The sequence below is a fragment of the Paenibacillus athensensis genome (assembly GCF_004514475.2).
In the GTDB taxonomy this organism is placed as follows: domain Bacteria; phylum Bacillota; class Bacilli; order Paenibacillales; family NBRC-103111; genus Paenibacillus_AL; species Paenibacillus_AL athensensis.
Genome location: NZ_MYFO02000001.1, coordinates 115343 through 173013 on the forward strand (window position 1 = coordinate 115343; position 57671 = coordinate 173013).

General features: G+C 58.7%; 49 protein-coding genes and 3 pseudogenes (2 of these 52 running past the window's edge). 44 read left to right on the forward strand and 8 right to left on the reverse strand.

Annotation, left to right across the window (positions count from 1 at the left end):
* The 7 genes and pseudogenes from B5M42_RS00475 to B5M42_RS00505 all read left to right on the forward strand — a co-directional run.
* Positions 1-1584 carry the 3' portion of a cellulose biosynthesis cyclic di-GMP-binding regulatory protein BcsB gene (locus B5M42_RS00475; protein ID WP_134750754.1) on the forward strand. Its footprint begins 507 nt before the window's first position, so 1584 of the gene's 2091 nt are visible here — the last part of the coding sequence; the start codon falls outside the window, past its left edge; it ends in the stop codon at positions 1582-1584.
* Positions 1581-2435, forward strand: a complete 855-nt coding sequence (locus tag B5M42_RS00480) for a GGDEF domain-containing protein (RefSeq protein ID WP_134750752.1) — start codon at positions 1581-1583, stop codon at positions 2433-2435. Before B5M42_RS00475 ends, B5M42_RS00480 begins: the two co-directional genes overlap by 4 nt.
* 432 nt (positions 2436-2867) lie before the next feature.
* Positions 2868-3350, forward strand: a complete 483-nt coding sequence (locus tag B5M42_RS00485; protein WP_134750750.1) for a TspO/MBR family protein — start codon at positions 2868-2870, stop codon at positions 3348-3350.
* Between the two features lie 180 nt (positions 3351-3530).
* Positions 3531-4364 carry a YihY/virulence factor BrkB family protein gene (locus B5M42_RS00490; protein WP_230632539.1) on the forward strand — a complete coding sequence of 278 codons (834 nt, stop codon included), beginning with the start codon at positions 3531-3533 and terminating at the stop codon, positions 4362-4364.
* 361 nt (positions 4365-4725) lie between these two features.
* Positions 4726-5922, forward strand: a complete 1197-nt coding sequence (locus B5M42_RS00495) for an MFS transporter (protein ID WP_134750748.1) — start codon at positions 4726-4728, stop codon at positions 5920-5922.
* 324 nt (positions 5923-6246) lie between these two features.
* A complete protein-coding gene (locus B5M42_RS00500) occupies positions 6247-7398 on the forward strand; it encodes a nitric oxide synthase oxygenase (RefSeq protein WP_209280664.1) in 1152 nt (383 codons plus the stop codon).
* A gap of 74 nt (positions 7399-7472) precedes the next feature.
* A pseudogene (locus B5M42_RS00505) lies at positions 7473-8078 on the forward strand (FecCD family ABC transporter permease); the annotation flags it as partial.
* A gap of 216 nt (positions 8079-8294) precedes the next feature.
* Here B5M42_RS00505 and B5M42_RS00510 read toward each other — a convergent pair.
* Positions 8295-8549, reverse strand: a complete 255-nt coding sequence (locus B5M42_RS00510; RefSeq protein WP_134750742.1) for a hypothetical protein — start codon at positions 8547-8549, stop codon at positions 8295-8297.
* 141 nt (positions 8550-8690) lie between these two features.
* Between B5M42_RS00510 and B5M42_RS00515 the strand changes: the two are divergent.
* From B5M42_RS00515 to B5M42_RS00540, 6 genes and pseudogenes are all read left to right on the forward strand, one after another.
* Positions 8691-9033: pseudogene (locus B5M42_RS00515) on the forward strand (DsrE/DsrF/DrsH-like family protein); the annotation flags it as partial.
* A gap of 147 nt (positions 9034-9180) precedes the next feature.
* Positions 9181-11798: pseudogene (gene ppsA, locus B5M42_RS00520) on the forward strand (phosphoenolpyruvate synthase).
* Positions 11767-12450, forward strand: a complete 684-nt coding sequence (locus B5M42_RS00525) for a hypothetical protein (protein ID WP_134750741.1) — start codon at positions 11767-11769, stop codon at positions 12448-12450. The pseudogene ppsA and the gene B5M42_RS00525 overlap by 32 nt, the downstream one beginning before the upstream one ends.
* An 83-nt stretch (positions 12451-12533) precedes the next feature.
* Positions 12534-13400, forward strand: coding sequence for a M15 family metallopeptidase (locus B5M42_RS00530; RefSeq protein WP_230632541.1), 867 nt, complete (start codon positions 12534-12536; stop codon positions 13398-13400).
* Positions 13401-13416: 16 nt separating this feature from the next.
* Positions 13417-14112: a response regulator transcription factor gene (locus tag B5M42_RS00535; protein WP_134750737.1), complete on the forward strand. Its 696-nt coding sequence runs from the start codon at positions 13417-13419 to the stop codon at positions 14110-14112.
* On the forward strand, positions 14105-15226 hold the full coding sequence (locus tag B5M42_RS00540; RefSeq protein WP_134750735.1) for a sensor histidine kinase: 1122 nt from the start codon (positions 14105-14107) through the stop codon (positions 15224-15226). Before B5M42_RS00535 ends, B5M42_RS00540 begins: the two co-directional genes overlap by 8 nt.
* Before the next feature lie 107 nt (positions 15227-15333).
* Here B5M42_RS00540 and B5M42_RS00545 read toward each other — a convergent pair whose 3' ends face one another.
* The 3 genes from B5M42_RS00545 to B5M42_RS00555 are packed head-to-tail and all read right to left on the reverse strand — an operon-like array spanning position 15334 to position 18084.
* Positions 15334-16584, reverse strand: a complete 1251-nt coding sequence (locus B5M42_RS00545) for an AAA family ATPase (protein WP_134750733.1) — start codon at positions 16582-16584, stop codon at positions 15334-15336.
* 2 nt (positions 16585-16586) lie between these two features.
* Positions 16587-17627 carry a tetratricopeptide repeat protein gene (locus B5M42_RS00550; protein WP_134750732.1) on the reverse strand — a complete coding sequence of 347 codons (1041 nt, stop codon included), beginning with the start codon at positions 17625-17627 and terminating at the stop codon, positions 16587-16589.
* A 13-nt stretch (positions 17628-17640) separates the two neighbouring features.
* Entirely contained in the window at positions 17641-18084 is a 444-nt protein-coding gene (locus B5M42_RS00555; RefSeq protein WP_134750730.1) for a hypothetical protein, read from the reverse strand.
* Positions 18085-18615: 531 nt separating this feature from the next.
* Here B5M42_RS00555 and B5M42_RS00560 point away from each other — a divergent pair.
* From B5M42_RS00560 to B5M42_RS00605, 10 genes are all read left to right on the forward strand, one after another.
* Positions 18616-18837: a zinc ribbon domain-containing protein gene (locus B5M42_RS00560; RefSeq protein WP_134750728.1), complete on the forward strand. Its 222-nt coding sequence runs from the start codon at positions 18616-18618 to the stop codon at positions 18835-18837.
* Positions 18838-19036: 199 nt separating this feature from the next.
* Complete coding sequence (locus tag B5M42_RS00565) at positions 19037-19582, forward strand: DUF309 domain-containing protein (protein ID WP_230632543.1); 546 nt, start codon at positions 19037-19039, stop codon at positions 19580-19582.
* Entirely contained in the window at positions 19579-20307 is a 729-nt protein-coding gene (locus tag B5M42_RS00570; RefSeq protein ID WP_134750726.1) for a response regulator transcription factor, read from the forward strand. The genes B5M42_RS00565 and B5M42_RS00570 overlap by 4 nt, the downstream gene beginning before the upstream one ends.
* The gene (locus B5M42_RS00575; protein ID WP_134750723.1) at positions 20300-21751 is read left to right on the forward strand and encodes a sensor histidine kinase; all 1452 of its coding nucleotides are present in this window, start codon (positions 20300-20302) and stop codon (positions 21749-21751) included. Before B5M42_RS00570 ends, B5M42_RS00575 begins: the two co-directional genes overlap by 8 nt.
* A 112-nt stretch (positions 21752-21863) precedes the next feature.
* On the forward strand, positions 21864-22424 hold the full coding sequence (locus B5M42_RS00580) for a hypothetical protein (RefSeq protein WP_134750722.1): 561 nt from the start codon (positions 21864-21866) through the stop codon (positions 22422-22424).
* 22 nt (positions 22425-22446) lie between these two features.
* Positions 22447-24201 (forward strand): efflux RND transporter periplasmic adaptor subunit, encoded by a 1755-nt coding sequence (locus B5M42_RS00585; RefSeq protein ID WP_134750720.1) that lies wholly within the window; start codon positions 22447-22449, stop codon positions 24199-24201.
* Between the two features lie 27 nt (positions 24202-24228).
* On the forward strand, positions 24229-24945 hold the full coding sequence (locus B5M42_RS00590; RefSeq protein WP_134750718.1) for an ABC transporter ATP-binding protein: 717 nt from the start codon (positions 24229-24231) through the stop codon (positions 24943-24945).
* On the forward strand, positions 24942-26120 hold the full coding sequence (locus tag B5M42_RS00595) for an ABC transporter permease (RefSeq protein WP_134750716.1): 1179 nt from the start codon (positions 24942-24944) through the stop codon (positions 26118-26120). The genes B5M42_RS00590 and B5M42_RS00595 overlap by 4 nt, the downstream gene beginning before the upstream one ends.
* 32 nt (positions 26121-26152) lie before the next feature.
* Positions 26153-28249, forward strand: coding sequence for a hypothetical protein (locus tag B5M42_RS00600; RefSeq protein WP_134750714.1), 2097 nt, complete (start codon positions 26153-26155; stop codon positions 28247-28249).
* 500 nt (positions 28250-28749) lie between these two features.
* The gene (locus tag B5M42_RS00605; protein ID WP_134750712.1) at positions 28750-29280 is read left to right on the forward strand and encodes a dihydrofolate reductase family protein; all 531 of its coding nucleotides are present in this window, start codon (positions 28750-28752) and stop codon (positions 29278-29280) included.
* 160 nt (positions 29281-29440) lie between these two features.
* On the opposite strand, the gene B5M42_RS00610 is transcribed toward B5M42_RS00605, so the two are convergent.
* Positions 29441-30019, reverse strand: coding sequence for a beta-class carbonic anhydrase (locus B5M42_RS00610; RefSeq protein ID WP_134750710.1), 579 nt, complete (start codon positions 30017-30019; stop codon positions 29441-29443).
* A gap of 83 nt (positions 30020-30102) precedes the next feature.
* On the reverse strand, positions 30103-30432 hold the full coding sequence (locus B5M42_RS00615; protein ID WP_230632545.1) for an iron-sulfur cluster biosynthesis family protein: 330 nt from the start codon (positions 30430-30432) through the stop codon (positions 30103-30105).
* A 114-nt stretch (positions 30433-30546) separates the two neighbouring features.
* Between B5M42_RS00615 and B5M42_RS00620 the strand changes: the two genes are divergently transcribed.
* The 17 genes from B5M42_RS00620 (at position 30547) to B5M42_RS00700 (ending at position 52379) form a co-directional block, all read left to right on the forward strand.
* A complete protein-coding gene (locus B5M42_RS00620) occupies positions 30547-32073 on the forward strand; it encodes a carboxypeptidase M32 (RefSeq protein WP_134750706.1) in 1527 nt (508 codons plus the stop codon).
* Between the two features lie 257 nt (positions 32074-32330).
* Positions 32331-33341, forward strand: coding sequence for an ABC transporter substrate-binding protein (locus B5M42_RS00625; RefSeq protein ID WP_134750704.1), 1011 nt, complete (start codon positions 32331-32333; stop codon positions 33339-33341).
* Positions 33342-33375: 34 nt separating this feature from the next.
* Complete coding sequence (locus B5M42_RS00630) at positions 33376-34170, forward strand: ABC transporter ATP-binding protein (protein ID WP_134750702.1); 795 nt, start codon at positions 33376-33378, stop codon at positions 34168-34170.
* Positions 34160-34978 (forward strand): ABC transporter permease, encoded by an 819-nt coding sequence (locus B5M42_RS00635; RefSeq protein WP_230632547.1) that lies wholly within the window; start codon positions 34160-34162, stop codon positions 34976-34978. Before B5M42_RS00630 ends, B5M42_RS00635 begins: the two co-directional genes overlap by 11 nt.
* Before the next feature lie 262 nt (positions 34979-35240).
* Entirely contained in the window at positions 35241-36200 is a 960-nt protein-coding gene (locus tag B5M42_RS00640; protein WP_134750698.1) for an aromatic acid exporter family protein, read from the forward strand.
* A 105-nt stretch (positions 36201-36305) separates the two neighbouring features.
* Complete coding sequence (locus B5M42_RS00645) at positions 36306-36872, forward strand: outer spore coat protein CotE (RefSeq protein WP_134750696.1); 567 nt, start codon at positions 36306-36308, stop codon at positions 36870-36872.
* Between the two features lie 135 nt (positions 36873-37007).
* A complete protein-coding gene (locus tag B5M42_RS00650; protein WP_134750694.1) occupies positions 37008-38663 on the forward strand; it encodes a putative amidoligase domain-containing protein in 1656 nt (551 codons plus the stop codon).
* Positions 38664-38768: 105 nt separating this feature from the next.
* On the forward strand, positions 38769-41729 hold the full coding sequence (gene mutS, locus B5M42_RS00655) for a DNA mismatch repair protein MutS (RefSeq protein ID WP_134750692.1): 2961 nt from the start codon (positions 38769-38771) through the stop codon (positions 41727-41729).
* Positions 41730-41828: 99 nt separating this feature from the next.
* Positions 41829-43274, forward strand: coding sequence for a S41 family peptidase (locus B5M42_RS00660; protein ID WP_134750690.1), 1446 nt, complete (start codon positions 41829-41831; stop codon positions 43272-43274).
* Between the two features lie 3 nt (positions 43275-43277).
* Positions 43278-45512: a DNA mismatch repair endonuclease MutL gene (mutL, locus tag B5M42_RS00665; RefSeq protein ID WP_134750688.1), complete on the forward strand. Its 2235-nt coding sequence runs from the start codon at positions 43278-43280 to the stop codon at positions 45510-45512.
* A gap of 2 nt (positions 45513-45514) precedes the next feature.
* Positions 45515-46291 (forward strand): class I SAM-dependent methyltransferase, encoded by a 777-nt coding sequence (locus B5M42_RS00670; RefSeq protein ID WP_134750686.1) that lies wholly within the window; start codon positions 45515-45517, stop codon positions 46289-46291.
* Positions 46285-47268, forward strand: coding sequence for a tRNA (adenosine(37)-N6)-dimethylallyltransferase MiaA (miaA, locus tag B5M42_RS00675; protein WP_134750685.1), 984 nt, complete (start codon positions 46285-46287; stop codon positions 47266-47268). Before B5M42_RS00670 ends, miaA begins: the two co-directional genes overlap by 7 nt.
* A 48-nt stretch (positions 47269-47316) precedes the next feature.
* Entirely contained in the window at positions 47317-47556 is a 240-nt protein-coding gene (gene hfq / locus B5M42_RS00680; RefSeq protein WP_134750684.1) for an RNA chaperone Hfq, read from the forward strand.
* Positions 47557-47703: 147 nt separating this feature from the next.
* Positions 47704-50238 carry a PBP1A family penicillin-binding protein gene (locus B5M42_RS00685; protein ID WP_134750683.1) on the forward strand — a complete coding sequence of 845 codons (2535 nt, stop codon included), beginning with the start codon at positions 47704-47706 and terminating at the stop codon, positions 50236-50238.
* A gap of 41 nt (positions 50239-50279) precedes the next feature.
* Positions 50280-50957: a peptidylprolyl isomerase gene (locus B5M42_RS00690; protein ID WP_134750682.1), complete on the forward strand. Its 678-nt coding sequence runs from the start codon at positions 50280-50282 to the stop codon at positions 50955-50957.
* 16 nt (positions 50958-50973) lie between these two features.
* Positions 50974-51648 carry an alpha/beta hydrolase gene (locus tag B5M42_RS00695; protein ID WP_209280661.1) on the forward strand — a complete coding sequence of 225 codons (675 nt, stop codon included), beginning with the start codon at positions 50974-50976 and terminating at the stop codon, positions 51646-51648.
* Between the two features lie 2 nt (positions 51649-51650).
* Complete coding sequence (locus B5M42_RS00700; protein WP_134750679.1) at positions 51651-52379, forward strand: YdcF family protein; 729 nt, start codon at positions 51651-51653, stop codon at positions 52377-52379.
* Positions 52380-52512: 133 nt separating this feature from the next.
* On the opposite strand, the gene B5M42_RS00705 is transcribed toward B5M42_RS00700, so the two are convergent.
* Both B5M42_RS00705 and B5M42_RS00710 read right to left on the reverse strand, forming a co-directional pair.
* On the reverse strand, positions 52513-53382 hold the full coding sequence (locus B5M42_RS00705) for an SDR family oxidoreductase (RefSeq protein WP_134750677.1): 870 nt from the start codon (positions 53380-53382) through the stop codon (positions 52513-52515).
* 44 nt (positions 53383-53426) lie between these two features.
* A complete protein-coding gene (locus B5M42_RS00710) occupies positions 53427-54233 on the reverse strand; it encodes a GNAT family N-acetyltransferase (RefSeq protein WP_134750675.1) in 807 nt (268 codons plus the stop codon).
* A 175-nt stretch (positions 54234-54408) separates the two neighbouring features.
* Here B5M42_RS00710 and B5M42_RS00715 point away from each other — a divergent pair, with 175 nt between their 5' ends.
* From B5M42_RS00715 to B5M42_RS00730, 4 genes are all read left to right on the forward strand, one after another.
* Positions 54409-54933 carry a hypothetical protein gene (locus B5M42_RS00715; protein WP_134750673.1) on the forward strand — a complete coding sequence of 175 codons (525 nt, stop codon included), beginning with the start codon at positions 54409-54411 and terminating at the stop codon, positions 54931-54933.
* Positions 54934-54974: 41 nt separating this feature from the next.
* Positions 54975-55562: a GNAT family N-acetyltransferase gene (locus B5M42_RS00720; protein WP_134750672.1), complete on the forward strand. Its 588-nt coding sequence runs from the start codon at positions 54975-54977 to the stop codon at positions 55560-55562.
* Positions 55563-55915: 353 nt separating this feature from the next.
* Entirely contained in the window at positions 55916-57340 is a 1425-nt protein-coding gene (locus tag B5M42_RS00725) for a PTS mannitol transporter subunit IICB (RefSeq protein WP_134750670.1), read from the forward strand.
* Between the two features lie 60 nt (positions 57341-57400).
* Positions 57401-57671 carry the 5' portion of a BglG family transcription antiterminator gene (locus B5M42_RS00730; RefSeq protein ID WP_134750667.1) on the forward strand. It continues 1871 nt past the right edge of the window, so 271 of the gene's 2142 nt are visible here — the first part of the coding sequence; its start codon is at positions 57401-57403; its stop codon lies beyond the right edge, outside the window.

Sequence of the window (57671 nt, forward strand, 5' to 3'; positions counted from 1 at the left end):
GTATCGACGCAAACGAGCATTCGTGATTTCAACGCCCGGTTCATCGGATTGGACACGGTCAAAAACGGTGAAAATGCCCTGGCCGTTCCGGCTGCGGCTACGCCCGCCGAATTGGAAGCGGCTACGTACGCGCTGTCCGGCTTCGCCAAAGCGAATCAGGTCGGCGACAAGCCGGTGCCGCTTGTGCCCTACGGCAACGATACGCTGCAGGGCAAGCAGGCGGTGGTGCTGATTGCGCTATATGAGAATTTGCCTGATGAGGCCAAAGCGCTGATTCCCGCCGAGTCCGCAGCCAATAAGGCCGTGCTGCAGCTGGCATCGCTGGGGGGCAGAACGACGCTGCTGATCACGTCGTCCGATGCCGGGCTGCTGGTCAAGGCGGGGCGATTTGCCGCCAATCAGGGGCTGCTCGGGCAAATTGATGCAGATCGCAAGGAGATCGACACGACCACCGAGGTCGATACGCCGCCGGTTAGCGTAAGCCGCAATCTGACGTTGACGGAATCCGGCGACAAGCTGGTCGGGGACCGCCACCGGGAGCGCGCGTTTTTCATCTCTTTGCCGGGTAACCGTTCGATTGCCGACGCCAGCAAGCTGTCGATTCATTACCGCTATGCGCGCAATCTCGATTTTGACCGTTCGATGGTCACGATCCTGATCAATGACACGCCGATTGGAAGCAAGCGACTGTCCACGGAGATGGCCGACAGCGATCATATCGATCTGACGATTCCCAAGACGCTTAACATCAGCGGCAATTTCTCGGTCAAGGTGGCGTTCGATCTGGAGTTGAAAAACGCCAATTGTATCGAAAATCAGGAGCAGATGCCGTGGGCGTTCATCGAAAAGGATTCGCTGCTCCAGCTCAATACAAAGGATCGCGCCGATCTGCTGTTCAATAACTACCCGTATCCGCTGTTGCGCGACGGCAGCTACAATCAGGTCGCCGTCGTGCTGCCGGCGCAGCGCGATCTGTACCTTTACCAGACGCTGACCAATCTGTTCAACCTGCTTGGTCGGTATGCCCAGACCAACACGGGCGAGGTCTTGTATTACGAGGACACAGTCAATGCCGTCAAGCTCAAGGGTCGCGAGATCATAGCCATAGGCGGCTTCAAGGACAATGCGGTTATCCGCAACAATAACGACAAGCTGTATTTCTCTTACGACGACAGCGGACAGGGCTTTGTGTCCAATGAAAAAATGAGCATCGAAGCGAACTACGGCCGGCGCATCGGCACGCTGCAACTGATCGATTCGCCGTATGAGAGCGGCTTCGGCCTGCTGGCCGTCACCGGCAGCAGCCCGGAATTCGTCTATCTGGCTTCCAAGCTGATCGGCTCGGAAGGCACGCTCTGGAAGGTATTCGGCGACGGTGCGGTCACCGACAAGGACGGCAATGTGCAGGCTTTCCGCTTCAAGAAGCAGGCGGAGGCGGCCCCGTCGACCAATCTCGGCGACATCGTGGAGCGTAAGGATGTGCTCGGCTTCATGGCCGCGGCGATGCTGGTCGCCGTGCTTGTGCTTGTTTCCCTGATTTTCTTGGTCCGTAAATACAGCAGGAAGCGGAGGGATCGCCGATGAACCGCCTGCGCAGCAGTATCGTCTCCGACGCCGCATTCCTGCTTCTGATTTTGGCTTGCTTTATCAGCATCGTGTTTACGGCAGGCAATCCGAATTTGTACATCCAGAACATTATTTTTCTGAACGTGGCGTTTCTGATTGCCGTGGTCACCTATTTTACGACCGTGACGACAGGACTGATTCTGAATATCCTGTTCATCTTCGGCTACGGCACGTTCACGCTGTACCAGACGGTGGTCGTTGGCGGACTGATCGGCACGCAGAACTATTTCTGGCTGATTATGACGCCGGTATTTACCGTGGCTACGTGGCTGCTCACTATGGGCAACCGCCAGTTGCAGCTCGAAAACGAGCAATTGCATAAAGCCAACGCTTCGCTTGCTACCGTAGACGCTTCCACAAGCCTGAAAACAACCTTGTCGTTCCAGACGGATGCGACGGTGTTTATGGCGCTGTCCACCCGCTACCAGATTCCGTTGACGCTCATGGTGATTAGCGTGAAATACTGGGATGAGCTCAAGCGGATGATTGGCGAGGAGCAGTTGCTGGAGGCTGTACACGATTTGTCCAAAATGAACCAAACGAGCATCCGCACGAACGATTCGCTCTATTTGCTGAATAAGGATAACCCGATGTGGGGCATGCTGCTGTTTACCGACCGCCCGGGCGCCAACATCGTGATTGACAGACTGCGCAGCCGCGTCGATGAGCGCAATCGCGACGAATTCGCGACCAAATACCGCGTCGAGCTGGTGCTGAAAATCGGCGCGGTGGAATACGACGCCGAGCAGATTCCGAGCCCGCTGGAGTTTATTGCGCAAGCAAAGAAACAACTGGAATTCGACGTCTGATCCTCCCCGCGTACACGGGTAAGGTGATGGCGGCAAGCCGTACAGGGCGATCTGTACGGCTTTTTGGCGTGATCGGGAAGGAGCAGCAGGCACTGGGGGAAGGGGCGCTCCAGATTCAAAGCCTGCCGGCAGGGGTAAAACGAAGCAGGAGGCCGGATTTTCTGGCGCTGACTGCCTGCCGTATGCGCTGCGGCACGTCTGACTTCCGCAACGGCGGGCGACTCCCGGAGCGCGGCGCCCGCCGTGCGGCCGCTGACAGACCTGTGCAGTGGTATGGCGGCTGAAGTCGCGCGGTCGTGGCCGCAAGGGGAGCTGGACAACCTGCAGCGTCCGTCTCGCTGGCCGTTGTCTGGGAACAGGCAGCCAAGAGCTTGCATGTCCCCAGCCGCAGGCGAGTACACTGAAAGTAAGACCAATTGGAGGTGTGGTACTATGGTATCTTGGATTGTCACTTTTCTCGTTGTGTATGCTTTGTTTTCTGTATCGGGTGTGCTGTTTCCCGTCGACCGGCCTTGGTATGCGAGCTTGAACAAGCCGGCCTGGAATCCCCCGGCGCCACTGTTCGGCGTGGTGTGGGGCATCCTGTACGCGCTGATCGCCTTGTCGGTGACGATTGTTTACCACCGGACGGACAGCTTTCAGACGGCTTCGGCTTTTTATGTGACAGTGCTGTTTGTCAACTATGTGGCGAATCAGGCATTTTCGTTTTTCCAGTTCAAGCTGCATAGCTTGACGCTGGCGTTCTGGGATACGCTGCTGGTGGCGGTGACGACTTTCCTGCTGCTGGTTGCTACGATTCCGTATTCCAAGGCCGCGGCCTGGCTGCTGGTGCCGTATTTGCTCTGGACGTGCTTTGCCACATTCCTGGCCTGGACGATTCTGCGGCTGAATCCGCAGGAGGCCCGGGCTTCCTGATTCGAGCCGGCTGCCGACGCGGGGCTGGCAGCGCGGTTTCCAAGCCGTGAGGCGGAAGGAGGCGGAGCGCCTGTTTGATTTTGCGAAAAAGTGTGTAAAGATTTATAGTAAAATTCAAACCGGCGTGCCATATTAACCAGGAAGAAGGCGCGTTGCCTGTGAAGCGAAGGAGTGTCGTCGATGAACGTGCTGCTGTCCTATGGGAAGACGTGGTGGAGGCAGTTCCAGGAAAACGATGCGTTGGGGCTGGCCGCGCAGTGTTCTTATTACTTTTTGTTGTCGGTTTTTCCGTTTTTACTGTTTTTGATGAGTCTGTTTGCGTATTTGCCGATCGGCACGCAGGATGTCATCAGCTTGCTCAAGGAATACATCCCCGGCGAGGTGGCCCGCGGCATGGAGGATACGGTGGTCAGCCTGCTGAACGTCAAACGCGGCGGGGCGTTATCGTTCGGGATCGTGCTGTCGCTGGTGAGCGCCAGCGCAGCGATGAATGCGATTGTGCTGGCGGTAAACAAGGCGTACGGGCTGTCCGAGCGCCGGAGCTTTATTCATTCGCGTTTTCTGGCGATGATGCTGACGCTCGGGATGCTGATTGTCATTGCGTCGGCGCTGCTGCTCAGCGTGTTCGGCGAATGGATCGGCGAGTGGCTTTATATCCATACGCATATTTCGCTTGACCATATCCAGACGTGGAACGCGCTGCGCTGGGTCGTGAATATCGTGATTTTGTTTATTGTATTTACGGGAATTTATTACATCGCTCCAAATACATGTCTGACGTGTAAAAGCGTACTGCCCGGCGCTTTGTTCGCCGCGCTGGGCTGGCAAGTGACGTCGCTGGGATTTTCGTATTACGTGAACCATTTTACGAATTACAGCGCGACATACGGCAGCTTGGGCGGCGTGATCGTGCTGATGACGTGGTTTTATGTCTCGGCGCTGATCATCATTATCGGCGGGGAAATCAATGCCTTGGGGCATTCGCGCCGCGCGAAGCGTCCGGTCAAGGCTTAGAAACCGCAATAAATTGACGCAGGGGGCGAGGTCCCGCATTTCAAAGAGGCTGTTCAGCTAGTCAGATCAACCTGACTGCTGGACAGCTTTTTTGTCGCGGTGCGGGCCGGCGCGAGTAGTCGGCTCTCGACCGTGGATAAGAGGCGGGTTTAACTGCCGCCGAACAGCGGTACCGCGCTGTGAAAGGCGTTCGCGGGACGAAAGCGACACCTGCGTATCGCGGGGATGGAGTAAATTTATGATTGACGGACAGTACGGGATCGGTTAGGATGAAAAAGTCAATTTACTAAATTACTTATTTACTAAATAATAAAACCAGTAATTCAGTAAAAAGAACATTTTTAATTGGAGTTGATTTCGTATGTTTGCCAATCGTTATGTAAGAACGATTGTAGGTTCGCGCATCTTTTTGCAGCTCGGGGTCTGGATACGCAATTTTGCCGTGCTGCTGTACGTGACGGATGTCACGCACAATCGTCCGCTGTATGTATCGCTCATTTCTGTGGTCGAATATGCGCCGATTTTTCTATTTGCGCTCATCGGCGGCACGTTGGCCGACCGCTGGCGTCCCAAGCGCGCAATGGTATGGAGCGATGGACTATCGGCGTTGTCCGTGCTGGTTGTGCTGCTGGCGCTGATCGGCGGGCACTGGTACGCGCTGCTGCTCGGTACGCTCGTATCCGCCAGCTTGTCCCAGCTGTCCCAGCCTTCCGCGCTGAAGCTGTACAAGCGCCACGTCGCTCTCGAACAGCTGCCGCGGGTTATGGCGCTGTCGCAAACGCTGATGGCGATATTTACCATATTGGGTCCGGTTATCGGCACGCTGGTGTTTACCCGTTACGGCATTCAGGTCTCGCTGACGCTGACGTTCGTCTGCTTCGCCGTTTCGGCGCTGGTGCTGTCGCGCCTGCCGCGCGACGCTGAAGAGGAGCGGCGGCAGGAACGCGCAAGCTTCACCGCAGAGATGCAGGCCGGCATTCGCTATTTAATGGGCAGCGGTCCGCTGCGGGCGTTAAGCGGAGTGCTCGCTGCCACGGGATTTGCCGCAGGCCTTGTGCAGCCGCTGCTGCTGCTGCTCGTCATCGAGCGATTCGGGCAGGACAAGACGCTGCTGCAATGGCTGCTGATGGCAAACGGCGCAGCGATGCTCGTTGGCGGCGCTGTCGTGATGACGGTGGCCAAGAGGGTCCGTCCACAGACGCTGCTTGCGGTGGGGCTAGCCGTCAGTGCAGCTTGCACGGTCGTCGTCGGCTTCTCGATGAGCCTTGCGTTGAGCGTGGCGATGCAAATGATCAGCGGCTTATTTTATCCGTGTGTGCAGGGCGGGATTCAAACCTTGATTGTCAGCAACACGGAAGCGTCGTTCATGGGAAGGGTCGGAGGTGCGATTACACCGATTTTTATGGGCATGATGGTTGTCGGCATGGCTTTGTCGGGTGTGCTGAAAAGCGTGCTTTCGCTGGCAGCCGTTTACACGCTCAGCGGCAGCTTGCTTGTAGTGGGCGTTGTGCTGCTCGCCCCGCTGTTCAAGCGTAAAAGGAAAGCGGCGACAATCTGACAGCCGTCGTAGTACGGTCGACACCGCGCGCCGGGAGTCGCGCGGTGTGCGGATGCTCAAGCGCAGCCGAGGCATCAAGGACGAAGGTGAAGGGGCTGGAAGGGTACTGGTTCGAGACGCAAGGAACGGACATATCTGGTGCCGGATTTTGCTGAAGGAGCGGTCTGCGGCCCGGTGGTTGGACGGCAGTTTCCGGCGTCCGGGCTGGTTTTCGCCGACTGTCCGCGGTTCGCATGACAAGAACGCTGTCCCATGTGAAACGGCGGGAGCTTTTATATTATAATAGCTCTAATACAGCAGATGGGAAGGACGACAGGGGCTATGGTGGAGGAACAGCGGCAAATCGGGGAGCAAGCGGCAGCGTTTATTCGGGAATGTTATGGCGAATGGGGCAAAGGGGAGGACGAGCTGCAGGCACGGCTGGATGAAGTAGCGCGCAGCATTGCGCTCACCGGCAGCTACGTGCAGACGGAAGAGGAGGCGCGGCACGGAGCGCGTATGGCTTGGCGCAACAGCAGCCGCTGTATCGGCCGGCTGTTCTGGAAGACGCTGGAGGTATTCGACGAGCGGGAACTGGACAGCGAGGAGGCGATCGCGGAAGCGCTGCTTCGCCATATGCGGTATGCGACCAACGGAGGCCGGGTGCGCCCGGCCATCACCTTGTTTGCGCCGCGTGGCGTTGGCCGGCAAATACGGATTTGGAACCATCAGCTTGTCCGGTACGCCGGCTATGAAACCGAGCGGGGGCTGGTCGGCGATCCGGCTTCGCTTGCGTTCACGGCTGTATGCCGCTCGCTCGGCTGGAAGGGCGCCGGAGGGCCGTTTGATGTTTTGCCGCTCGTTGTGCAGGTGGACGATCGGCCGCCCCGCTGGTATGCGATTCCCGAGGAATGCGTGCTGGAGGTGCCGCTGACGCACCCGCAGCTGCCAGGCTTCGCAGAGCTCGGGCTGAAATGGTATGCGGTGCCGTTTATTGCGGATATGAGGCTGGAGATCGGCGGCTTGTCCTATACGGCCGCGCCATTTAACGGGTGGTATATGGAGACGGAGATCGGCGCCCGCAATCTTGCCGATGCGAACCGTTACGATCAGCTGCCGCGGGTAGCCGAGCTTATGAGCCTGGATACCAGCACGCATGCCTCGCTGTGGAAGGACAGGGCGCTGGTCGAGCTGAATGCCGCAGTGCTGCATTCTTTCCGTGCCGCTCGGGTCAGCGTGGTCGATCATCATACGGCGGCCGAGCAATTCCAGCTGTTCGAGCAGCAGGAGGCGGCGTGCGGCCGGGCGGTGAACGGCAACTGGTCATGGCTGATTCCGCCCATGTCGCCGGCAACGACGGCGATTTGGGCCAAATCGTACAAGGAGACGCGGGTGACGCCGAACTATTTTTATCAAAAAAGCCCTTACGCGCCGGAGCGCGTCGGCGAAGCTCCCGCGGCGCTTGCTGCGGCTTGCCCGTTTCACGCGTCGCGCTAGAATCCAAGCGCAGCTGTGCAAGCAGCACGACGCTTGCGACGCCGGATCGAGCCGCAGCGTGCGATGGTACGGCAGGCCCTCGGCTTGTATACGGGATTGGCTCAATCGCCAAGAGCGGACTGACGCCGGTTCGGCTTGTGCTTGCAGGCGCGGCTGTGTCGGCGCTGCTCACGGCGCTCAGTGAAGGCATTGCGCTGCACTACCGGATCGGCCAGGAGCTGGCTTTCTGGTATGTCGGCGGTGTAGCCGGCACAAGCTGGACGCAGCTGAAAATCATGTCCCCCTGGACGGCGGCAGCACTGCTGGGCGCGTTGGCTTTGTCGCGCTCGATTACGATGCTGAGCCTGGGCGAAGAGGTAGCGCGCGGATTGGATCTGCGCAGCGGACGGGTAAAGCTGGCCGGTGCTGTGATCGTGTTCGTATTGGCCGGGGCGGCCGTATCGGTCGTCAGAGCGGTCGGCTTCATCGGCCTGATCGGGCCGCATCTGGCAAAGCGGCTGGTCGGACCGCGACATCAGGCGTTGCTGCTGGCTTCGGCGCTGACGGGCGGCTTGCTGCTGCTGGTAGCCGACACGGTCGGGCGCGTGCTGCTGCAGCCGTCGGAGGTTCCGGCGGGCATCGTCGTGGCCGTGATCGGCGCGCCGTATTTTCTGTATTTGATGACGCGATCGGGGCGTTAGCGCAGGGAACGTCATAGGTGGGCCAAGACGGTATTAGGGATATGCAGTACAAAAAACGGAGGCAAGCGCGCCTCCGTTTTGTTCTCGTTCTGCCGGTCTCGCCCGATTCATGGGGGGACAAGGCGAAACCGGCGCGAGTCGGCTTGAGCCGGGCGGCGTCGTTGACCGGACCAACAAGCCTTACGGCCTTGCCCTTCGGTCTGACGCCAAGCCAGCTTACGGCTTCGTGACTTCGCCTTTGTAGTAACACACTTTAAATACGGTATACGTATTGGAGTAAATCAAGTTGAGAGTGCCGAAATAGCCTTCAGCGTCGCTGTAAGGAATCGACTGCTCGCAATAGCCGAATTGCGATGTCGTGATGTTTTGGTAAACCGTTTTCGTATCAGCGGCAAAAACAGCCGTACTCACGCCCAGCGCCAGCGTCAAGGACAGCAGCGCGGTCATACTTTTTTTCCATGCGTTCATCATGCTCACCTCCTTTCATCGGGAAGGCTCGACGTATTACGAGGCGATTATAGCACAAGCAGCGAAGCGCAGGAATCATTTACCATTTAATGGTTGAATAGAGAAAATAAAAGTGGAAAATGCAAAAGTCGATGAGGTCACGACTTTTTTACCTTATGGGGGCTGAATACGATGCGCAAGGATAAAACGGGGCCGGTGTGCAAGCGATGGCTGGAGAAGCTGTTCGGCTGGATGATGCCGCGCGGGGCCAACAAGCTGGGGCTGTCGAAAATGAATTTTGGCGGGATCGGTCGCAAGCTGATTCAGCATATCATCACCAAGCATAATGCGCCTGATCGAGCTGGCAAAGGAGCAAGGCGTCAAATTTGTCGCCTGTACGATGACGATGGATTTGCTGGGGCTGCAGAAAGAGGAGCGAAGGGACGCCCGCAAAGGCGTCTCTTTTGCTGCATCAAAAAAGAACCTGACAAGATTGTCCGGTCCTTGACATTGCGTATCGCAGCTTGAAATGGTATACTTGGCCTACGACTATTTTTTAAAATGGTCATAACTTATTCATCTTACATCTTAATATTATCATGGTGGCGAGACCTTGTCAACGGTTTTTCTAAATTTCGCTGGGAGGCGTGATGGCATGAAGTCTTTGGTGATCGGTTTAACGGAAATAGAGCGGGACCGGCTTTCGCTGGTTGGCGGTAAAGGGCTGAATCTGGGGGAGCTGGCGAGGATCAAGGGCATTCGCGTGCCGGCGGGCTTTTGCGTGACGACGGAGGCTTATCGGCAAGTCGTCGAGCATCTGCCCGGTTATCAAGAGCGGCTGGCGCGGTTGAACCGACTTCAGGTTGAAGATCGGCAGACCATTAGCGTAATTAGCGCCGAGCTGCGTCAACTGTCAGGGAAGCGATCCTACCCGCGGCGCTTGTCGAAGCGGTTGCCGGGCAGTTGGCCCGGTTGGGCGGGGATTGCGCTTACGCCGTGCGTTCCAGCGCGACGGCCGAGGATTTGCCGCATGCGTCGTTTGCCGGGCAGCAGGATACGTTTTTGAATGTGATCGGCCAAGCTGCGATTGTGAAGCATATCGGCCTAATCTGGGCCTCCCTTTTTACAGACCGTGCGGTGATTTACCGGATTCAACAGGGTTTCGACCACAGTCAGGTGCGTTTGTCGGTCATTATTCAGCATATGATTGATTCGCAGGCTTCGGGGATTTTATTTACCGCCGACCCGGTGACGTCCCATCGCAAGCTGCTGTCGATCGATGCCGGCTTCGGATTGGGCGAAGCGCTGGTCTCGGGTGTGGTCTCGGCCGACAATTATCAAGTCCGCGAGGGGCGAATTGTTGAGAAACGGATTGCCGCCAAAGCTTTGGCTATCTATGGCCGCGAGGAAGGCGGGACCGAAGCCCGGCCGCTGGATGCGTCCCGGCAGCATGAGCAGGTGCTGACAGACGAACAAATCGTCGAGCTGGCGCGCCTTGGCCGACAAATTGAAGCTTATTTCGGCTGCCCGCAGGATATCGAGTGGTGTTTGGCGAATGATGGATTTCATATGGTGCAAAGCCGGCCGATCACGACGTTGTTTCCGATTCCCGAAGCGGATGACGACGACAATCGGGTTTATGTGTCGGTCGGTCATCAGCAGATGATGACGGATGCGATGAAGCCGTTGGGGCTGTCGTTTTTTCTGTTGACGACTCCTGCGCGGATGCGTACCGCCGGCGGCCGGCTGTTCGTCGATTTCACGCCGATTCTGGCCTCGGCTGCGAGCCGAGCAGGCATGATTCGCATGTTAGGACAATCCGATCCGCTGATCCAGGACGCCTTGCTGACCGTTGTCAATCGGGAGCATTTCATTAAGGAGCTGCCGGATGATGTTGTTGCGCCAGGTCCCGCGCGCAATTTTGCCGCGGCGCCGGAGCCGTTCGTCAACGATCCGTCCATTGTGGCCGACTTGATTCAAAGTAGCCAAGCGTCGATTCAGGAGCTGAAGACGAGCATTCAAACGAAGTCGGGGGCGGATTTGTTTGCTTTTATCCGGGATGATTTGCAGGAATTGAAACGCATATTGTTCCAACCGCAAAGCTCGGGAGCGATTCGCGCGGGGATGAATGCTTCCCAATGGATCAACGAAAAGATGTACGAATGGCTGGGCGAAAAAAATGCCGCCGATCCGCTTTCCCAGTCGGTATCCGGCAACATTACGTCGCAAATGGGACTGGCGCTGCTCGATGTCGCTGATGTGATTCGCCCCTACCCGTCTATCGTGGCGTATTTGCAGCAGGTGCAGGATGAAGATTTTCTGCAGGAGCTGCCGCGGTTTGCGGGCGGTGAGCAGGTTCGCGACGCCATTTGCGGATATTTGGAGCAATACGGCATGCGCTGTGCGGGAGAAATCGATCTGACCAGAACGCGCTGGAGCGAAAAACCGTCAACGCTGCTCCCCTTAATTCTCGGCAATATCAAACAATTTACCCCAGGCGAGAGCCGCCGGAAATTTGAGCAAGGTCTTCAGGAAGCGCGTCACAAGGAGCAAGAGCTGCTGGAACGGCTGCGTTTGCTGCCGGACGGCGAAGAAAAGGCCCGCGAAGCCAAACATCACATCGACCTGATTCGCCATTTTATCGGTTATCGCGAATATCCGAAATACGGCATGGTCAGCCGCTATTTTATCTATAAGCAAGCGCTGCTGCAAGAAGCCGAGCGGCTCGTTCGCGAAGGTGTTTTTCACGACAGGGAGGATATGTATTATTTGACCTTCGAGGAGCTTGAAGATGTCGCGCGCACGCGTCAAGCTGATGCTCAGCTCATTAGCCGACGCAAAGCGGAATATCAATTATATACGAAGCTGAATCCGCCGCGGGTCATGACCTCTGAGGGGGAAATTCTCAACGGCCGGTACCAGCGGGAGCATCTGCCGGAGGGGGCGTTGGTTGGCTTGGCGGTATCCGCCGGGGTAATCGAGGGGCGCGCGCGCGTTATTTTGAACATGGAAGAAGCGAACTTGGAGGATGGCGATATTCTGGTCACCCCGTTCACGGATCCAAGCTGGACGCCGTTGTTCGTGTCGATCAAGGGACTGGTCACCGAGGTCGGCGGGTTGATGACACACGGAGCGGTGATTGCCCGCGAATACGGCCTAGCGGCTGTGGTCGGCGTACACCATGCTACACGGCTGATTCAGGACGGGCAGCGGATTCGCTTGAACGGAACGGACGGATATATTGAAATTCTGGATGGCGCGGCAGAAGAATAGCGAATCTATTCCTATTGAGAAGCAAGATGAGGGGCGGGTGAATCCGGCGTTGAATATGATGTATTGGGCACTTGCCGGGACGGTGGCGGGCCTGTGCGCTGCTTATGAAGCAGGCAAAACCATTGTGCTGTGGCGGAGGATCGATGCTCCTCTGTTTGAATTTCACGACGAGTGGCGGACGAAATCCCGTGCGCTGCGCTATAAGCGGAATCTGGTTTTTCACAAAGAGCTGTATGCGTACAGGCGGTTTTCTGAAGAAGAGCTGCTGCATACGCACATTTATTTGAAGTCGTATGATAACGATTCGTCGTACTGGTCGGCGGTGGTGGATTTAGTGGGAAAACTTGTTTTGCCGATAAGTGTATTTCTACTTGGAAGTGCGCTTGCCATTTCGAACAATGTGTTTGGCGTTGTTAGCCGGTCAGCGGATGCCTCAGCAGCACAAACACTCCCCAAAATTTTGGAGTTGTTTCAAGTGGTTACCGACAATACTGCCATCTTGATGCTGTTGACGGGATTGCTATTCATAACTGGACTGGTCAACGCAGCGGCCAAAGCGGCGAGGAAGCGCAAAATTCAGCTGCATCTGCTGCTCGTTGAGGCGGCTCTGCAGGAAGCCAAAGCACAAAAGCCCAAAGCAGGCGGCATTTAAGAAAAATTTAAAGATTTCCCGCGTTTCTTTTTAAACTGTTGCCCGTATCCTTGAGACAGATGCAAGGGTAGGAGGAAAAGTTGATGAGAAAGCGGGTCTTGGCATTGGCGGCGCTGGCGCTGCTTGGCTACGGGGCGATTCGCCACTATGCGATGGAGGGCCGGCAGCCGCAGCCGGCGTTAAGCGTACACATATCGGCTACGCCGGAGCAGACGAGCGGCCGGGCGCTGAAAGTGAGCGCGGATCAAATCGCTCAGGGCAATCTGCTGCTGGTGAACAAGGAGCATCCGGTGCCGAAGGAGGCCGTGACGGCTGCATCCATCGTGGCATTGTCCAAGCACCCGGAGAAGCAAAGCGGCTTTGTGGTACTGGATAACAGCATTCAATTGCCTTCAAGCCTGTTGAACAAGTTCTCGGCAATGGTCGAAGCGGCCGGAGAAAGCGGCGTTAACCATTTTATGGTCAGCAGCGGTTATCGCGACAACAAGGAGCAGGAGCGGCTGTACCGCCAGATGGGGGCGGATTATGCCATGCCGGCCGGCTACAGCGAGCATAATCTCGGCTTGTCGGTCGATATCGGTTCAACGCAGGGCGAAATGAGCCGCGCGCCCGAGGGCAAATGGCTGATAGAGCATGCTTGGGAGTACGGGTTTATTTTGCGCTATCCGAAAAATAAAGACGATATTACGGGGATTCAATATGAACCGTGGCATTTTCGCTATGTCGGGTTGCCGCACAGTGCGATCATGCAGGAAAAGTCGTGGGTGCTGGTGGAATATTTGGCGTATTTGCGGGAACATCGCAGCCTTGCGATTACTTGCGAAGGCCGCAACTATACGGTTGCGTATTATCCGCGCAGCGAGCTGGCCGACATTCGCGTGCCGGAGAGTCGCCATTACGCCTTGTCGGGGGACAACATGGACGGCGTCATAGTTACGGTATACGATTGACGCGAGGTGAAGGAAGATGAAGACGATTACGATTCTGATTGCCGACGACGAGCCGGAAATCGCCGAATTGATCGAGCTGCATTTGACCAAGGAGGGCTATCGCTGCATCAAAGCCGCAGACGGACAAGAGGCGCTTGAGGCGCTGCGCGCCCAGCCGGTCGATCTGGCGATTCTCGATATTATGATGCCGCGGCTGGACGGCTACGAGGTGACGCGGCTGATCCGGGAGGAGCAGCATATTCCGATTATTTTTGTCAGCGCACGGGCGTCGGATTTGGATAAAATTACAGGTCTGGTCCGCGGAGCCGACGATTACGTGACCAAACCGTTTAATCCGATGGAGCTGGTTGCGCGAGTGAATGCGCAGCTGCGGCGTGCGCTTCAATTCAGTCAGTCGTCGCCGGGAACCGCTGCGGTTGTGGAAGCGGGCGGCTTGCGGATCCATCCGGAGCAACGCAGCGTGTTCGTGTACGGAGAACAGATCGAGCTGACGCCAAAGGAGTTCGATATCCTGCTGCTGCTGGCCAGTCACCCCAAGAAGGTGTTCAGCACGGAGCATATTTTCGAGCAGGTGTGGGGCGAGTCGTATTTTGAAAGCGGCAATACGGTGATGGTGCATATCCGCACGCTGCGCAAAAAGCTTGGCGAAGACGCCCAGCGCAGTAAATGGATCAAGACGGTCTGGGGAGTGGGGTACGCGTTTCATGGCTAATCCGGTGCGCAGCTTCCGGCTGACGATGATTGGGTTATTTGCTTTGAGCATGCTGTGCGCAGGCATCGTGACATATGCGCTGTACCGGCTGCTGCAGTTGTTTTACCATACGGTGCCATTTGAAAGTCCAATTGCCCGCGTCCGTCACTTGGTCAAAAATATCGGCGACGTGAATGTTTTTTTGCTGGTGTTTATTCCACTGGCCGTGTTGTTCTTCTGGCTGTTTACCGAACGTTATGCCGGCTATGTGGCGGAGATTTCGCGCGGCATTGCCCGCTTGGCGAGCGGCGACTTCCGTAACCGGATTGATCTGCCCACCAACGATGAATTCGGCGATATCGCGCGCGATATCAACCGGGCCGGCGAGCAGCTGCTGCAGGCGCTGGAACGGGGGGATTTTGCCGAAAGCAGCAAGGAGCAGCTTGTCATGAATCTGGCGCATGATTTGCGTACGCCGCTGACGTCGGTGCTTGGTTATCTGGATTTGCTGCTGCGGGAAGAGGGGCTTACGCCAGAGCAAATCAGCCATTATACGCGTATCGCGTTCACCAAATCGCAGCGACTGGAGAAGCTGATCGACGAATTGTTCGAGATTACGCGAACCAGCTACGGCAAGCTTCTGCTCGATCCGAAGCCGCTGGATTTGGCCGCCTTGCTGACACAGCTGGCGGAGGAATTTTATCCGGTCTTGGACAAGCATAAATTGATCGCCCGGCTGGATATGCCTGCGCAGCTGACGATCCGGGCCGACGGCGAGCTGCTGGCGCGCGTGTTCGAGAATTTGCTGACCAACGCGGTTCGTTACGGGCAGGACGGGCAGTTCATCGACTTGCGGGCGCGGGCAGAGGCGGGGATGGCTGTGGTGAAGATCATCAATTACGGAGACTGCATTCCCGCGGCGGAGCTGCCGCATATTTTTGACATGTTTTATACCGGGGACCAATCGCGGACAGTGCGCGAAGGCCGGACGGGCCTTGGTCTGTTTATCGCCAAAAATATCGTCACCGAGCACGGCGGCGTCATTACCGCAGAAAGCAGCGTGCCGCGTACGGTGTTTGAGGTGAGGCTCCCGCTTGGAGAGCTGGAGGGTGAGGAGGAAGGGGAGACGCTTTGAGGGCGTCTCTTTTTTAATCGGTCATGTTGAAAAAAACATATGAAACGTTCATCTAGGATCGTACTCGTTGTGCAATGCATCGCTGTATTGTTTACCTTCGCTCCTTACTACAGCTTCCGCCCGTACACCCGCAAATACGCCTCGATATCGTTGTACAATCCGCTTTGGTTGGCATAACGCACGTAATTTTTGGCTGTTTTCAGCCATTCCAGCGTGGATGCCGTGATGCTTTCCAGCGCTTGCTCCATATCGCGCATGGCAATTGGCCGCTCTATACCGCTTTCCAAAATATCCTCCAGCACGTTCTCCACCGCACGCTCGCAGACGTTCTCAATATCCGCGCCCGAGAAAAATTCGCTGCGCTTGGCCAGCGAAGCAAAGTCGATTCCTTGATGCAGCCGATCCTTCAGCTTTAACTCAAAAATCATCCGTCGCGCCTCTTCATCGGGCGGAGCGACAAAAATCATCCGGTCAAACCGCCCCGGACGTTTCAAGGCGTTGTCGACATCCCACGGCATATTGGTCGCGCCGATGACCAGCACCTGATCGGTGGAGGAATCGATGCCCTCCATTTCCGTGAGGAAGGTATCGACCAAGCCGCGGAAGTTGGAGCTGGATTTGGCCCGGTCGTAGCCGATCGCATCCAGCTCGTCGATAAACACGATGCTCGGCTTTTGCGACCGCGCTTTGGCGAACAGCTCGTGCAGGTTGCGCTCGCTGACGCCGATGTATGGATCGAGGATGTCGGTAATGTGGATCGGGATGAATTTGGCCCGGCATTCGCCGGCGGTTGCTTTGGCCATAAACGTTTTGCCGCAGCCGGGAGGACCGTAGAGCAATACGCCGCCACCGGCTTTTTTGCGGAATTTCGAAAACAAGCCCTGATTGTAAAAAGGGCTGACGATTTTCATGCGGATCGTTTTTTTCAAATCGGTCAGTCCTGCGACATCGGCGAAGGAGATGACGTCTTCCTGCGCTCGCTTCCGCGAGGCGGCGGCATCGTCTTTTTGCCCGGAAATAACCTTGAACATAGGGCTACGGTCGCTGCGGGCAGCAGCCGGCGAAGCTTCGGTTTCCGTCTGCGGCGCAGCGGGAGCGGCAGGCTCTAGGGGCTGTTCCGTTGTCTGCTCCTGCGGTGCTTTCGGCGGTTGGGGTGCGGCAGGCTGGGCGGCGGCGGCCAGCAGGTCGAGAAACAGCGGCTTCTGCTCGGGGGAAGCGAGCTTGAGCCCTTCGGTCAAAGCTACAATCGCAGCGACGTATTCCTCCGATTCGATATAGGCCTGTCCCAGCCAATACCAGCCTTCGGCCTGATCGGGGTGCCACTCGGTTACTTGGCGGAGCCACTGTAGACGGTTCATGTTCATTGATTCTCCCTTTTTCTTATTGTTTTTAGCAAAAACATGCGCGCGATGCCGATCAGCACCCACACCCCGGGGATGTAGATGAGCAGCACGGCAATCAGCAGCAAAAAGTCGCTCAGCACCCTGAGAATGACGGGTGATCTGAGGCAGCCTTGCCAATAGGGCAAGGAGGAGTCCCGGGCGTCCTGATGAATCAGCACGGCGGCTTTGGCCAAATACAGATAGAGAGCCAGCGCAGCTGCGCCAATCAGTCCGCCGTAGGCCACTTTGGGGTAGAACGGATGCAGGATCAGCAGACAGCAGGCGAGCGTCAACCAGAGGAACGGGATGCCGCCGATTTTGTCCGACAGGCTGAGCGGGAACAGCAGCGGATTGGCGCGATATTCCAGCAGCCGTAGATTGTCCAGCATGCGCGAGTTGGTTGGATTCATGGCATAAGCGTCGCGAAAATGCTCCTTGGCCGTGCGGTGATCGCCGCTGAAATGCGCAGTGAGGCCCATTTGAATCAGGGCGTTCGACTGATCGGTGCTGTTCTGCATATATTTGTGCAGGGTCAGCAGCTTGGTTTGATTGTGATTTCGCGCAATCTCTCCATAAAGCCGGTGCCGCAGTACCTCCGGGTCCTCGGGATCAAGCCGTTCGGCTTGCCGAATCAGCGCCAGCCCTTGCGGGCGGTGTCCGGTCTGAATCAACAGAGCGCCGTAAGCGGCATGCAGCCGCGGGTTATTCGGAGACAGATGGAGTCCGTCGAGAAAAGCGCGTTCCGCCTTGCTCCATTGACCGCTTTCCGTATACATATGCCCGGACAAATAATGAATTTCAGTGGGGGGATACCCAAGCTTGAACGCTTCCTGCAGATGCGTCTCCGCTTCCTCCCATTCGTCGAGGCAATAATAGGCCCGTGCAGCCAGAAAGTGGAGCTCCGCATGCTGCGGCTGTTCGGCCAAGCCCTGATCGATCAGCTCCAAAGCCCGCGGGTATCGTTTGATATGGAGATAATGCTCAATGGCGGGAATCCGATTCGTTTGCGTCAGCGTCATCACGCACCTTCCTTTATGAATACATCGCCAGCAGCACCGGAACGTCGACGGCCAGACCAATCAGGCAGATGGCTACGCCCAAGCCGCGGTAGCTGAGCAAGCGGTATTCGGCGATATAGACGAGGTGCAGGCGATAGGGGATTTTCAAAACATGGTAATAGGCCAAAAACAGCACAAGATCAAGCAGCTTATACGTGCAAAAAGCCAGGGACGAGCCTGGCAGCGTGCGTTCGACGATCAGGTAGGCGATCACCGGCTTGATCACGATCAGGAGAAGGGAGCCGATCAGCAGCAGCAGCTTGGCCGGTTTGGCGATTTTGAGCATCCGGCAGTTCTGAATGCCGAGTATGGTCAAAGCTACGCTGCCGCCGAACAAGGCGACATAAAACAGATTGGCGATTTGATACGATTCCGTGCGTTGGGAATCATCGCTGAGAAGGGGCTGGAATTTGCTCATGAACGGTTACCTTTCCGATGTTTGGTTTATCATACATGTTATTCGGGGGAAAGGGGGGATTTTCCTGCTGCGGAACCGATGAAAAATAGGCAAAGGGTAGTACATGTAAAAAGGACCGCCGACAAGCATCTTGTCGACGATCCCCACAGGCACCTACCTACACTGTTTGCTGTTGCAGCAGGTGATGGTAGATGCCTGTTGAGAGATGGGTCATGAATACGTTCCTCCGAGCTCTTTTAATGGTAATAATTACTAATAATAAAGAGCCTTTGCGCGTTTCTCAAACGGTCTAGGGACGAAGCGGGCGAACTGGGAGCTGCTGCAGATTGCTCCGCAGGGAGAGGTGCGGGACGTGGCCGTGTTCATGGGCGAACAGTTTGCCAAAAGCGAGTTGGAGCGGCTGCTGGAAGCGTAAGCGCTCAGGGGAATCCGCAAGCCGGTGCGGTTGGCAGGCACAATGGCGGCGCTTCGCATACGATAACGGGAGGGCGCAGCGAGCGTCCGGAAAGCTGGATCAAGGAGTGAACCGCCATGAGCGACAAGAAAAAGGAAAAGCTGGTCTGCGTCCGCTGCGGCTTCGTTACCGACGATAGCGACAACTACTGTATCGACTGCGGGGCCCCGCTCAAAAATAAATGCACCAAAAAAGCGTCGCCACTGCATGGTGGCTGCTCGAAGCTGAACAAGCCAGAAGCCAAATATTGCGCCGCTTGCGGGGAAAAGACCACGTTTCACGTGTGGGGCTTGCTATAGAAGGGTGCATCTTGCATCCAGGCGTGACGGACTGCAAGCCGCCGCCAACGATTTGCCTAACGAATCCTGCGCCAGCGTTGGACGATCCGGCGCATTTCGGGTAACATAAAAAGCAAAAGCTGATGCAGACGAACGGCCGCCGCTTCTGCCCGCCACCGCGCAGGGCCCGGCAGGATGGCCGGAGCAGGGAGGTCAGGCGTTGAATATACAATACCCGCAGGCGTATAAGGATTATTTGTTGTTTTTTCAGGCGGAACGCGACTATTTCGAATGCCATGAGGTGATGGAGGAATACTGGAAGGCGCACCCGGGCGATGCGCGCAGCCGCACCTATGTCGGGCTGATTCAGATTGCCGTTGCGCTTTATCACCACAGGCGTGACAACAAGGCGGGAGCGCGGAAAATGCTCGGCAGCGCGCTGGTCAATTTGCAGCCGCAGCATGTCGAGGAGCTTGGCCTTGACGCTCCTGCGCTGCGCGAACGGCTGGAGGCGCATCTTGCGGCGCTGCAGGAAGACAGCAGCGAAGCCGCGCCCTTCGTCGATCTCGATCTGCCGATTCGCGATGCGGCGCTGCTGGCCGAGTGCCAGGCGCTTTGTGCCAAGCGCGGCTTGGCATGGGGCTGTGCGAGCGCCCTCGCCGACGAGGAGCTTGTGCACAAGCACACGCGCCGCGACCGCTCCGGCGTCATTCGGGAACGGGAGCTGCAGAAGCAGCGGCGCCGGGACCAGGGAGCAGCGCGATGAGCGGCGAGGAGAAAGTGCTGATTGTCGATGACGAGCCGAATATCGCCGAGGTTGCGCGACTGTATCTGGAGCATAACGGCTTTAAAGCGATTGTGCTGACTCGGGGCGCACAGGTGATCGAGACGATTAAACGCGAGAAGCCGGTGCTGGCGATTCTCGATATCATGCTGCCCGACACCTCCGGCTACGAGCTGAGCGAGCGCATCCGGGCAATGGAAGAGCCGCTGAACCGGCTGCCGATCATCTTCCTCACCGCGCGCGGGGAGTCGATTGACAAGCTGCGCGGCTTCAACGCCGGCGGGGACGATTACATCGTCAAGCCGTTTGATCCGAACGAGCTGATCGCGCGGATCAAGGCGGTGCTGCGGCGCACGCTGCAGGGGGGCGCTGAAACGGGCGGCGCCAAGCCGGCCGAAGGCAAGCAGCTGCGCATCGGCACGCTGCTGGTCGATCTGGAGCAGTTCCGGGTGACGATTGACGGCAAGCGCATTGAGCTGACGCCCAAGGAGATGGAGCTGCTGTATTTTTTGGCCAGTCATCCGGCCCGGGTATTTTCGCGCGAGGATTTGCTGGGTTATGTATGGAGCTTTGATTTCAGCGGTGGCACTCGCACGGTGGACGCGCACGTCAAAAATTTGCGCAAGAAGCTCGGTCAGCACAACGATTGGAGCATTCAGACGCTGTGGGGAATCGGCTATTCCTTCGAGGTGACCGCGCATGGCTAAACAGTGGCTGGCCGCCCGGTTCAAAAGCTTGTATATCAAGCTGTTTTTGTCGTTTTTGGCGACGTGCGTGCTGTTTTTTGTCGGGCTGGGGCTGTTTTGGAATTATTACTTTACCGATTTGTTTTATAAGGATCAGAAGGAGCTGCTGGAAAAAAGGTTCGTCGAGGTGTCGCGTCTGCTCGCTTCCTATCAGGAGGGCTCGATCTCGACGCGCGAGCTGAATATCACGGTGCGGCTGGTGGCGCGCAGCATCAACGGGCAGGTATGGCTCGTCGACGGCAAGGGGACGATGATGAACGGCTCCTCGGAGCAGCAGGGCTCGAATCTGCCGCATCAGCTCGATGCGTTGTTTATCGAAGGACTGAAGGGGAAAAGCGGCTTTCAGGTCGTCAGCTTTACCGGCCCGGGCAAGCTTCCGCTGAACCTGTTTACCTACTACGCGCCGTATCAGCTCAACGGCCAGGAAATCGTCGTGTTCCTGCAGGTGCCGGTCGGCGAAATTCGCGAGGCGCTGTCGGCGGTACGGATCAACATTGTGGTGCCGCTGCTGTTTTCGCTCGTGGCGGTTGGCGTGATTTTGTTTGTGCTTTCGCGCAAGCTGGCCGGGCCGCTGCAGCAGATGAACCGGGCGGCGCTGGAGCTGGCCGGCGGGGATTTCTCGCCACGGATTCCGGTCACGTCGCAGGACGAGGTCGGGCAGCTGGCCGCCAGCTTCAACTTCATGGTCGAGCAGCTGGAAGAATGGGAAGGGGCGCGTCAGGAGTTTCTCGCCAACGTCTCGCATGAGCTGCGCTCGCCGCTCACGACGCTGCGCGGCTTTATCGTGGCGATGAACGACAAGGTGATTCCGCCGGAGAAATACCCGCATTATTTGCAAATTTGCGATCAGGAGGTGCAGCGGCTGCAGCGGCTGGTGAACGATCTGCTCGATCTGGCGACGATCCAGAATGGCGTGGACGTGTTCCGGCCGCGGCCGCTGGAGCTGCGCGACAAGCTGGCCGCGCTCCTTGAAGTGCTGCAGGAGCCGGTGCGGGCCAAGGGCTTGTCGATGCAGCTGATTTTGCCGCCGCCGGAGCAGGGGAAGGCCGAAGCGTATCTGGACCCGGACCGCTTTGCGCAAATCGTGCAAAATCTGATTTACAACGCGATTCAATTCACGCCGGAGGGTGGCGCCATTACGGTTGCTCTGGATATCGGCGACGCGCTTCACGTGTACGTGCGCGATACGGGCAGCGGGATGTCCGACTCTGAGCTGGAACGCATCTGGGACCGCTTCTACAAAGCCGACGAGGCGCGCAGTCCGCGGCCTGACGGCAGCTTCGGCACGGGGCTTGGCTTGACGATTGTCAAGCACCTGGTCGGGGGGATGAAGGGCTCCATCGATGTCAAAAGCCGGCTGGGCGAAGGAACGGAATTTCGCGTCACGTTCCCGCGCTGCCCGTAGCCTGCCAGGCTCTTCATAATTTTTTCACAAGTTCCGCAAACATTGTTCATGATTGCCCGGTATCCTGTCCTTGAGACAGGATTTTTTTTGTGCATGTTTGGGGGTGGCGGCGATGAAGCGACGATGGAACGCGCTGGCCGCGGGCACGGCGCTGACGCTGGCGCTGCTGCTCGGCGGGTGCGGCGCAGCGGGCGTGGCGCACCATGCGGCGTCGGCGGATAGCGTCCCGGCCGATGCGCCGGCAGAGGTGCAAAGCAGCAGCGAACGGCAGCTTGTGATGCTGTTTCAGGCGCTGCTGAAGCTGGACCGCCAGCCGGGGCTGGCGATTGGCAAGGAGCAGGCCGAAGCGCTGCTGCCGCTCATCCGCCAGACCGAGGAGGCGGGCGGCGTCGGCGATGCCGAGCAAGGGCGCGTCGTCGCGCTGCTCAGCCCCAAGCAGCGGGCCTATTGCGATCAGCTGCTGCAAGGCATGCAGGCGCGCATGAGCGGGGACCACGCAAGATTTGCGGCAGGCCCGTCACCGCAGGAACGCGACAAGCTGATCGAGGATTTTAAAAACCGCAAGCAAACAAGCGGCCAAGCGTCCGCAGACGGGGCGCGCCCGCCGGTGGGCATGGGCAAAAGCGTCGAACAGCAGCTCATTGAGCTGCTGGAGTCCAAGGTAAAGCCGTAAACGTTGGGGAGGAAAGCGAAACATGAAATGGTGGCGGAGCAAATGGTTCATCGTAATTGTGGCCGTAGCGATTTGCGGGGCCGGAAGCTGGTTGTATTTGGCCAAGGGTAAGAAATCGGCGGCTGCCGAGCAGACGGAGGTGGTCGTGGAGGCGAAAAAGGGCAATATTCGCTCCTCGGTGTCCGGGACCTCGCAATTTGAGCCCAAGGAAACGCAAATCATCTCCGCGCCGGCTGACGGAACGATCAAGTCGATCCATCTGGTCAAAAATCAGCCGGTGAAAGCGGGCGACGTGCTCATTGAGCTGTCCAGCAGCACGCTTGAGAACGACCTGCAGGACGCGCAGATGGCTTACGAGCAGCTGCAGCGCGACATGACCGACCTGCTGGCGCAAGAGGGCAGCCTGCAGGCTACAGCGCCGATCAGCGGCAAGATTACATACGGAGGCAATCTCGACGTTGGCTCGACAGTCAACAAATCGACGAAGCTGGCGACGATTGCCAATGTCAGCAAGCTGACGGTCACGCTGCCGTTTTTCCTGGAGGACGCCGTTCAGCTGCATAAGGGCGATCCGGTCGATTTGACGATGGATGGCTTTATGCTGACGAAAACCGGCACGATCCAGAGCATCGGCAATGACCCGAAATCGGACGGCAAGGGCGGCAAGCTGCTGGACGTCGAAGTGGCGATCGATAACGACGGCTCGATGGACGCGGGCATGAACGCGCTGGGCACGGTGACGATCGGCGAACGCTCGGTCGACTCCGAGGGCAAGGCGCAGCTCGCGTATAGTCAAACGGCTTCGGTGCTGGCCAATACGTCGGGCAGTATCGTCAAGCTGCCTTACAAATCCGGCGATATTGTCAAAGCGGGCGCAGTCATCGCCACGTTCGAAAACGATTCGATCCAAAGCGACGTGGACAGCAAGCAATCGGCGATTGACCGTCAGAAGCTGAAGGTCGACGCCGCGCAGGAGAAAGTCAATAACCTGAAAATTGTCGCACCGTTTGACGGCATTTTTTCCACCGATTTCGTTAACAAAAAGGTCGACGTCCTGAGCAGCTATCACGCCGGCAGCAAGGTCGACAGCGGCACGCAGTTCGGCGCCGTGGCCAGTCTGGAGGACATGCAGCTGCCGATTCAGGTCGACGAGCTGGACCTGCCGAATATCAAAACCGGCATGAAAGCAGAGATCAAGGTCGATTCGCTGCCGGGCCGGACGATTGCCGGCGAGGTCACGCAGGTGTCCACCGTCGGTACGACGACGAACGGCGTTACCTTCTACGATGTGGTTATTGCGGCGAAAAATACGAACAATCAGCTGAAATATGGCATGACGGCTACAGCCGAGGTGCTGATTCAAGACAAAGAAGGCGTGATCTATTTGCCGCCGGAGGCGCTGCAATCGCAGAAGGGCAAGCGCTTTGTCTCGCTCAAGAAGCCGGACGGCACGGTGGAGGCGCAGCATGAAATCGAAATTGGCATCCGCTCGAAAACGCAGATCGAAATTACGAAGGGCTTGAATGAAGGCGACAAGGTCGTCATTCCGCAGCTCAAGCGCCAGCAAAATCTCAGTCAGGACGAAGTGAACCGTTTGCGTCAGCAGTTCCAGCAAAACGGCGGCGGGGCCGGCGGCTTTGGTGGCGGAGCCGGAGGCTTCGGCGGAGGAGCAGGCGGAGCGGGCGGTTTCGGCGGCGGAAATAGCAATGGCGGCGCGACGCGTGTCGGCGGCGGCGGAAACGGCGGCGGTGGCGGTGGTGGTGGCAGCAATCGATAGCCGCAGCCGGAAAGGAGAGTCGCAGACATGAATATGATCGAGCTTAGCGAGATTACGAAAACCTACAAGCGCGGTGCGGAAGAGCTGCACATTCTCAAAAGCATTTCGTTGTCCGTGGCAAAAGGCGACTTTGTCGCCATCATCGGCCCGAGCGGCTCCGGCAAATCGACGCTCATGAATACGATCGGCTTGCTCGACGTGCCGACCTCCGGCAGCTACATCCTCGATGGGGTGGCCACCGAACGGATGAGCGATAACCAGCTCGCCGAGCTGCGCAATCAGAAGATCGGATTTATTTTTCAGCAATTCAATCTGCTGCCCCGACTGACGGCGATGGAAAACGTCGAGCTGCCGATGATTTACGCCGGCATTGCCAAGAAGGAGCGCAAGGAGCGTGCGCTCTCCATGCTCAGCCTGCTGGGGATGGGAGAACGCGGCCATCACAAGCCTAGTGAGCTGTCCGGCGGCCAGCAGCAGCGGGTGGCGATTGCCCGGGCGCTGGCGATTTCGCCGTCGCTGATTCTCGCCGACGAGCCAACGGGCGCACTGGATTCGCGCACCGGCGAAGAGGTGCTGGAGCTGATTCTGCAGCTGAACGAGCAGGGCAACACGATTGTGCTGATTACGCACGATCATCACATTGCCGACAACGCCAAGCGCGTCGTGTCGCTGCGCGACGGGCTGATTATTGGCGACCACAGGAACGATGCGGCGTTAGCCGGCAAGCGCGAGGTGACGGTATGAAAATAACCGAGTTGTTCTCTATGGCGCTGCGTACGGTTACGGCCAACCCGCTGCGGACGATTTTGACGATGCTGGGTGTCATTATCGGGGTGAGCTCGGTGGTGACGCTGGTTGCGATCGGCCAAGGTACGTCGGAGAAAATTGCGCAGCAATACGAAAGCCTCGGCACGAACCTGCTCGTGGTCAACGTGAACGGCAACGGCCGGGCCACGCAGCTGAATTACGACGAATTGATGGATTTCGAGAGCTTTCCCGAATTTCAGTCGATCGCACCGACGATGACGAAGGCCGGCTCAAACATCAAGTACGACCGCACGCAGGACAAATACAACGTGATCGGCACGAACGACCGCTACCTGTCAATTGTCAAAGGACAAATCGCCTCCGGACGCAATCTGTCGCCGGCCGATCAGGAGTTTCGCATGAATGTCGCCGTGCTCGGCAGCGAAGTCGCCAAAGCGTTCTTCGGCTTCCTTGATCCGGTGGGCGAAGAAATCAATATTGACGGCGTTGTGTTTACCGTGGTCGGCACGATCAAGGAGAAGGGCTCGAATATCGGCGGCGCTTCGATTGACGATTCCGTCATTGTGCCGCTGGAAACGGCCCGCCGCTCGTTCAAGCTGGGGCAAATCCGCACGACGTATATTGAAGCGCCGACAAAGGACGATATTTACAAGGCGCAGGATACGATGAAGCAATATTTGACCTACAAATTCAAAAGCGATACCGGCTTTACGCTGATCAACCAGGATGAGCTGCTTAACGCCCGCACGGAAGCCACGAATACGCTGACCAACCAACTGGTCGCGGTTGCGCTGATTTCCCTGCTGGTCGGCGGCATCGGCATTATGAATATTATGCTGGTGACGGTCAGCGAGCGGACGCGCGAAATCGGGATCCGCAAATCGATCGGCGCCAAGCGCAAAAACATTTTGCTGCAATTCCTGGTGGAAGCGACGGTGATCAGCGGCTTCGGCGGCTTGATCGGTCTGGTCGTCGGCGTGGTGCTTTCTATGGCGTGGCCGCATTTCAACCCGCAGCAGACGACCAAGCTTTCGCTGGATATCAGCTTGTATGCCTTCCTGTTTTCGGTGGTGGTCGGCATTGTATTCGGGCTGTATCCGGCGAACAAAGCCTCCAAGCTGCGTCCGATTGACGCATTGCGCTTTGATTAACGATAATCCACTTCAGGCAAGGAGGACTTCCATTGAAACCACAGCGTACGATGAAACGGCTGCTGGGCCGATCCGCATTGCTGATCGCTTCCGCAGGGCTTGCGGTTCTGCCGCTGTCGACAGCGGCCTTCGCCGAGCAGATGGGCGTTTATATTAGCGATTCGGTTTATTTCTCTCTCGATCAGGTAACATTGTCCGGCAATACGGACTCCGCTTCCTTGCGTTTTGCGCTCCAGTTGAACAACGGCAGCGGCAGCGCGGTCGATTTCAACCGCTACGGCGTCAAAGTCGTCGATCCGAGCGGCGTTGCCTACAAGGCCAAGCTGACGGAAAAAGCGGGCGCGCGCGTCAAGGCTCATCAGGCGCAGTCGTACAAATTCAGCGCCGACGTGCCGGCCGGCGTCGATGCGTCGAAGCTGACCGTCGACGTCTTTGAATGGAGCACAAGCGCTTCCGGTTACATGAAGGAGGTCGGCGCGCTGTCGGTCGGCGCGGCGATGGAGAGCAGCGGGGGCGCGGAGCAAACCGCCGTGCTCAATATGAAGGACATTGATACGACCTTGACCGACGATACACTGATTTCCGCGGAGCTGGGCAACAGCTACCGGGTGTACAAGGACGGCGTCTGGATGGTGTACACCGACCTGACGCTGGAAAATCTCGGCACGATCAGCTACAAGCTGCCCGACGCCCTGGAGTATCACCTCCAGGCTCCGGGCGGGCTGCTCTACGGCGCGATCGTCACCGGCAGCGGCGTGCCGACGCTGCTCCCGGGCGCACGCCAGCAGGTGACGCTGCAGGCGTCGGTGCCGGCGAGCCTGTCCACCGACGGGCTCGCGCTCGTGTTTTCGCCGAAGGGACAGGCGAAAACGACCACGCTGGCCTCGCTCGGCATAGGCGGCTCCTTCGCCAAAGCGAAGGTCGGCGAAGCCGCCGCTTATCCGCGCGAGGACGCGCAAGGGCTGACCGTCGCCGCTTCCTGGGCGTCGGCCAACAAGCTGAGCGACGGCCTGCACGTGCAGGCTAACGTGACGCTCAGCAACAGCGGCAGCGACATCGTCGCGCTGCCGGCGCTCAGCGCCGAGTTCCAGGCGCTGCGGGGGGCTTTGGCCGTCGGCGCCAGCGACGGCTCGGCGCACCCGGCGTATTTGGCGCCGGGGGAAAGCGCGACGTACCGCTTCTCCGGCATCGTGCCGGCGGGCGTCAGCACGGACGCTCTCCAGCTGGTCGTGCTGGAGAGCGCTGCCGCCCAGGCCGCTGATGCGGGAGCGGGAGCCGCCGCGGGCAAGGGCAGCGCGCTGCCGGTGCTCGTCGCCGGCTTGGCCGGCGTCGGCAGCAACGCCGAAGCGACGGCTTACGATGCAGCCAAGCCGTATACGCTCGGCTCGCCGCTGCCGCTGTCCGGCAGCAACGCCGTCGACTCCAATCTGGAGGTCGCGCTGGAGGACTTGCACATGCACAAAAACGACGATTACGGCTACAATACCGTCATCGCCAAATATAAAGTGACGAACAAAGGCACAACGGCCATCGACGTGCCGAATCTGGCGACTGAGCTGTCCAGCGGCTCCGGCTACACGTATGCCGGCACGCGTCAGGCGCTCGCGGTCAAGCAGCTGCTGCCGAATACCAGCTACGTGGTCAGCTACTCGTACATGATGTCGTCGTCCGATACGGGCGAGAAGCTGGCGCTGGGCGTCTACGACGCGGATCATCTGTCGCTCGGAGCGTTCCAGGTCGCGCTGCAGCAGGAGCCGGAGAACGGTCCGTTCTCGTTCTATCCGTTTGACGTGACGTTTAACGATTACGCAGCGAGCTGGACGTACAACAGCGGCGGCTTCATTTACCGTTTGCGTCTCAACCTGTCGCTTGAACGCAAGGACGCTGTCATCGTAGATTCAGCCTTCTCGAAAATGACCTTCGATCTGGTCGATCCGTTCGGCGAAGTGCTCAGCACGACGTCGGTGCCGTTTAGCGGCAGCGGCAAGCTGATTGACGGCGAGCAAATCGTGACCTTCTCCAGCATCAAGGGCGATCAGGTGCAATCCGGCCTGTCGGTCCGCGTCTATGAAGAAATCACGACTGCAGACGGCCCGGTCAAACGCCTGATCAAAACGATGCCGCTGTAGTCGGCAGACGCGCGGGTTCATCCGGCTCGGCCGGCCAAAGCTACACCGGCCCTGTCGGCGCTCACTGCGCCGTGCCTTTTCCATCCAGCGCCGGCCGCTGCAGGCCAATCGCAAAGTCAGACAGTGTTTAATTAAGCAGCCTGAAGGGCATGCGTTCGGTAGCGTACCGGGCTCATGCCCTTTAGTTTAGTGGAGGTACTGGTTAAGCTCATCTTTAAAATGTTCAGTCCCTTCAATGCCAAATGGCTAAATCGTCCGCCCAGCGAGCGTGCTCGTCACCGTCAGGAAGGGGGTAACAGTTTCAATGTCGGTATCTTGAGTCAAACGCCGCCGCTTCATGATTGTCTGCGTCTACTATCTTGACTTAATACCACATTAGCAATCCATGAGAACTCGGACATGCTGTTGAGTGATACAATGTAGACATAAAGGAGACTGCAAATGGGACATGTAATACTGATGATGAATGTACATGAAAACTAAGGAGGAGAGTTATCCGTATGGGAAAGATCGTATTTGCATTGAACCAATCTCTGGACGGGTTTGTCGACTTCACAGAATCTATGCCTGACCCCGTGCTTTTCCGTCATTTCATCGACGATATTAGCAGTCTGGCTGGCTGCTTATACGGGCGCCGCATGTACGAGAGCATGCGTTATTGGGACGCAGACCTTTTGGAATGGGATGCCTCGCAACGGGATTACGCAGCGGCGTGGCAGAGCAAGCCGAAGTGGGTAGTGTCGAGCACGCTAAAGTCCGTCGGGCCGAATGCATCGCTGATCGAGGGCGACTTGGCAGCGGCGATCCATGAGCTGAAGGCACAGCATGAAGGAGAAATTGAAGTTGCCGGGCCTCAGCTGGCGCATAGTCTAACGGAGCTGGGCCTGGTTGATGAGTACCGACTCTATCTCCATCCAGTCGTGTTGGGTCACGGTAAACCGTACTTCGCCGGTCCGCGGCCGCCGCTGCGCCTCGTGGCAAGCGAGCGAATTGGCGAGAAGGTGATCAGATTGACCTACGTTCCAGCTTAGCTGTGACTCTATTTTCGGCTATGGTTTCAGGTTTTCTGCTATGAAAAACGACCCCCCAATCGTTAGATGGTGTCTAACAATTGGGGGGTCGTTCAGGTGCGGGACTTCGCCGCGACGCCGCGCGCGGTCAGCTCTGGCTGCGGCCTCCCGCACAAGCGGGTTACTCGCCGCTGGTCAGATGGGCGTAGCCGTCTTCAATCATATCAAGCTTGCCGGTTTCCGGATCGATAATCAGACCGTGGACCGGCAAATTTTTCGGAAGTAAAGGATGATTGCGAATCATATTAACGCTTTTGATAATGCCTTCCTGGACTTGATTGAATCCGGTCAGCCAGCCCTCCAGATCGATGCCCGAATGGCTGAGCGTATCCAGCACGTCGCCGGAAACGCCGCGGTCCTTGGCTTTGGTCAGCACCTGCTCGGAGTTGAGCCCCGTCATGCCGCAGCCGTGGTGGCCGACAACGACAACCTCGTGCGCGCCAAGCTCATACACCGCGACGATGATGCTGCGCATAATGCTGCCGAATGGATGCGAGACGATTGCGCCGGCGTTTTTGACAATCTTCGCGTCGCCGTTGCGCAGGTTCATCGCTTTGGGCAACAGCTCGACAAGCCGCGTATCCATGCAGGTCAAAATGACCATGCGCTTGTCGGGAAATTTCGTAGTAAGAAACTGCTTGTACTGCTCCGTCTCGACAAACTGCTGATTGTGATCCAGAATTTCTGTAATTAATGACAAGGTATTCCCTCCCGTGACGTCTAATTCCGCGCCCGGCTTGTGACCGTGGAGACATCCCCCGTGGTGCGCAGACCGGCGCTTCTCTAGCGATTTTCTCTTTTGTCGACCACGCTCATACCCGCATTGTAAATCTGACCGCTACTCTTCAGTATATAAGATTTGTTCCGGTCTTGGTAGTCGATAAACAGCTTGTCTTCAAAAAAGATTTCGTCCTTGCCCCGATACACGAGCGCAAGCGGCGCGGATTCCGCCTCCAGATCCCCCGGTTCGGGCCGGTCGACCAGCCACAGCGTCGGCACGCCGTTCATGGCGCAGCCGCAGCCCTCGCTGTCGAAGACGAGCCGCAGCAGCCCCTTGCCGCCAGCCGCAGCCTGCAGCCGCTCGGCCGCCTCCGCACTGTACGTCATTTGCATCGCCATTCCCCCCTTCAACACCAGTGTACCACATCGCACGGCAAGTTGCTTCCAGGGCGGGCGAAGCGGTATGATGAGGGTTGGAGCCTAGAAATTTGTGGAAGGGGTCAACATATGAATCACACGCAAACCGACAGCCAAACCAGACTGGAAGGCTATAAGGCGATTATTCGCAAAATGAAAATGTATGAGGAAGCAGCTGCCCTCATCTACTGGGACATGCGCACCGGAGCGCCCAAAAAGGGCATCGAAGCCCGTTCGGAGGTCGTCGGCGAGCTGTCGACCGAAACCTTCCGCATGTCGGTTTCCGACGAGATGGGCGCGTATCTCGACTGGTTCACGCAGCCAGAGGAGCTGGCCAAGCTAACGCCGATTGAACGCAAGATGATTCAGGAAAGCAAAAAGGATTACGACCGCAGCAAAAAAATTCCCGCCGACAAGTATCAGGCTTATGTCGTGTTAACCTCGCAGGCCGAAGCGGCCTGGGAAGAAGCGCGCGCGCAATCCGATTACGCGGCTTTTCAGCCTTATCTGGAGAAAATTATCGCCACAACGCGCGAATTTATCGAGCTGTGGGGCTATGAAGGCAACAAATACAACACGTTGCTCGATATGTACGAGCCGGGCATGACGGTCGAGAAGCTCGACGCCGTGTTCGGCGCTTTGCGCGAGCAGGTCGTGCCGCTGCTGCAGCGGCTGCAGGCGGCTGCCGATCAGCCGGAACACGGCTTTCTCCAGCAGGATTTTGCCAAGGAGAAGCAAAAGCAGTTCAGCCTGTATATTTTGCAGCAAATGCATTACGATTTTGACGCCGGACGGCTCGACGAAACGGTCCATCCGTTTGCTACGGCGCTCAGCCGTGGCGATGTGCGGATTACGACCCGCTATTTGCCGCAGGACGTCGGCTCGGCGCTGTTCGGCACGATTCACGAAGGCGGCCACGCATTATATGAGCAGAATATCGCCAAAGAGCTGGAGGGCACCAACCTGTGCACAGGCACGTCGATGGGCATCCACGAGTCGCAATCGCGGTTCTGGGAAAATGTGATCGGCCGCAGCCCGCAGTTCTGGAGCCGCTATTTTGGCGACCTGCAGGCAGCGTTCCCCGGCCAGCTGGACGACGTTGACGCCGATGCGTTCTACCGCGCGATCAACCGCGTCGAGCCGTCGCTGATTCGTGTCGAAGCCGACGAGCTGACGTACAATCTGCACATTATGATCCGCTACGAGCTGGAGAAGGCGCTGATCAACGGCGAGCTGGAAACCGCCGACCTGCCGGCGGCGTGGAACGCCAAATACAAGGAATATCTGGGCGTTGAGCCGCAGACGGACAGCGAAGGCGTGCTGCAGGACGTTCATTGGTCCAGCGGCGCGTTCGGTTACTTCCCGTCCTACGCGCTGGGCAATATGTATGCGGCGCAAATCGCCCATACGCTGCGCAAGCAGCTGCCGGAGCTGGATGCGCTGGTCGCCCGCGGCGAGCTGGCGCCAATCAAGGAATGGCTGACGGAGAAGGTATACCGGCACGGCAAGCTGCTGACGCCGGGCGAAATCGTACTCGAAGCGACAGGCGAAGAGCTGAATCCGGCCTATCTCGTCGATTATCTGCGCAGCAAATATGAAGCCGTCTACAAGCTGTAGCGGCCCTGACCAGCAAGACGGTCCTCCGGTGAGGGCCGTTTTGCTTTTTTTTGCCTGAGAAGCTTATTTCGGGAAGCTTGTCCGGGAGGCTTTTAAAAGAAAGCCGCAGTCGCTGAAGCAACAGCAGCAGTCGGCAGGCCGCAACAAAGTCCCGGCGTACACGCGTGCCGCCCGGCTGGCCGGCTGCGTTAACCGTCCTCTGGGCTCCTGCATATAATGGCCTATCGCGAACACAATCGCGGATAGGAGGGATACGTATGAAACGAAGCACTGTCCGAACAGCGCTGCTTTTGACGGCGCTGCTGCTGCTCGCTGCGCTGCTGCCCGCTTGCTCCGGGGGCGGAGACAAGACGCGGGTGCGGATTGGCGAAGTGACGCGCTCACTGTTTTACGCGCCGCAGTATGTGGCGCTGTCGCAGGGCTTTTTTGCCGATGAGGGGCTGGATGTGGAGCTGACGACGACGCCGGGCGGCGATAAAACGATGACGGCGCTGCTCTCCGGCAGCATCGACGTGGCGCTGGTCGGCTCGGAAACGTCGATTTACGTCTACCAGCAGGGAGCGGACGATCCGGTGATCAATTTTGCCCAATTGACGCAAACCGACGGCACCTTCCTTGTGGGCCGCAAGCCCGATCCGGGCTTCGACTGGCCTACGCTCAAGGGGACGACGTTTCTCGGCCAACGCAAGGGCGGCATGCCGCAAATGGCCGGCGAATTTACGCTCAGGAAACATGGCATCGATCCGGCAGCCGACCTCAAGCTGATTCAGAACATCGATTTCGCCAACATCGCTTCAGCGTTTTCGTCCGGGACTGGCGACTACGTGCAGCTGTTCGAGCCGCAGGCGTCGATCTTCGAGAAGGAAGGCAAAGGCTTTGTGCTGGCGTCGTTTGGTGTGGAAAGCGGGCACTTGCCGTATACCGTATTTATGAGCAAAAAAAGCTACATCAACCGCAATCCCGACACGGTGCAAAAATTCACGAACGCTATCCATCGCGCCCAGCGCTGGGTCGGCGAGCATCGCGTCGAAGATATCGCGGCCGCGGTGCAGCCGTATTTCGCCGACACGGATGCGGGTATCATCCAAAGCGTCGTCAAGCGCTACAAGGAGCAGAGCTCCTATGCCGCCGATCCGATCGTTGACGAAGCGGAATGGAACAATCTGCTCGATGTGATGACGCAAGCGGGCGAGCTGAAGCAGCCGGCTGCCTGGTCGGTGCTGGTCGACAACAGCTTCGCCCGGAAGGCGCTCGCCGGCGACAAGTAAGCCGCGCCGCTTGAGCCAGGAGGAGGGGATGCAGATGAGCGCTGCTGTGGAGGTCGATTATGTCACGCATATCTATGTAACGGAAGCTTCGGCGCATACCGCGCTGGAGCGCGTCGGCTTTGCCGTGCAGCCGGGCGAGTTCGTCAGCCTGATCGGCCCGAGCGGCTGCGGCAAGACGACGCTGCTATCGATGGTTGCCGGCTTGCTGGCGCCGACGGCAGGCACGGTGGCCGTAGCCGGCGAGCCGGTGCGCGGACCTTCGCCGCGCGTCGGCTACATGCTCCAGACCGATTATTTGTTCCCGTGGCGGACGATCTGGGACAATGCCGTGATCGGGCTGGAGGTCAGCGGCCGCCGCAGTCCGCAAAGCGAGGCGTACGTGTGGCACCTGCTCGATGAGATGGGGCTGGTCCGCTACGCCCGCTACTACCCGCCGCAGCTGTCCGGCGGGATGCGCCAGCGCGTCGCCCTTGTGCGCACGCTGGCGACCGACCCCGAGCTGCTGCTGCTTGATGAGCCATTCTCGGCGCTCGACTATCAGACGAAGCTGCAGCTCGAAGAGCTGATCGTCGCCACACTGCAGGCGACGGGCAAGACGGCCCTGCTGGTGACGCACGATATCGCCGAAGCGGCCGCGATGAGCGACCGCATCCTCGTGCTGGAGCCGGGCCCGGGCCGGCTGCGCCGCGAATTCGCCGTGCCGCGCGCGGTCCGCGAGGCCGGGCCGCTGGCGGCGCGCGAGACCGCCGAATTCCACCCGCTCGTGCGCGAGCTGTGGCAGGAATTCGAAGCGATGCAGCGCAAGGGAGGCGATGCCCATGCCGGCTAACGATCCGACCGGCGAGCTGCGCGAGCGCGTCCGCGCCGAGCATCGCCGCCAGCGTCGCCGCGAAACGCGGCAGGTGCGCTTGACGCAGCTGGCAATTCTGCTGGCCGGCTTTGCGCTATGGGAGACGGCTGGCCGGCTGCGCTGGATTGACGTGCTGCTGTTCAGCTACCCGAGCAAAATTTTCGCCCTGATCGGGACGAAGCTGCTCGACGGTTCGCTGCTGCCGCACATCGGCGCGACGGTGCTGGAGACGGTGGCCGGCTTTGCGCTCGGTACGCTGCTTGGCACGGCGCTCGCTGTGCTGATCTGGTGGTCGCCGTTTCTGTCGCGCGTGCTGGATCCGTATATCGTCGTGCTCAACAGCATGCCCAAGGTGGCACTGGGGCCTTTGTTCATTGTCAGTCTCGGACCTGGACTTCTGTCGATTATCGCCACAACGCTGTCAATTACCGTGATCATCACGACGCTGGTTGTGTTCGGCGCGTTCAAGGAAGTCGACGCCAATTACGTCAAGGTCGTGCGGATGTTCGGCGGCAGCCGGAGCCAGATTTTTCGCAAGGTGATTCTGCCCGCTTCATTCCCGGCCATTGTCGCTACGCTGAAGGTCAATGTCGGGCTGGCGTGGGTCGGCGTCATTGTCGGCGAGTTTCTCGTCTCCAAGCTCGGTCTCGGCTATCTGATTGTATACGGCTTTCAGGTGTTCAACTTTACGCTCGTGCTCAGCACGCTGATCGTCATTGCCGTCGTAGCCACGCTGATGTATCAAGCCGTTGTATATATGGAAGCGAAGTTGACGCGGCGGCGCTGAACACGCCCTCCTGCACGTCTGCGCACACCTGGCAAGAAATGGGCAGTCTCAGCGGCTTCCCGCTCCAGGCGCGACTCCCGGAGCGCGGTGCCGGCTGTATGGCGGCCGTCAGACAGCGCCGCGAACGGCTTGTCGGAAGAAGCGGGCCAAGCAGCGCGTGCAGGTTAGCAAAGCGGCGCTGGCAGAGCTTGCCACCACGACGCGAACATGAAATAATGAGCCCATAGATTGCATCCTGTAAGTCAAAAGAGGGGTTGTCGCTATGGGCTTTCGCGTGCTGAAAACCGCGCTTGCGGTCGTCATATCCATTTATCTCGCCATTTGGCTTGGGCTGCATTCACCGGCATCGGCCGGCTTGCTGGCGATTCTCGGCATCGAGGTCACGAAGAAAAAGGGCGTGCGCAGCGCCTTGTTCCGCATTGCCGCTTCCCTGATCGGGCTGGCGTTCGGCTGGCTGCTTTTCGGCGTATTCGGCTACCACGTGTGGGTGATCGGGCTGTTCATCGCGCTCGTCTATCCGCTGCTCTACAGGCTTGGCATCAGCGAAGGGGCTGTGACCGGCTCGGTCGTCATGTTCCATCTATTCGTCGGCCAGACCGTAGGCCTCACCGCGATCGGCAACGAGGTGGCGCTGCTCTTGGTCGGTCTTGGCACGGCGACGCTGATCAATATTGCCTATATGCCCAAACCCGACCGCAAGCTGGTGGCGCTGAAGGAGCAAGTCGAGCACCATTTTTCCGAAATTTTTTTCCGGATCGCCGATCATTTGCGCGACAATTCAAGCATTTGGGACGGCCGCGAGCTGTTGGAGGCCGGCAGCGCAATCGAACGGGGGGCGGAGCTGGCGAAGCGGTCTATGGATAACACGCTGTTTTTCGGCGGCGATCCCTATTGGCGGGTCTATTTTTATATGAGAGGCGAACAGCTGGAGTCGATTCACCGGATGGCTGCGCTGATTGCCCAGGTGTACGAAACGTTGCCGCAGGGCGAATCGGTCGCCGAGGTACTGGAGGATCTGAGCGAGGATGTGCGTCAGGAGTACTACAGCGGCCGGGCCGAGCAGCGGCTGCGCGAGCTGGAGCTGCGTTACAGGGAGATGGCGCTGCCCGCCACGCGGGCTGAATTCGAGGTCCGTTCGGCGCTGCTCCAACTGACCCGCGAGCTGCAAATGTATTTGTCCGTCGCCAAAAAGCAAAAGAAGCAACGTCCCGAAGCAGGCTAACGTTCATCGAGCCAGCAGACGCAAATAAATCTGAGAAAGTTGTCACCCTAGACGAATGTCCTGCATACACTTGTAATGAATGATTGTATGGAGGAGGTTGAAAGGATGTCAATAGATAAAGATTTGCAGTGCAGAGAGATCATTACGAAGGCTGTCTGCGGCAAAGGTCGTAAATTTACGCACGTGAGTCACAACGTCACGCCGCCTTTTGCTCCGACCAGCATACTGGGCGCCTGGATCATCAACAACCAGTTTGAAGCGGTGCATGCAGGCGAAGGCGTAGAGGTGGTGGGTACTTATGACATCAACATCTGGTATTCGTATGACCGCAATACCAAAACGGATGTGGCCAAAGAAACGGTATCGTATGTAGAACTCGTTCCGCTCAGCTATCTGGACAAAAAACATAAGTCGGCTACGGCCGAAGTAGCCGCCATCGCCACGCAGGAGCCCAATTGTGTGGAAGCAAGCGTCTCCGCAAGCGGCGATAGCGTCGTGATTCGTGTCGAGCGTGAGTTTCAGGTCGAGATGATCGCAGAAACGAAGGTGTGCGTCGTCGTATGCCGCAACGGCTGCAACGACTTTGACGACAAGCATGTCGACTTCGACGACAGCGCGGACGGAGATTTCGAGGATCTCGACGCCGAGCTGCTGGAAGATGAACTCGATTGACCCATCGCTTCGTGATGGACCGCGGTTTCGTTTTCGATACTTTAAGTTTATGCAAAAGCCGATCGGTCGGCAGAGGGCAATCGCCCTCTTTTTTGTTTATATACGCAGATTTGGGCGAAGTGGGAGGGAACAACGATGAGCGTATTTTTGCTGCATGGCGGTGAAGCCGAGGCGCTGGAGCTGGGCCGGCGCAGCGGCGTGGCGCACGGTGCTGCGCTGCCGCCGGACTGGCGCGGCTACGCCGTCGTGCGCTGGGGCGCAGCCGGGCAGGCAGGCGGCGCCGACGAGCGCCGCAGAGCGCAAGCGGCCGGAGCCGCCGGACTGGGCGAAGCGAGCCGGTCGCAGGGCGGCGCATTCGCCGCGGATACGGGCGCGACAGCGATTGCGGCTGCGGGAGCGGCTGCAGCAGCGGCTGCGGCGAGCTCTGCGCAGCCGACGATCAGCGTCGGCGGGAGCGGCCGCGGCGCGGCGGCCCCGGCGACCGAGACCGTTTGGACGCTGCAGCCGGCGTCGGCGGTGCGGCTGGCCGCCGACCGGGGGCAGCGGGAGCCGCTGCTGGCGCTGCACGGGCTGAAAACAGCCCGCTCGCATGCCGCAGGCCGGCCGGCGTCGTACCCGTATAAATACAAGGTAGCCGTATTTCATTTGCAGACGCTGGCCGTCTTCGAGCGGGCGGAGCCCGTGCTGCTCGCCGCCGCGCGGCGGCCGGCCGGCGCGGAAGCGGCCGCGTACCGCGAGGTCGCCTTGGAACGGGCGACCTTTCATGCGCGCCGCGCCGCGCGCGAGGCCGTCAAGGCGCTCTACGCGCTCGGGCTGGACTACGGCATCGTCACCCTTGGCGTGCTGGCCGAAGGCCACACGCTGGTGCTCGATGTCGAGGCGCAGCCCCGGCGGCTTGGCGAGCGCCTGCTCGGCCTCTACGCCGAGGCGCTGGCGGCGTATGCCGCGGCTGTCCGGCGCGAGCGCCGGCGCACGGAGCGGGCGATGCTCGGCTGCGACCCTGAGTTCCTGCTGCTGAATCCGCAGGGCAAGGTCGTCTCCGCGGATCGGTTTTTCGCCCGTGAGGGCGCCGTTGGCTGCGATGCCGTCGTGCAAAGCGGGCATCGCATCCTTCTGCCGCTCGCCGAGCTGCGCCCGCGGCCGAGCGACGATCCACGCGAGCTGACGGGCAATCTGCATCGCACGATGCAGCTGGCCGCTCGCGCCATTCCCGACGACAGCCTCGCCTGGCTGTCGGGCGGCATGCCGCTCAAGGGCTTCGCCCTCGGCGGCCACATCCATTTCAGCCGCGTCCAGCTGAATGTGCATCTTTTGCGGGCGCTCGACAATTATCTCGCGCTCCCGCTGCTCTTGCTCGAGGGCGCCGGGGCACGCGGACGGCGTCCGCGCTACGGCTTCCTCGGCGACTTTCGCCGCCAGTCCCACGGCGGCTTCGAATACCGGACGCCGCCCAGCTGGCTGGCGTCGCCGGCCATCGCGCGCGGCGTGCTGACGCTCGCTTCGCTGATCGCCGACAACTACGCGCGCTTGTCCGTGTTCCCGCTGCAGCAAGCATCTGTGCAGCGGGCGTATTACGCCGGCGACAAGCAGGCGCTGCTTGGCACTGTCGATGCGCTGTGGAGCGAGCTGGCGTTGCTTGACGCCTACGAGCTGCACGCGGCGGCGCTGGCCCCGCTCAAGCGGCGCATGCTGGCGCTTGCGGCCTGGGACGAGAGCGCCGATATTCGGCCTGCTTGGAAAATAGCACCCTATCAGACGAAAGAAGCGTGCGCCCCGCAATTCGTGCTATAATGAGAGAGAAGTTTTTGCGAGCAGGCCCGCGGCGGCGGACCGATCCGGCAGCAGGCCGGAAAGCGCTGCCGCGGCGCAAGCTCCACAGGTTGACGGAGGAGAATCATGGCGCAATATACCCCGATGATGCAGCAGTACCTGGCCGTCAAGGCGCAGGTGCCTGACGCTTTTTTGTTTTTTCGCCTCGGCGATTTCTATGAAATGTTTTTCGAAGATGCGATTAACGCTTCGCGCGAGCTGGAAATTACGCTCACCGGCCGCGAGGGCGGCGCGGAGGAGCGCATTCCGATGTGCGGCGTGCCGCACCACTCGGCGGAGAATTACATTGCCCGTCTGATCGAGAAGGGCTATAAAGTCGCTTTATGCGAGCAGGTTGAGGACCCCGCCGAAGCGAAAGGCGTCGTGCGCCGGGAAATCGTGCGCATTGTGACCCCCGGAACGGTGATGGATAGCAAGCTGCTGGGCGAGACGAGCAACAATTATATCGTATCCTTGAATTACGAGAGCGGAGCTTATGCCTTTACAGCCTGCGATATTTCAACAGGCGAGCTGTACACGACCGGGCTGGGCGATTCTCTGGAGCTGGTTGTCGACGAAATGAACGTGTACATGCCGTCGGAGGTCATTGGCTCGGCCGAGCTGCTGGAGGCGATTGGGGCGCGCACGGCGGGCTGGAGCCGTACTGCGGTGCTGACACCGTGGTCGGCAGCCGACGAGGAGCTGCTGGAGGCACACTTTGCCGGCGATCCGGCGCTGCCGGAGCTTTCCGGTGTCAGCCGCCGCGGCGTGGCGCTGCTGCTCGGCTATTTGCGCGAGACGCAGAAGCGGGCGTTGACCCACGTCAAGCAAATTCGCGTTTACGAGCCGGAAATGTATATGACGATGGACCCTTTTACCCGGCGTAATCTGGAGCTGGTTGAAACCGTGCGAGAGCGGGCCAAAAAGGGCTCGCTGCTCTGGCTGCTCGACCGCACCGTGACGGCTATGGGCGCGCGTCTTTTGCGCCGCTGGATCGAAAAACCGCTGATGAGCGCGGCGCGCATCGGCGAGCGGCTGGAAGCCGTCGAGCTGCTGGTCAATCAGCTGATCGTTCGCGAGGATCTCAAGCTGGCGCTGCGCGAGGTGTACGATCTGGAGAGGCTGGTCGCGCGCATTTCCTACGGCAACGCAAACGCCCGCGATATGGTCGCGCTGATGGCGTCGCTTAGGCAGGTTCCGCTGCTGCGCGAGGCGTGCGCGTCGTCCGGTTCGGCGACACTCAAGAAGCTCGTGGCCCAGATGGACGGCTGCGAGGATGTGATGGGCTGGATCGAAGCGGCCATCGTGGACGAGCCTCCGGTATCGATACGCGATGGCGGCATGATCCGTCCGGGCTACCACGCCTATCTTGATCAGCTGCGCGAAGCGAGCACAAGCGGCAAGGTATGGATTGCCGAGCTGGAGCGCAAGGAACGCGAGGCGACCGGAATCAAGTCGCTGAAAATCGGCTATAACAAGGTGTTCGGCTATTTTATCGAGGTGACCAAGGCGAATATGGGCGCGCTGCCCGAAGGCCGCTACGAGCGCAAACAGACGCTGGCCAACGCCGAGCGTTACGTTACGCCGGAGCTGAAGGAGAAGGAAGCGCTCATTCTTGAGGCGCAGGACAAAATGATCGACTTGGAATACGAGCTGTTCACCGAGCTGCGCGAGCGGATCTCCGGCCATATTTCGCGTCTGCAAAAGCTCGCCGAAATTATCGCCACCGCCGACGTCTACCAATCGCTGGCCGCGGTGAGCGCAGCGAGCCATTTTCGCAAGCCGGAGGTTGGAGAGGGCTATGAGCTGCGGATTGAGGAAGGACGGCATCCGGTCGTTGAGGCGGTGCTGGAGGGCGGTTCGTTCATCGCTAACGATACGCGGCTGGAGCGCGAGGACGGGCGGATTTTGCTGATCACAGGTCCGAACATGGCGGGCAAAAGCACGTACATGCGCCAGGTGGCCGTCATTTGCCTGATGGCGCAAATCGGCTGCTTCGTGCCGGCGCGTGCGGCCCGCATCCCGATTATCGACCGCGTGTTCACGCGCATCGGCGCTGCCGACGATTTGATCGGCGGGCAAAGCACGTTTATGGTCGAGATGATGGACATACAAATCATGACGGAAAAAGCGACTCCGCGCAGTCTCGTCATCATCGACGAGCTCGGCCGCGGCACCTCGACGGGCGAGGGCATGGCGATTGCGCAGGCCGTCATTGAATATTTGCACGACCGCGTCGGCTGCAAGACGCTCGTATCGACGCATTTTCACGAGCTGGCGCATCTGGAGGAAAGTCTTGCGCATCTGCGCAATCATTGCATGGCCGTCAAAGAGAGCGGCAATCAGGTTACGTTTCTGCGCAAGCTGATCCGCGGAGCGGCCAGCACGAGCTACGGCATCTATTGCGCGGAAATCGCCGGCTTGCCGGACTCAATCATTCAGCGCTCGTACGAGCTGCTGCACAGCTTTGACGCCCGTCCGGCAGATCGGCCGGAGGAGCACGGCGGCGCTGCAGCGCTAGCTCAAACGGCCAGCGCGGGTGCGCGCAGGACAGACGCAGGAAGCGCGAACAGTGAGCCGCCAACTGCGACTGATGCGCTTGCGAATGCTTCGCCGGCGGGCGCAAGCAGGCCGCAGCGCGAGCCGTCGCTGCCAGAACGCGTGCTGGCGGCGTCCGCTGCGGGTACGCAGCCGCTGGTGCTGGAGCGCGGTGCGGGGCAAACGCCGGCATCGCCGGTCGCGCCCGTTGCCACGGCTGGGCCAGAAGCAGAAGCCGATTTTGCCAAGCTGCACTCGGCTACGGCTGGCGCTGAGTTAGCTTCTCCGGCGCCTGCGGACGCTTCCGGCGCTAGGGACGCCGCCGAGGCAAGCGGCTTTGTCCAACTGTCGCTGTTTGCCGACGAGCAGCAGGGCGACAAAAGCAAGCGAAAGCCGGAAGGCAAGCAGCTGCAAGTGCTCGAACAGCTCAAAAGCGCGGATTTGATCAATATGACGCCGCTAGCAGCCTTGAATCTGATCTATGAGCTCAAGCAAAAGCTGCAAGGTTAAGGCCGGCTGTGAAGCCGCGATCAGGACCACAAGCGTTCCTGGCTGCGGTTTGTGATCCGGTTTCTGTCAAGTGAAACCATTCAAGGAGGCCCCACACCGATGAAAATGAAGATGGCTTCAACAATGAAAGTGACGCTCGGGCTTGTCTCCGCGCTGCTGGCTGTTGCCCCTCTGACGGCTGCTTCTGCCGCTGTGCAGGAAGATGAAACGACGGCGCAGGTTCGCGAGCTGATCGGCACGCTGCACGTCAGCGGCGTCACAGCCGATGCCTTAAAGGGCAAGACGATTGCGGAAATGATCAAAAGCCTGAACGATCCCTATACGATGTATTTTAGCAAAAATGATTTGAGCGCTTTCCAAAGCTCGCTCGAAAACGACTTTGTCGGCATGGGCGCCCGTCTGGCGATGGATGAAACGGGCCTGTATATCGATGAGGTGTTTTCCGGCTCGGCTGCGGAAGCAGCCGGTGTCAAAGCCGATGACTATATTGTTGCCGTCGACGGGACGCCGGTAGATCCGACCTCGCTGGACTCGGCGCGCGACCGGATTCTCGGCGATGAAGGCACGCATGTGACCATCACGGTGCAGCGCGGCAACCAGAAGCTGGACCTGGACGTAACCCGCAAGCCGTTTAACGTATCGGAAGTAACGAGCAAAAGCTTCGGCAACGGCGTCGGTTATATCGCGGTCAGCGATTTTTCCAGCGATGCGGATGAGGATTTTGCCGCGGCGTTGGGGGATTTGCAAGCTCAGGGGCTGACCTCGCTGATTATCGATTTGCGCAACAATCCGGGCGGCCTGCTGCAAACGGCGCTTGGCATCGCCAAGCAGTTCGTGCCGTCGGGTACGCTGATTCATACGAAGGACCGCAACGGCGTTGACGATCCGGTTGCGATCACAAACGGACATTCGCTTGGCGTGCCGGTGTACGTGCTGGTCAATCAGAACAGCGCCAGCGCCTCCGAGGTGTTGTCCGGGGCTCTTCAGGATTACGGCGTAGCCGAGGTAATCGGCATGCGCAGCTACGGCAAGGGCAGCGTGCAGCAGATTTATGAGCTGAACGACGGCGGCGCGCTCAAGGTGACGATTGAGGAATATTTGACGCCCAAGCTGCACAAGGTGAACAAGGTCGGCATCACGCCGGATCAGGTTATTGACGGAGGCGCAGCCCAGCTGATTACGGCGCTGCACGATGCGGGCGTCGACGATCTTTCCGTCGTCATTTCCAAGCATCGGGTGACGATAAACGGTGTGGACGTGTCTGACTCTATGAGACTGCTGCGCCGCGATGGAGCCGTCTATGCCCCTACTCGCGCTCTGGCGGCGCTTGTCGGCAGCCCGGTAAGCTGGAACGAGGCGCAGCGCGCCGTTGAGCTGAAGGACGGAGACGTTGTGCGGACGATTTCGTCTGCCGATGCGGACAAGCTGATTCTTGAAGGCGGCGGCAGCTATATCAACCTGGCTTATTTGGCCGGGCTGTATCCGCAGCTGCACGTCTCGGACAACGCCGATCAAGTGACGATTCAAGCGGTAAAGGGGAAATAACGTATGGGCAAAATTCAGCTGCTGAGCGAGCATATCGCCAACCAGATCGCTGCGGGCGAGGTGGTGGAGCGGCCATCTTCCGTCGTGAAGGAGCTTGTTGAAAACGCCGTGGACGCCGGCAGCGCCCGGATCGACATCGCGGTCGAAGAGGGCGGCCTGCAGCTGATTCGCGTGGCCGATAACGGCTCGGGTATGGAGACCGAGGATTGCGAGCTGGCGTTCCAGCGGCATGCGACGAGCAAAATCGCGACCAGCAAGGATTTGTTTGCGATCCGTACGCTTGGCTTTCGCGGCGAGGCGCTGCCGAGCATCGCCTCCGTTTCCCGGCTGGAATGTGTCACAAGCGCATCCGACAGCGGTTTGGGGCGGCGTATCGTCATTGAAGGCGGCGCTTTGAAATCCGCGGAAGAGACGGCAACGCGGCGCGGTACGGAAGTTATTGTCCGCGACCTGTTTTACAATACGCCGGCCCGGTTAAAGTATATGAAGACGATTCAAACCGAGCTGGGCCATATCTCGGATTATTTATACCGGCTTGCGCTGGCGCATCCGGGTATCGCCTTTTCGCTCAAGCATAACGGCAATCTGCTGCTGCAGACGTTGGGCAACGGCGATTTGCTGCAGGTCATTGCTGCGATTTACGGCACGGCCACGGGTAAAATGATGGTTCCGGTCGCTGCCGAAAGCCTCGATTATACGATGACGGGCTTTATTGCCAAGCCGGAAATGACGCGCGCCAATCGCGCCGGCATGTCGACTGTCGTCAATGGCCGGTATGTGCGCAATTTTGCATTAAATCAAGCGATCCTGCAAGGCTACCATACGCTGCTGCCGATCAATCGCTTCCCGGTTGCGGTGCTGCACATTGCGATGGACCCGTCGCTTGTCGACGTGAACGTCCATCCGGCGAAGCTGGAGGTGCGCTTCAGCAAGGAAGCGGAGCTGACTGCGCTGATTGAAGCGGAAATCAAGCGCGCGCTCGGCCGCCAGGTGCTGATTCCGCAAGGCAAGCCAGGCGCCGCAAAGGGCGCTTACGTGCAGGAGCAGCTGGAGCTGACGCGCGTTGCCGATGCTGCGCCGGAGCTGGCTGCGGGCAGCGCTGCGGAAGCGGATCGTGCGGTGGGCGCAGGCGGTCCGGCAGGCAGCGGCTTGCGCGCCGGCGAGGCTTTGGCGGGCGCAGGCGGCCCGCTGGGCGGCGCTGCGAGCGCAGCCGCTTACGGGGCCGCAGGCGAAAGCGGCAACGGCGCGCCCGACGAGCACGGCGGAGCCGCCGGGCGGGAGCGCTCAGACGCAGCCGCTGCAGGCGGCCCGCTGGGCGCGCGCCCGAACGCCGCTTTCGCAGCGGCTGCCGAGGCTGACGGCGCAGCCGCTCCGCTGCCCGGCGACGCCGATGCGCCGCCGGAGCCGGGCGAAGCGCCGCTCGCCGCGGGCCTGCCAAGCGGCCCGCGCATCCGCGAGGCCGCGCCGTCGTATCGCCCGCAGGGCGATGCGGCCTACGCGGCCAAAGCCGCGCCGGGCGGCGCGGGCGCTTCCACCGGGAAGCAGCCCCAGCGCCAACCGGCGTACGGCGGCACGCCGTCGCAGGCGTCGAGAAAAGCGAATGAAGCTTTTCTCGACGCGCTGCCCGAGGCCGGCGGTGCGCCGAAGCTGCCGGCTTTTCCGCAGCTGGATCCGATCGGCCAGATGCACGGCACCTACATCGTCGCGCAAAACGACGCGGGCTTGTATCTGATCGATCAGCACGCCGCGCACGAACGGATTCATTATGAATATTATTACGAAAAATTCGGCAATCCGGCCGAAGCCAGCCAAGAGCTGCTCGTGCCGATTACCCTGGAATTTACGCCGTCGGAAGCGGCGGTGATCCTTGACAAGCTGGTGCTGCTGGAACAGGCCGGCGTATACATGGAAGCGTTTGGCGGCAGCACGTTTATCGTCCGCGCGCACCCGCATTGGTTCCCGGCGGGGGAAGAGCAAGCGATTGTCGAAGAGATGTGCGAATGGCTGCTCAGCGAGAAAAAAAGCGTCGAGATCGCCAAGCTGCGCGAGAAATCAGCGATTCTTTGCTCCTGCAAAGCCTCGATCAAAGCCAATCAGGCGTTGCGTACAGCCGAGATGGAGGCGTTGCTCGACCGGCTCGCGGCATGCCGTAACCCATACACCTGCCCGCACGGCCGGCCCATTGTCGTCAGCTTCTCCACCTATGAGCTGGAAAAAATGTTCAAGCGGGTGATGTAGCGATGCTGGTGACTACGTCCTATCATCCTGATGCCGAGCTTGAGGCCAAAGCGCAGCGGCTTGCTGCTGAATACGGCGGCCGGCCGGCGCCGCGGCGGCGCGATTCGCTGCAGAAGCTGATGCGCAGCTACGGCGACCCGGCGGTGCTGCTTGTAGCCAAGGGCGAGATCAGGTACTATGAAGAAGATCAAGACGCGATGTTTTTTCATCCGAGCATGTCGCAAATCCGCGTAAAGCGGCTGCTGGGCGGCGAGCCCGATGCGCTGGTTGAAGCGTGCGGTGCGTTGCCCGGCGATCACGTGCTGGATTGTACGGCGGGGCTGGCGTCGGACGCGATTGTGCTGTCGTGCGCCGTCGGTGCGAGCGGCAGCGTAACCGCGCTGGAAAGCGAGCCGGTGCCGGCGATGCTGATCCGCGAGGGACTGGCCGCTTATGAAGCGGATTTGCCGCAGATGACGGAAGCCATGCGCCGCATCAGCGTCCGGCATGCCCACCATCTCGACGTGCTGCGCGAGCTGCCGGGCGCCAGCGTGGATATCGTCTACTTCGATCCGATGTTTCGCAGGCCGATTCGCGAATCGAGCTCGATCGCGCCGCTGCGTACGCACGCCAACATCGCTGCGCTGACGCCCGAGGCCGTGGAGCAGGCCCGGCGCGTCGCCCGCAAGCGAATTGTGCTCAAGGAGCAACGCACGAGCGGCGAATTTGCGCGGCTGGGCTTTGACTCGGTGCTGCGATCCAACACGAAAACGACCTATGGAGTGATTCAACTGTGCTAGAAGCGAAGACCAAGCCGCCTCTGCTCGTGCTCGTCGGTCCGACGGCTGTCGGGAAAACCCGGCTTAGCCTGGAGATTGCCCGGCGGTTTGGCTGCGAGATTATTTCCGGCGATTCGATGCAGGTGTACCGCGGCATGGATATCGGCACGGCCAAAGCAAGCGTTGAAGAACGCGAGCTGACGCCGCACCATCTGATCGATATTCACGATCCGCGCCACCCGTTCTCCGTCGCTGAGTTTCAAGAGCGCGTGCGCGCGCTGATCGTTGAGATTTCCTCGCGCGGCAAGCTGCCGTTTATTGTCGGCGGCACCGGGCTGTATGTGGAATCGGTTTGCTACAACTTTCAATTTACGGACGTGGGCAGCGATCCGGCGTTCCGCCAGGAGCAGGAGTCGTACGCAGAGCGCTTTGGGGCCGATGCGCTGCATCAGCGGCTGCGCGAGGTTGATCCGGAAAGCGCGGGGCGTTTGCACCCCAACGACATTCGCCGCGTCGTCCGTGCGCTTGAGGTGTTCCATTTGTCGGGGACGACCTTGTCGGCCAGTCTGGCTGCGCAGACGAAGACTTCGCCGTACAACTTATGCCTGCTGGGACTGACGATGGAGCGCTCGTTGCTGTACAAGCGGATCGAGGAGCGGATCGATCAAATGCTGGCTGCAGGACTCATCGACGAGGTTCGACGGCTGCTGGCCGACGGGGTTCCGCGCGACGCAACGTCGATGCAGGGGCTTGGCTACAAGGAGATGGCCAGCTATTTGCAAGATGAGCTAACCTTTGAAGAAGCGGTCATTTTGTTGAAGCGGGACACGCGGCATTTTGCCAAAAGGCAGCTCAGCTGGTTCCGGCACATGGCCGATATTCACTGGACGGATGTGACGGACCCGGCAAAATTTTCAGCGCAATTCGAAGGGATTCATGATATAATTGCAGGAAAGTTCGCGAGAGAAATGGAATATAATCAACCACAATCACCTTGAAATAACGCCGCGCGCGAAACGTTTCATTCCAATGAGGGGGACCTACTGATGAATAAATCCATTAATATTCAAGACAATTTTTTAAACCAGCTTCGTAAAGAAAGCATCCCTGTAACCGTTTATTTAACCAATGGGTTTCAAATCAGAGGTCTGATCCGCGCCTTTGACAATTTCACGATCATTATTGATAGCGAAGGCCGCCAGCAAATGGTCTATAAGCATGCGATTTCGACCTTCACGCCGCAGCGCGCCGTTTCGCTGATGGCGGCTTCGGAAGGCGCCGAGTAGGCTGACTGATCCGGGCGGCATGCAACTTTTTATTGTGCAGGTGCGTCTAACTGGATAGAAACGGATGGGAACAACCTTACTTGTGGGGTTGTTCTTTTGCTGAGAAGGCGTTTGCGCCTAAGAACCTAGCAAGGGAGTCGGTGGAGGATGGGAACTGCAAGCAGCACCAAGCAGCCGGGGAAGAAAGGCAAGGGCCCTGGTAAAAAGAAGCGCTTCAGTATGAAAAAGCTGTTGATCGGATCGATCATTGCCGCAATTATCGGCGTCATTTGCGCGCTGGGCGTATACATGGTCATCATTATGAACGGCGCCAAAATCGTGGAGGAGAATATCGACAAGTTCGATACGGCCGAGACGACGCTGATCTTCGATTCAGACGAGAAAGAGGTTGCCAAGCTGTTCCGGGAAAACCGCGAAAGCGTCGCGATCAAGGACGTGCCGGAAAATTTGAAAAATGCCTTTATCGCTACTGAGGATCGCCGCTTCGAATCGCATGCCGGGATCGATTTCTGGTCGATTGGCCGCGCGCTCGTCAAGGACGTGATGCATATGAGCGCTGTCGAGGGCGGCAGTACGATTACGCAGCAATTGGCCAAAAACGTATTTCTCAGCTCGGAAAAAACGGCGTTTCGTAAAGCGACCGAGGTGTCGATTGCGATCGCGCTTGAAAATAAATACGATAAAGATGAAATTCTTGAAAAATATTTGAACCGCATTTATTTCGGCAGCAACGCATATGGCGTTAAGGCTGCGGCCAAGGTGTATTTCGGCAAATCGGATTTAAGCCAGCTCAAGCTGTGGGAAATGGCCACGCTCGCTGCGCTGCCGAAAGCGCCGTCGCGTTATTCACCGCTGTCCAGTCCGGATAAATCGAAAGAACGCCGCGCTGTCGTGCTGCAATTGATGAAGGATCAGGGATACATAACGGAAAGCGAACGGGCCGAAGCCGCTGCTGTCGATTACGTCGCGCCTAAGGGCTCAGGCAGCAAGCAATACGCCACATTTATCGATTATGTCGTGCAGGAAGCCGAAGATGTCTACCAAATTGACGAGGATGAGCTGCTGACCAAGGGCTACCGGATTCATACGACCATGAACACCAAAGCGCAGCAAACCGTGGAGACGACGTATGCCAATCCCGCCTTTTTCCAGAAGGACGCCGCAGACGGTCAAAAAATTCAGAGCTCGATGGTCATCATCGACCACAAAACCGGCGGGCTGATGGCGCTGATCGGCGGACGCGATTATCAGACGAAGGGACTTAACCGGATTTTCAGCCAACGGCAGCCGGGCTCGTCTTTCAAGCCGATTATCGCTTACGGGCCGGCGCTGGAAAGCGGCGACTGGACGCCGTATTCCAAGCTGGACGATACGCAAACGTCGTTTGGCAACGGCACGTATTCGCCGCGCAACTACGACCGGACGACGCACGGACAGGTGACGATGTTCGAAGCGGTCAAAAAGTCGTATAACCTTGCGCCGGTGTGGCTGCTGGAGCAAATCGGAGTCAGCAAGGGCCGTGATTTTGCCAAAAAGCTGGGCATTACGCTCGATCCGAAAAAAGATAACAATCTGGCGATTGCGCTCGGCGGCTTGACCAACGGCGTGTCGCCGCTGGAGATGGCTACGGCCTATACGGCATTTGCCAACCAAGGCGTGCAGATCAAGCCGCATGCGATTCTGAAAATTCAGGACGGCGACGGCCGCGACGTGGCGGTTTACAAGCAGGAGAAAAAACAAGTCATTCAGCCGAAAACGGCTTGGTATTTGACGCTGCTGCTGCAGGGCGTCGTGGAGCCGGGCGGAACGGGCGTCAAAGCCAAGTTTGATCGTCCGGTTGCCGGCAAGACGGGGACGACGGGCCTTGATCTGAAGGGCATCGAGAAATACGACCGCGACGTCTGGTTCGTCGGTTATACGCCGGAATGGACGGCTGCGGTGTGGGAAGGATTCGACCGGACCGATTCCAAGCATTATGTGACCGTGGGCAGCGGCAGTACAGCGGCGATTTTCAAAGAGGTCATGTCCAAATCGCTGGCCGGACGGCCTGTGACGGCGTTTGCCAAGCCGGAAGGCGTTGCCGATTTGACCGAACCGCCGACCGGCGTCGCCGATCTCGCCGCAGTGTATGTGCCGGAAACGAAGTCCGTCAAGCTGACCTGGACGCCGCTTGACGACACGAAGGTTGCTTATCAGGTGTATCGCCAAACGGCCCAGCAGCCGGAAGGTCAGCTGTTGATTCAATCGCCGACGGCGGAGGTGTCCGATACGACCGTTTCCTCGGGCGAAGCCTATCATTATTACGTTGTGCCGCTGAATACGGAAACGGCGATTCCCGGCGATAAGTCCAACGTCGTCGATATTCAAATTCCGGCGGATGAAGCGCTGCCGGGCGGAACGTCGCCTTCGCCGACGCCGGGCGAGCCGGGCAGCGATGCGTCGCCTACGCCGACTCCATCGGCTTCGCCGGGCAATAAGCCGGGCGGCAAGCCTTCGCCGACGCCGCACAAGCCCGACGGAGGACCGGGAGCAAGCCCTTCGCCAAGTCCGTCACCGCCCGCGCAAGGCGATCCCAAGCCCGGCGACCACAAGCCGCCGGGCGGTGATCAGCCGGCCGGTAACAGAGGTGGACCTGCGGACGGGGATGCGCTGGATTTTTTGAATGAACCGATGCAGCAGTAATTCTAGCTTTTTTTACAACAGACCAAACGGAGGAATAGACCATGATTCGTACACGATATGCAATCGGATTGCTCGCGGCGGCGTGCGCGCTGCTGGTTTTGACCGCATGCGGAGCTGGCAGCTCGACCTCGTCAGCGGGAGGAAGCGCAAGCCCGGCCGCTACGGCGGCGGGGCAAAGCGGGCCCAAGCAGTGGAGCAAGCCGCCGGAGATGACGATTGATCCGAACAAAACCTACAAAGCCGAAATGAAGACGTCCAAAGGGAACATGACGATTGAGCTGTTCGCGAAGGAAGCGCCGAAGACGGTCAACAATTTTGTGTTCCTGTCCAAGCAAGGCTATTACGATAACGTAATTTTTCATCGCATTATCAAATCGTTTATGGTGCAGACCGGCGATCCCCAAGGCACCGGCCGGGGCGGCCCGGGCTATCAGTTTGAAGACGAGCTGAAAACGACGCATACCTACGAGCCGGGCATTGTGGCGATGGCCAATTCCGGCCCGAATACGAACGGCAGTCAATTTTTCATCTGCAGCGGACCGGATTGCGCCGCGTTCCTGAATCCGCAGCCGAATTACTCGATTTTTGGCAAAGTGGTGGAGGGCATGGATACGCTGCAAAAAATCGCCGATACGCCGGTGGAAATGGGCGGAGAATCGACGCCCAGCAAGCCGACGGAAAAAGTAACGATTGACAAGATTACGATTAAAGAAGAGTAGAAGGGAGGCGGCTGTGTTGGAAAGAAAGCCGGTTCTGTTGTTCCACGGTTTTACCGGAGGGCCGTTTGAAGTGCAGCCGCTTGCCGAGCATTTGCAGGGGAGCGGCGTGGAGGTTTGCGAGGTGCCCAGGCTGCCGTGGCACGGAGAGGACCCTGAAGGGCTCAAGGAGGCGCATTGGAACGATTGGGTGACGGCTGCGGAACGCCATGCGGCGCGGATGAGCGAGCGCTATGGCAGCTTTGATTTGGTCGGCTTTTCGATGGGCGGTTTGCTGGCCGCCTATTTGGCTGCCAATTATCCGGTGCGGCGGCTGGTGCTGCTCAACACGGCCGTTATTTATATTAGCCCCAAGCGGCTGGTGCAGGTGATGCGCGAGGATTGGCGCAATCAGGATCAGGATTATTTTCGCAAAATGAAGACGACGCCCTTGCGCGCGACCTGGCAGTTCATGCGGCTGGTGCGGCAGCTCAAGCCGGAAATTTCGCGGGTAACGGTGCCGACGCTGATTGCGCAAAGTGAGCGCGATCAGGTGATTCACCCGCAAAGCGCCCGTTACATTTACGGCAAGCTCGGCGGAGATCGCGAGCTGCACTGGTATTCACGCTCCAAGCACCTGATCTGCTGGAGTGAAGACGCGCCTGCGCTGTTCCGGCAGGTTGACCGCTTTTTGCAGGAAGGGCAGAGGAGTTAACAATGGCTGACAAAAAGACCAGCAATCGTCCGCTGGCAGACTCGCGCCGCCGCAGGTATTCGCCCGGCGTACGGTCGCGAAGCGGTAAGCTGCGGCTGCTGCTACGGCTGGCTGTGCTGGCCGCAGCCGCAGCTTTCGCATGGGTGCTGTATGTGCAATGGCACGTCCAGCATCCGCCGCAGCCGGCGCTGCCGGAGCATGCAGATGTCGGCATTGTGCTTGGCGCTTCGCTGCGGCACGACTTGCCGAGTCCGGGTCTGCAAGAACGGCTGGATTTGGCCGCACGGCTTTATGCCGAAGGCAGGTATTCCCGCTTGATTGTCAGCGGCGGACTCGACCATAACGGCTCGAAGTTGACAGAAGCCGAAGGCATGCGCAATTACTTGCAGCAAGTCGGTGTCCCTGCCGACCGGATCGAGCTGGAGCCGGAGGCGACAGATACGTACGAGAATTTGCTGTTCAGCAAGCGAATTATGGAGAGCCGAGGCTGGAGCAGCACCATTATCGTCACCCATAGCTTTCACGGCTGGCGATCGCTGGAAATAGCCCGTACGCTCGGGTATGAGGAGCCGGCACTGGCGACAACGGACTCGCAGGTGCTGTTCATGCCGTATCATGAAGCTCGCGAGACGTTGGCTTACGGCAAGTGGCAGTGGACCAAGCTGCATTATCGGTTGGGCTTGCTGCCAACAAGCATGCTCTCCGTCCTTCCCGGAGCAATCCGGCTGTGAACAGCAAAGCCCCTCAGCATCAATGCCGATGCGGGGGGCTTTTTGCCTTGCGGGCTGCGCGCATGCAGTCTTCGGTTCACCTCTGAAGATCAGGCGAACGGGACGTTCGTAAGGCAGCATCCGCGTTGCGCCGTCAGCTCCCGACGATCACGCCGCCGTTGATGTGGAGCATTTGTCCGGTCATGTATGAGGCGTCTTCGCTTGCGAGAAAAACGTAGCCTGGAGCAAGCTCCTTGGGCTGTCCAGGCCGCTGCATCGGCGTATCCGCGCCAAACACGGCAACCTGCTCCGCGGTAAAGGTCGAAGGGATCAGCGGCGTCCAGATCGGACCAGGCGCGACGCCATTGACGCGAATGCCGCGACCGGCAAGCTGCTGCGAAAGCGAGCGGGTGAAAGCGACCATCGCGCCTTTGGTAGCCGAATAATCGAGCAGCTCCTCATGACCTTTGTAAGCAACAATAGAAGCTGTATTAATAACCGCGCTGCCCGGCTTCAGGTGCGGGAGGGCGGCTTGCGTCAGGTAAAATGCCGCGAATACGTTCGTGCGGAACGTGCGCTCCAGCTGCTCGGGCGTAATCGCTGCCAGATCGGCTTGCGGGTGCTGTTCGCCGGCGTTGTTGACCAGAATGTCCAGCTTGCCGAATTCGCGAACCGTCTGCTCCACCGCTTGCTTGCAAAAGCCGGCATCGCCTAAATCGCCGGCAATATGCAGGCAGCGGCGGCCTTTGGCCTCTACGAGCTTGTGGGTCTGCTCCGCATCCTGATGCTCGTTCAAATAAAGCAGCACGACGTCAGCACCTTCCTTGGCGTAAGCCACGGCGATGGCGCGGCCGATGCCGCTGTCCCCGCCGCTGATGATCGCGACCTTATCCTTGAGCTTGCCCGCCGGCTTATAGCTATCGTCTTCGAATACCGGCAGCGGATTCATGTCGCTTTCAAGGCCGGGCTGGCGGTTCTGGTGCTGGGCTGGCAAAGTGGGTTGTACGGGCGTAGCTGTAGTCATGAGCAGTCTCCTTTGGAAATCCCGCAGGGCGGGAGTCGTCCCGATTAGGATGATGCTTCGGCCGTCAAATCATACTTGATGCGATAATGGTAGCCGCAAAGCGGTTTAAAGCCGCTTTTGCCATACAAGCCGATGGCTGAGTCATTATTTGCAACGACCTGCAAATACAAATGAGACGCACCGTGTGCCGCGCTCCATTCGGCCAGCGAGCGTACGAGCAGATGGCCGAGCCCGCAGCCGCGGCGGTCTTCGCGAATGACCAGATTCACGAAGCCCGCCCAGCCCTCGTCGGCCACCGCCGTACCGAGCCCGACCGGCTCGTCGTCCTCCAGCAGCGTAACAAACGTTTTCGGAGCGGACATGCGTTCGGCAATTCCGCGGTAAAACGATTCGGACTCACGCGGGAAGCCGTCAAGGCGCAGGAGGGCGTCGATCCACGCTGGGTTTGCCTCTGGGCTGAAGCAAACCTCCACGCTCGGGCGCGGTCGGCTGCGCCAGGCTGCATCGGCCAGCCGAACGGCTGGACTGCTGTCTGCGATCAGGATCAGGCAAGGAATTTCCTTGACGTATCCCATCTGTTCCAGAATGCGGTCAAGCTGCTCAGGCGCATCACCGCCGAGCTGGAAGATGGCGGGTAGTCCGCGCGCCGCGTAAAATCGCTCGATGCGGGCCAGCCAATCGGGCTCGGACGGGTAATCCGGCCCGGTAAACACGCTATTGGCCCGCTGGCTGATTCCGCGGGATGCCCGGAGCAGCCAGCTGCCAAGCGGCTCTGTTTCTTCGGCCGGCCAAAGCCGCAGGGCGAGGTGATCGATTTTACCAAGCAGTTTTTTATTAATTTGCAAGACCATAAGGAAGGCGGACTCCTTTCGTGTATCAACGAATAATGGGAATCATCGGGAGAACGGAAGTATAAATAAATATACGAAGGAATGAATAAAAATTCAACGTTTTGCTGCTATTTTTTTACCAGAAGCAAGCTTGGATCAGCGTTGCAGCCCGATCCTGACAGGAGGCTCAGTTTACTTGAAAAACAAAATTTGGACGATATTGTTAGGGAGCGGGTATGCGATATTCACCCTGCCGTTACTGGCTGTGCGCTGGCTGAAGAGTGAGGAGCTGGTCGTATCGAAATTCGTCTGCGCCTTATGGCTGCTGGCCAGTTTGTATCTGATGGTATGGATCGTTCGGGGCCGGCGAAGACGGAGTTGGCCGATGCGTACGGTTATGGTTTGTTGCGCGGGCATTTTGCTGTATCTGATCTTGTGTATCGGGCTGAACGAGTTGCACAGCCGGTTTACGACCGAGAACTGGCAGCAGTATCCCGAATTGCGGAAATATCAGGCGCGCGATTTTATCCGGCAATATGGCTCATCGCTGCATAGCGAGGACGATGTGATTCGTTATTTAGGCAAGCCGGATCAACGGATCGGTACGGATACGATCAGCTATTGGTTGGGCAGCGACTTGTTCACTTTCGATATATGGGAGCTTGATTGTCAGACGGAGAACGGAGAAATCACTTGCGCTATTGCCAGCTTCCGCTATTAGCAGTAATATAAATCCAATTAACGGAGCGAGGGGGAGCGCGTATGCCGCACATACCGGGTGAACGAATCGTATTGAGGGAGTACCGCCGCGAGGATTTGCCGCATATGCGGGCTTGGACGAACGATGCCGAGATTACGGAGCAACTGTCCGACATTTTTTTGTACGCCCATACGCTGGAGATGACAGAAGCGTTTTTGACATCGATGCTGCAAGGGACGGGCGAGATGAAGGGCTTTGTGATTGCCGAGGCGACGACGCTTGACTATATCGGACAAATCGATCTCCACCATCTGGATTGGAAAAATCGCAGCGCCACCGTTGGCATTGTAATCGGGCGCAAGGAGCTGCTCGGTCAAGGGTATGGCCGTGAGGCGATGCGGCTGATGCAGCGCTTTGTGTTCGACAGCTTGAATATGCACCGGCTGGACCTGAACGTTTACGAATATAACGAGCGGGCCATCCGCAGCTACAAGGCTTGCGGTTTTGTTGAAGAAGGGCGGCAGCGCGCCAGACAGTTCCGGCAAGGGCGGTATTGGGACGTTGTGTGCATGAGCATGTTGCGGGACGAGTATGAGCGCCACACACGCTCCAGGCCGCACACACAGGGCGAGTTGCTTGAGGAACAATAGCGGATATGCCGGAGAACAGGCAGAACGACAACGGACGTTCGCGCCTGTTTTTTGTTTGCGTGGAAGGCAGCCGGATGATTATGATAACGCTTCCATGAAAATGTGTGTACGGCATTCGCGTGCGTGCGTTATTTATATATTTTACAATAGTGGAAACAATGCTTGTTAGCAATGCCGATCAACCGGGCTCCCGTCAACAAGATTGCTGCCAAATGTGCGTAACACGGCTTGTTGAAATGTTGTCAACAAGGCTGCTGTCGTATCGGCGTTATCCTTGTATTGAAAAAGAAAGCGCTTCGATTTACGCTTTGGTTAGCAACAACACGACAACCAATGGACCTGGGAGGGTGCTTATGAACACAACAGTCAATCAAGTTCAAGCCGCAGGCGGCATGCGAGTGCGCGTGCAGCGGCTGGGTCGCTTTTTGAGCGGCATGGTGATGCCGAACATCGGGGCGTTTATCGCTTGGGGGTTCATCACCGCATTATTTATTCCGACCGGCTGGATTCCGAACGAAGCGCTGGCAAAGCTGGTGGGGCCGATGATTTCCTACCTGCTGCCGCTGCTGATCGGCTATACCGGCGGGCAAATGATTCACGGCGCACGGGGCGGCGTCGTTGGCGCGGTCGCGACGATGGGCGTGGTGGTCGGCGCGGACATTCCGATGTTCCTCGGCGCGATGCTCGTCGGTCCTTCTTCGGCATGGGTGCTCAAGCAGTTCGATCGGTCGATTGAAGGCAAAATCCGTTCCGGCTTCGAAATGCTGGTCAACAACTTCTCTGCCGGGATCATCGGCGGCGCGCTGGCGCTGGTCGCTTACGCCCTGATCGGTCCGGTCGTGCTCGGAATCAGCAAGGCGCTTGCTTCCGGGGTGCAGGCGCTCGTCGATGCGGATTTGCTGCCGCTGGCCAATATATTGATCGAGCCGGGCAAAATTTTATTTCTCAATAACGCCATCAATCACGGCGTATTAAGCCCGATCGGGCTGGCCGATGCGGCCAAAACGGGCAAATCGATGATTTTCATGCTCGAATCCAATCCCGGACCGGGTCTGGGCATCCTGCTGGCCTACTGGTTCGTTGGACGCGGCTCCGCCAAGCAGTCGGCTCCCGGCGCGGTCATCATTCACTTTCTCGGCGGTATTCATGAAATTTATTTCCCGTATATTCTGATGAATCCGCGGTTGATTCTCGCGGTGATCGCCGGGGGCGTAACCGGCAGCTTCACGTTCTCGCTGTTCCACGCCGGACTGGTGGCGCCGCCCTCGCCGGGCAGCATCTTTGCTTATATCGCGATGGCGCCGAAAGGCGGACTGCTGGCTGTATTGAGCGGCGTCGTTACTGCAGCTATCGTTTCGTTCCTGGTCGCTTCTTTGCTGCTGAAAACGGTCAAAGCCGGGCAAGAGGACGATCTTGAGTTGGCGAAGAATAAAATGTCCGAATTGAAAAACAGCGGTAAAGCCGCTCCCGCAGCGGCTTCGGCCAGCGCAGTGCGTGCTGCGGCCGATGTGCGGAAGATTGTTTTCGCTTGCGATGCCGGTATGGGCTCAAGTGCGATGGGCGCTTCGGTGCTCCGCAAAAAGCTCAGGGACGCCGGGGTTCAGGTTACCGTTATGAATACGGCAATTACCGAAATTCCCGCCGATGCCGATCTTGTGTTCACGCACAAGGCGCTGACAGACCGCGCCCGGTTGCAGGCGCCGAACGCCGAGCATATCGCCATCGACAATTTTATGAAAAGTCCGGAGTACGACGAGCTGGTCAAACGACTGGCGTAGCCGCTCCCCCTCACGCTGGCGCTGCCGGCGTGATATCCTTTTTTCGGCGAGGAGATTGCGATGGAAGTAACGAACAGAAAACGTCAAATCCTTGCTTTGCTGTTGAACCGTAAAGAGGAAATTACGATTGGCGAGATCGCCGGAGAGATTCAAGTCAGCGTGAGAACGGTTCATCGGGAGCTGGATGAAATGGAAGCTTGGCTCGCGGCAAGCGGGCTGCAATTGAGTAAAAAAGCGGGGCGCGGCGTACAGCTGCACGGCAGCGCGGAGCAGATGCAGGCGCTGCATGAACGGCTGGACGCAACGCCGACGCGCGAATATTCGGCTGAGG

Excerpts from the sequence above, each read along its gene's own strand:
- B5M42_RS00660 (WP_134750690.1), top strand. The coding sequence starts at position 41,829 with ATGAAAATGAAGATGGCTTCAACAATGAAAGTGACGCTCGGGCTTGTC.
- B5M42_RS00490 (WP_230632539.1), top strand. The coding sequence starts at position 3,531 with ATGAACGTGCTGCTGTCCTATGGGAAGACGTGGTGGAGGCAGTTCCAG.
- B5M42_RS00550 (WP_134750732.1), bottom strand. The coding sequence starts at position 17,627 with ATGACGCTGACGCAAACGAATCGGATTCCCGCCATTGAGCATTATCTC.
- B5M42_RS00485 (WP_134750750.1), top strand. The coding sequence starts at position 2,868 with ATGGTATCTTGGATTGTCACTTTTCTCGTTGTGTATGCTTTGTTTTCT.
- B5M42_RS00605 (WP_134750712.1), top strand. The coding sequence starts at position 28,750 with ATGGGAAAGATCGTATTTGCATTGAACCAATCTCTGGACGGGTTTGTC.
- mutL (WP_134750688.1), top strand. The coding sequence starts at position 43,278 with ATGGGCAAAATTCAGCTGCTGAGCGAGCATATCGCCAACCAGATCGCT.
- B5M42_RS00720 (WP_134750672.1), top strand. The coding sequence starts at position 54,975 with ATGCCGCACATACCGGGTGAACGAATCGTATTGAGGGAGTACCGCCGC.
- B5M42_RS00530 (WP_230632541.1), top strand. The coding sequence starts at position 12,534 with ATGAGAAAGCGGGTCTTGGCATTGGCGGCGCTGGCGCTGCTTGGCTAC.
- B5M42_RS00495 (WP_134750748.1), top strand. The coding sequence starts at position 4,726 with ATGTTTGCCAATCGTTATGTAAGAACGATTGTAGGTTCGCGCATCTTT.
- B5M42_RS00575 (WP_134750723.1), top strand. The coding sequence starts at position 20,300 with ATGGCTAAACAGTGGCTGGCCGCCCGGTTCAAAAGCTTGTATATCAAG.
- B5M42_RS00540 (WP_134750735.1), top strand. The coding sequence starts at position 14,105 with ATGGCTAATCCGGTGCGCAGCTTCCGGCTGACGATGATTGGGTTATTT.
- mutS (WP_134750692.1), top strand. The coding sequence starts at position 38,769 with ATGGCGCAATATACCCCGATGATGCAGCAGTACCTGGCCGTCAAGGCG.
- B5M42_RS00635 (WP_230632547.1), top strand. The coding sequence starts at position 34,160 with ATGCCGGCTAACGATCCGACCGGCGAGCTGCGCGAGCGCGTCCGCGCC.
- B5M42_RS00615 (WP_230632545.1), bottom strand. The coding sequence starts at position 30,432 with ATGCAAATGACGTACAGTGCGGAGGCGGCCGAGCGGCTGCAGGCTGCG.
- B5M42_RS00510 (WP_134750742.1), bottom strand. The coding sequence starts at position 8,549 with ATGATGAACGCATGGAAAAAAAGTATGACCGCGCTGCTGTCCTTGACG.
- B5M42_RS00480 (WP_134750752.1), top strand. The coding sequence starts at position 1,581 with ATGAACCGCCTGCGCAGCAGTATCGTCTCCGACGCCGCATTCCTGCTT.
- B5M42_RS00640 (WP_134750698.1), top strand. The coding sequence starts at position 35,241 with ATGGGCTTTCGCGTGCTGAAAACCGCGCTTGCGGTCGTCATATCCATT.
- B5M42_RS00630 (WP_134750702.1), top strand. The coding sequence starts at position 33,376 with ATGAGCGCTGCTGTGGAGGTCGATTATGTCACGCATATCTATGTAACG.
- B5M42_RS00595 (WP_134750716.1), top strand. The coding sequence starts at position 24,942 with ATGAAAATAACCGAGTTGTTCTCTATGGCGCTGCGTACGGTTACGGCC.
- B5M42_RS00690 (WP_134750682.1), top strand. The coding sequence starts at position 50,280 with ATGATTCGTACACGATATGCAATCGGATTGCTCGCGGCGGCGTGCGCG.
- B5M42_RS00645 (WP_134750696.1), top strand. The coding sequence starts at position 36,306 with ATGTCAATAGATAAAGATTTGCAGTGCAGAGAGATCATTACGAAGGCT.
- B5M42_RS00650 (WP_134750694.1), top strand. The coding sequence starts at position 37,008 with ATGAGCGTATTTTTGCTGCATGGCGGTGAAGCCGAGGCGCTGGAGCTG.
- B5M42_RS00620 (WP_134750706.1), top strand. The coding sequence starts at position 30,547 with ATGAATCACACGCAAACCGACAGCCAAACCAGACTGGAAGGCTATAAG.
- B5M42_RS00560 (WP_134750728.1), top strand. The coding sequence starts at position 18,616 with ATGAGCGACAAGAAAAAGGAAAAGCTGGTCTGCGTCCGCTGCGGCTTC.
- B5M42_RS00570 (WP_134750726.1), top strand. The coding sequence starts at position 19,579 with ATGAGCGGCGAGGAGAAAGTGCTGATTGTCGATGACGAGCCGAATATC.
- B5M42_RS00590 (WP_134750718.1), top strand. The coding sequence starts at position 24,229 with ATGAATATGATCGAGCTTAGCGAGATTACGAAAACCTACAAGCGCGGT.
- B5M42_RS00705 (WP_134750677.1), bottom strand. The coding sequence starts at position 53,382 with ATGACTACAGCTACGCCCGTACAACCCACTTTGCCAGCCCAGCACCAG.
- B5M42_RS00685 (WP_134750683.1), top strand. The coding sequence starts at position 47,704 with ATGGGAACTGCAAGCAGCACCAAGCAGCCGGGGAAGAAAGGCAAGGGC.
- B5M42_RS00580 (WP_134750722.1), top strand. The coding sequence starts at position 21,864 with ATGAAGCGACGATGGAACGCGCTGGCCGCGGGCACGGCGCTGACGCTG.
- B5M42_RS00625 (WP_134750704.1), top strand. The coding sequence starts at position 32,331 with ATGAAACGAAGCACTGTCCGAACAGCGCTGCTTTTGACGGCGCTGCTG.
- B5M42_RS00725 (WP_134750670.1), top strand. The coding sequence starts at position 55,916 with ATGAACACAACAGTCAATCAAGTTCAAGCCGCAGGCGGCATGCGAGTG.
- B5M42_RS00670 (WP_134750686.1), top strand. The coding sequence starts at position 45,515 with ATGCTGGTGACTACGTCCTATCATCCTGATGCCGAGCTTGAGGCCAAA.
- B5M42_RS00535 (WP_134750737.1), top strand. The coding sequence starts at position 13,417 with ATGAAGACGATTACGATTCTGATTGCCGACGACGAGCCGGAAATCGCC.
- B5M42_RS00710 (WP_134750675.1), bottom strand. The coding sequence starts at position 54,233 with ATGGTCTTGCAAATTAATAAAAAACTGCTTGGTAAAATCGATCACCTC.
- B5M42_RS00700 (WP_134750679.1), top strand. The coding sequence starts at position 51,651 with ATGGCTGACAAAAAGACCAGCAATCGTCCGCTGGCAGACTCGCGCCGC.
- B5M42_RS00555 (WP_134750730.1), bottom strand. The coding sequence starts at position 18,084 with ATGAGCAAATTCCAGCCCCTTCTCAGCGATGATTCCCAACGCACGGAA.
- hfq (WP_134750684.1), top strand. The coding sequence starts at position 47,317 with ATGAATAAATCCATTAATATTCAAGACAATTTTTTAAACCAGCTTCGT.
- B5M42_RS00585 (WP_134750720.1), top strand. The coding sequence starts at position 22,447 with ATGAAATGGTGGCGGAGCAAATGGTTCATCGTAATTGTGGCCGTAGCG.
- B5M42_RS00545 (WP_134750733.1), bottom strand. The coding sequence starts at position 16,584 with ATGAACCGTCTACAGTGGCTCCGCCAAGTAACCGAGTGGCACCCCGAT.